Raw genomic sequence first — 57,671 nt, 5'->3', positions numbered from 1 at the left:
GGCTCGCCAGGTCCTCCTCGGAGAGCCGGAGCGGCGTCGACGGCGCCAGCGCGCTCCACGCCGCCCGGTCGAGCTCGACGTAGGGGGAGGACTCCGACGACTCGGCCACGGGCGCCGATGCTGCCAGGTGACGCGGGGGTGGACGGCACGCGACCGGCCGGGGGCCCCGGCCGGCCGGTGCCGACGGGCGTCCCGCGGCACGTCGCGGCACGGGCGGCACCGGCGGCGCACCTACCCTGAGCCGCATGTGCGGGATCGTGGGCTACGTCGGGACGCCGGGCACGGGTGCGGCGCTGGAGGTCGTCGTCGACGGCCTGGCGCGGCTGGAGTACCGCGGCTACGACTCGGCCGGCGTGGCGCTCGTGGGGCCCGACGGGGGCCTCGAGGTCCGCAAGAAGGCCGGCAAGCTCGTCAACCTCCGCGACCTCCTCGAGGCGTCGCCGCTGCCGCCGTCGGCCACCGGCATCGGGCACACCCGCTGGGCGACCCACGGCGGCCCGACCGACGTCAACGCCCACCCGCACCTCGCCGGCGAGGGCGAGGACGAGGTGGCCGTCATCCACAACGGCATCATCGAGAACTTCGCCGCGCTGCGCGCCGAGCTCGCCGCCGCGGGCGTGACGCCCGTGTCGGAGACCGACACCGAGATCGCCGCGCACGTCCTCGCCCGCGAGCTGGGCCGGGTCCGCGAGGGCGGGCAGACCGGGGCCGAGGCGCTGACGGAGGCCGTGCGGCGGACCTGCCGCCGCCTCGAGGGGGCCTTCACGCTCCTCGCCGTCCGCGCGCACGAGCCCGGCACCGTCGTCGGCGCCCGCCGCAGCTCCCCCCTCGTCGTCGGGCTCGGCGACGGCGAGACCTTCCTCGGCTCGGACGTCGCGGCCTTCATCTCCCGCACCCGCTCGGCGCTCGCGCTCGGGCAGGACGAGGTCGTGACCATCACGGCCGACGGGGCCGCCATCACGACCTTCGACGGCGAGCCCGTCGAGGGGTCGCCCTTCCACGTCGACTGGGACGTCGCCGCCGCCGAGAAGGGCGGCTACCCGTCCTTCATGGCGAAGGAGATCGACGAGCAGCCCCGCGCCGTCGCCGACACGCTGCTCGGCCGCAGCGACGAGCAGGGCCGCCTGGTCCTCGACGAGGTGCGCATCCCCACGGAGGAGCTCGCCGCCGTCGACAAGGTCGTCGTCATCTCGTGCGGGACGTCGAGCTACGCCGGGCAGGTGGCCAAGTACGCCGTCGAGCACTGGTGCCGGATCCCCGTCGAGGTCGAGTACGCCCACGAGTTCCGGTACCGCGACCCCGTCGTCGACGAGCGGACGCTCGTCGTCTCGATCTCCCAGTCGGGCGAGACGATGGACACGCTCATGGCCGTGCGGCACGCGCGCGAGCTCGGCGCCCGCACCCTCTCGATCTGCAACACCAACGGGGCGACGATCCCCCGGGAGTCCGACGCCGTCCTCTACACGCACGCCGGGCCGGAGATCGCCGTCGCCTCGACGAAGGCCTTCCTCGCGCAGATCACCGCGTGCTACCTCCTCGGCCTCTACCTCGGCCGCCTCCGCGGCACGGCGAGCGCCGAGCTCGTCAAGGAGGTGCTCACCGAGCTCCACGCCATGCCGGAGAAGGTCCAGACCGTCCTCGACGGCCTCGACCGCGTGCGGGAGATCGCGCGCTTCATGGCGGACTCGCGCTCGGTCCTCTTCCTCGGCCGGCACGTCGGCTACCCCGTGGCGCTGGAGGGGGCGCTCAAGCTCAAGGAGCTCGCCTACATCCACGCCGAGGGCTTCGCGGCGGGCGAGCTCAAGCACGGGCCGATCGCGCTGATCGAGGCCGGGCAGCCCGTCTTCGTCGTCGTGCCGCCGCCCTCGAGCCCGCACGGCCTGCACGGCAAGGTGGTCTCCAACATCCAGGAGATCCGGGCGCGCGGCGCCCGCACCCTCGTCATCGCCGAGGAGGGGGACGAGGGCGTGGCGCCCTTCGCCGAGGAGGTCATCTCCGTCCCCGCGTGCCCGCCGCTGCTCATGCCGCTGCTCACCGTCGTCCCGCTCCAGGTCTTCGCCGCCGAGCTGGCCGCCGCCAAGGGCCTCGACGTCGACCAGCCGCGCAACCTCGCGAAGTCGGTCACCGTCGAGTGACCCCCGCGGGGGCGGACGGCGCGGGCGGTGCGGTCGGGGGCGGGCTGCTCGTCGGGGTGGGCGTCGACGTCGTCGACGTCGACCGCTTCACGGCCGTGCTCGCGCGCGACGACGCCCGCGGCGGCGCCCTGCGCCGCCGGCTCTTCGACGACGACGAGGCCGACCTGGCGCCGCGCTCGCTGGCGGCGCGCTTCGCCGCGAAGGAGGCGGTGGCCAAGGCCCTCGGCGCCCCGCCCGGCCTGCGCTGGCGGGACGCCCGGGTGCGCCGCGGCGAGCACGGCGCCCCCTCGCTCGAGCTCCGCGGCACCGTGGCCGACCTCGCCGCCCGGCTCGGCGCCGGCGCCGTGCACCTGTCCCTGTCCCACGACGGCGGGGTGGCCACCGCCTTCGTCGTCGTCGAGCGCGCGCAGCCCCTGCCGGCCGCGCCGCTCGTGCCGCCCCCGTCGCCCCCGTCGCCCGCCCCGGAGGTCCCGTGATCCGCGCCCACGCCGCCGACGTCGTCCGCACCGCCGAGGAGGCCGTCGCGGCCGGGCTGCCCGACGGCCTCGCCACCCTCGTCGCCCGCGCGTCCGCGGCCCTCGCGCGGGTCGTCGGGCAGGAGCTGCGGGACGTGGCGGGGCGCGTCTACGGCGGTGCCGTCGTCCTCCTCGTCGGGGGCGGCACCAACGGCGGCGACGCGCTGCACGCGGGCGCGCTGCTGGCCGCCCGCGGGGCGGCCGTGACGGCGCTGCTCGCGACGCCGTCCGCCCACGCGCCCGGTCTCGCCGCCCTGCGCCGGGCGGGCGGGCGGGTCCTGGCGGAGGACGCGGCCGCGGGCGCCGCGGGCCGGGCCGCCGTGGGGGCCGCGGACGTCGTCGTCGACGGGCTGCTCGGCACGGGCGGCCGCCCGGGCCTGCGCGGGACCGCCGCCGTCCTCGCCGGCGCGGTGGCGGCCGGGGGCGCACGGGTCGTCGCCGTCGACGTCCCCAGCGGGACGGACGTCGGCACCGGGGCCGTGCCCGCGGGCCCGGTCGACGCCGGGAGCGCGCCGTGCGTGCGGGCGGACGTGACGGTCGCCCTCGGCACCGCCAAGCCGACGCTGCTGCTGCCGCCGGCCTCGGCGCTCGCCGGCCGGGTCGTCGTCGCCGGCATCGGGCTGCGGCCCGACGACCTCGGCGCCCCGGCCGTCGAGCGTCTCGGCGCCGCCGACGTCGCCGCGCGGTGGCCCCGGCCGACGGGCACCTCGGACAAGTACTCGCGCGGCGTCGTGGGTGTCGTGGCCGGGGGCGCGACGTACACGGGGGCCGCCGTCCTCGCGACGGGCGCGGCGACCCGCGCCGGGGCGGGGATGGTGCGCTACCTCGGGCCCGCGCGGCCCACCGACCTCGTCCGGGCGCGCTGGCCCGAGGTCGTCCCCGGCCCGGGGCGCGTGCAGGCGTGGGTCCTCGGGCCGGGGGTGGACCCGGACGACGAGGAGCAGGGCGACCACGTGCGGGCCGCCCTCGCCGAGGACGTGCCGTGCGTCGTCGACGCCGGCGCCCTGCCGGCCCTCGTGACGGCGCTGGCCGACGGCGCCCGCGGGGACGGCCCGACGCTCCTGCTGCCGCACGCCGGGGAGCTGGCCCGCCTGCTCGGGCAGCTGGGGACCCCCTGCGGGCGGGACGACGTCGAGGCGCGCCCGCTCGAGCACGCGCGGCGCGCCGCCGACGCGACGGGCGCCGTCGTCCTCCTCAAGGGCGGCACGACGCTCGTCGTCCCGCCGGGGCGGGCCGGCGCGGGGGCCGTGCCCGTGCGCTCGCAGGCCGACGGCACGCCGTGGCTCGCGACGGCCGGGAGCGGCGACGTCCTCGCCGGCGTCGTCGGCGTCCTCGCGGCTGCGGGCCTCGACCTCGCGGACGCCGGGGCGCTCGGGACCGCCGTCCACGGGCTCGCCGGCTCCGCGGCGTCGGCGGGCGGACCCCTGCACGCCGAGGCCGTCGTCGCGGCCCTGCCGGAGGTGCTCACCGCCCTCCTCGAGGACGTGCCCACCGGCTGACCGTCCCGGCCGCCGCGGCCGGCCGGCGAGGTGCGGCGCGCCGCCGCGCGCCGAGCCGCACGGCCCGCGGCGCCGCCCGGTGGGAGACTGCCGCCGATGCCCGACCGGACGACGACCCCGACGCCCCCGTCGACGCCCCCCGCGACCGGGGGCCCGACGGCCCCCGTCGTCCCCGCGTGGGCCGACGTCGACCTCGACGCGGTGGCGGCCAACGCCGCGCTCCTGCGCGAGCGCGCCGGGGGCGCCGCGCTCATGGCCGTCGTCAAGGCCGAGGGGTACGGGCACGGCGCCGTCCCCGCCGCGCTCGCCGCGCTCGAGGGTGGGGCCACGTGGCTCGGCGTGGCCCACCTCGACGAGGCGCTCGCGCTGCGGGCCGCCGGCATCACGGCGCCCGTCCTCGCGTGGGTGCTCGTCCCGGGCCAGGACACGACCGCGGCGGTGGCGGCCGGGGTGGACGTCTCCGCCTCGGCGCCCTGGGCGGTGGACGCGCTCGCCGGCGCCGCCCGCCGGACCGGGCGGACGGCCCGGGTGCACCTCAAGGTCGACACGGGCCTGTCCCGCGGCGGGGCGACGGCGCACGACTGGCCCGACCTCGTACGCGCGGCCGCGGCCGCGCAGGCCGAGGGCGCCGTCGAGGTGGTCGGCGTCTGGTCCCACCTCGCCTCGGCCGACGACCCGGCCGCGGACGCCCTCACGCACCGGCAGGCCGACCGGCTCGAGGAGGCCCTCGCCGTCGCCGCCGGCCTGGGGGTGCGGCCCCCGCTGCGGCACCTCGCCAACTCCGCGGGCGTGCTGGCCCACCCGCGGACCCGGCTCGACCTCGTGCGCGCGGGGATCGCCGTCTACGGGGTCACGCCCTCGCCCGTCCGGGGCTCGGCGGCCGACCTCGGCCTCGTGCCCGCCATGGCGCTGCGGGCGCGGCTGTCGCTCGTCAAGGAGGTGGGGCCCGGGGAGGGCGTCTCCTACGGCCACCAGCACGTCACCGCGGCGCGGACGCGGCTCGCGCTCGTGCCGCTGGGCTACGGCGACGGCGTCCCCCGGCACGCGAGCGGGACGGGGCCCGTGCTCGTCGGCGGCCGCCGGCACCCGGTCGCCGGCCGCGTCTGCATGGACCAGGTGGTCCTCGACCTCGGCGACGACGCGGCGGCCCGCGCCGTCCGGGCCGGCGACGTCGTCGAGCTCTTCGGCACGGGCGCGGACGGCGGGCCGACGGCCCAGGACTGGGCCGACGCCGCCGGGACCATCGGGTACGAGGTCGTCACCCGCCTCGGCGCGCGCGTCCCGCGCCGCTACTCGGGCGCGGTCGCCCGTCGGCACGGCCTCGACGTCGCCGGGTCCGCTGCGGCGCAGGTGCTCCCGTGAGCGCCCTGCGGCTGGTCCCCCTCGGGCTGGGCCTGGCGGCCGCGGGGGTGGGCGCCGCCATCGGCCTGGGCGCCGAGCGGGTCGCCGTCGGCCGCCCGCTCCTGCCGGGCCGGCCGCGGGGGCCCCGGCGCGAGGTCCCGCTCGGCTCGCTGACCGGGCCGTCGACGACGGTCCGGACGGGCGACGGCACGGCGCTGTACGTCGAGGTGGACGACCTGCCCGCCGACGAGGCCGCCCGGGCCGCCGCCGAGCACCGGCCCACCGTCGTCCTGTCCCACGGCTACGGCCTCAACCTCGACTTCTGGCACGTCCAGCGCCTCGCCCTGCGCGGCCGCTACCGCCTCGTCCTGTGGGACCAGCGCGGGCACGGGCGGTCCCAGCGCGGCCCGCAGGGGTCGGCGACGATCGACCAGGTGGGGGAGGACCTCGCCGCCGTCGTCGCGGCCACGGCGCCCGAGGGGCCGCTGGTCCTGCTCGGCCACTCGATGGGCGGCATGGCGGTCATGGCGCTCGCGGCGCGCGACCCCGACCTCGTCGCCGAGCGCGTCGTCGGCACCGCGCTCGTGTCGACGAGCTCGGGGGGGATGGAGGCCAACGACTTCGGCTTCGCCGCCCTGGCGCCGCTGCTGCGGAGGGTGGCGCCGACCGCGCTCGGCCTGCTGAGCCGGCAGGCGGCCCTCGTCGAGCGGACCCGCGCCCTCGGCGGCGACCTCGAGGCGCTGCTCGTGCGGCACTGGTCCTACGCCTCGGACGTGCCCGAGGACGTCGTCGACTTCACCTCGCGCATGATCGCCGGCACGCGGGTCGAGGTCATCGACGACTTCTTCCCGGCCTTCGCCGCCCACGACAAGGCCGACGCCCTCGGCGCGCTCGCGGGCGGCGAGGTGCTGGTGCTCGTGGGGGCCGACGACCTCCTCACGCCGCCCTCGCACAGCGAGGAGATCGTCCGGCGCCTGCCCGCGGCCGAGCTCGTCGTCGTCCCGGACGCCGGCCACCTCGTCCCGCTCGAGCACCCCGAGGTCGTCCAGGCCGCCGTCGAAGGGCTCCTCGAGCGGGCGCTGCGGCTCGTCGAGCACGACCGGCGGTCGGCGTGACCGGCTCCGCCGCAGGCAGTCCCGAGGTCGTCGAGGTCGTCGTCGACCTGCCGACCGCGGACGCCACGACGGACCTCGGCCGCCTGTGCGGCCGCCTGGTCCGGGCGGGCGACCTCCTCGTCCTGTCCGGCGACCTCGGGGCCGGCAAGACGACGCTGACGAAGGGCCTCGGCGAGGGCCTCGGCGTGCGGGGCCCCGTGACGTCGCCGACCTTCGTCGTCGCCCGCCTCCACCCCTCGACCGTCGGCGGGCCGCCGCTCGTCCACGTCGACGCGTACCGGCTCGGCGGGGCGCTCGAGCTCGACGACCTCGACCTCGGCACCGAGCTCGAGGAGGCCGTCGTCGTCGTCGAGTGGGGGAGCGGCCTCGTCGAGCACCTCGCGGAGCAGCGGCTCGAGGTCGCGCTCGGCCGCGACGACGGGGACGCCGACGCCGTGCTCGCCGGCACCGCGGACGTCGACGAGGCGAGACGGGCGGTGCTGCGGGGCACGGGCCCGCGCTGGTCCGGTCTCGCCGCGGACCTCGGCGTGGCGTCGGACGACGCCCCGGGTCGACGTCCCCACGAAACGGACCGAAACCGCTTGCCGTAGACATGTCCGGCGTGCTGAGGTGAGGCGTCCCCTCCCTCAACGTCGAGGAGAATCATGTCCGGCACCCCTCCACGCCCCTCCGGCCGACGGCGGTCCGTCGCCGTCGCGGGCGCCCTGGCCGCCACCCTCGCGGGCACGCTGCTGGCCGCCGTCCCGGCCACCGCCTCGGGCGCGGCCGCCCCGGCGAGGCCCAACAGCGGCATCGGCTACCCGGTCTTCACCGGTGACGCCGAGCCCGTCCCGCCCCTGCCCGCCGGCCCCGTCGTCGGCGGCCAGATGCGCGCCACCTTCGAGGCCGACCGCGCCGCGGGCGCCGGCACCTCGCCCGACGCGGACTTCTGGGTCGACGACCTGCTCGCGCGGACCGGGACGGCGGGCGCCTTCGGCGACAGCAACAGCTGGCTCTTCACCCGCGGCCGGGCCGCGTACATGTACACCCACTCCCCGGGCGACCTCGGCTTCGTCGGGCGTCCGGCCTACGTCGACGACCTGGGCGGCGACGCCCTCCTGCGCGTGGAGGTGCTCGTCGACGGCCGGGCCGTGGCGCTGACCGAGGAGACGGCGGCGCGCAAGCAGACGCCGAGCTACTGGACGAGCACGCACGTCGGGGGCGGCGTCCGCGTCGTCCAGACGAAGTTCATGACCGACGCGAACGTCGCCGTCGTCCTGCTGGAGATGTCGAGCACCGACGGCACGGCGCGGACGGTGACGGTGCGCGGTGCCTCGCCGCTGGCGGGCGTCGTCGAGGGCGACGAGGTCGTGGGGGCGCTGTCCGCGCCGCGGGACCTCACCGAGCTGCGGCCCCGCCTGTCGGGCGACGGCTTCGCGGCGTCCGACGGCGCGGTGACGCGCGAGGTGGCGGTCCCGGCGACGGGCAGCGCCGCCGCGAAGGTCCAGCTGGGCCTCGTGACCGACGAGATCGCCGCGTCCCGCACCGACTACGACGCCGTCCGGGCGGAGGACGGCCCGGCCGCGTACACGCGGCACGTGACCGACTACAACGCGTGGTGGGCCGACCAGGTCCCCTACCTCGACACGCCCGAGGACAACATCGACAAGACGTTGTTCTACCGGTGGTGGTTGATGCGCTTCAACTTCCTCGACGCCGACGTCCCCGGCAACGACTACCAGTTCCCCACGTCGATGGAGGGGGTGCTCGGCTACAACAACAACATCGTGCTGACCACCGGCATGTTCATCGACGACCTCAAGTACTTCAAGGACCCGGTCTACTCCTACGGCCCCTGGGTCTCGGCGGGCGAGGTGGCGCGCAGCCACCGCCTCGTCGACAACCCGGGCGACCCGGCGAACTGGAGCAACAGCTACACGCAGTACGTCACCGAGGCGGCCTGGCGCTCCTACCAGCTCCACGGCGGTCCGGCGGTCGTCGCCGAGAACCTCGCCCGCTACGGCGACGACGACGTCGCGGGGCTGCTCGAGGACTACGACACCAACGACAACGGCCTCATCGAGTACGACTGGGGCGCCATGACCGGCAACGACGCCGATGCGGTGTCGTTCGACTGGGGCGCGCGCAACGGCGGTGCGCGGATGGACCGCACGGAGAACGCCTACCTCTACTCCAACGCCCTGGCGGCGGCGGAGGGCTACGAGGTCGCGGGCCGCACCGAGGACGCCGAGCGCATGCGCGCCGTCGCCGAGCGGGTCAAGCGGGCGGTCGTCGACACGCTGTGGGACGCCGACGACGACATGCTCAAGCACCGCCAGTCCGTCGGCCCCGAGCGGCTGGTGGAGTGGAAGGAGATCAACAACTACTACCCGTTCTCGGTCGGGCTGATGCCGAAGCCGGGGGACGCGGACTACGACGACGACTACACCGAGGCGCTGCGGCTGTGGGAGGACTCGGAGGAGTACCCGATCTTCCCCTTCTACACGGCCAACCAGCGAGACGCCCTCGAGCGGGGGGACGAGGGCAGCAACAACTTCTCCGTCATCAACTCGACGGTGACCTTCCGGATGCTCTCGAGCGTCCTGCGGGACTACCCGACCGAGTACCTCGGCGCCGAGGACTACAAGAAGCTCCTCTACTGGAACGCCTGGGCGCACTACATCGGCGGCGACAACCGGCTGCCCGACCAGAACGAGTTCTGGGCGCAGGGCTCGGCCAACACCTCGTGGGGCGACGAGCAGGGCATCGGCTACCGCTCGTGGATCCACCACACGATCCTCGGCGCGACGAACTTCACCGTCATCGAGGACGCCATGGGGTTCCGGCCGCGCAGCGACGCGAAGGTCGAGGTCGACCCGGTCGACGTCGACTGGCCGCACTTCCGCGTCGACGGCATCCCCTACCGCGGCGGCGAGCTCGCCGTCGTCTGGGACGCGCCCGGCGACGGCGAGCGCCCCTACGGCGAGGACGTGCCCGAGGGCTACTCCGTCTACCTCGACGGCGAGCTCGGCTTCACGCTCGACGGTCTCGGGCAGGCGGTCTGGGACCCGGCGACGGGCGAGGTGGAGGCCGCCGACGGTCTCGCGGTGACCTCCGCGACGACGGCCGACCTGCTCGCCCCGCAGGACGTGCGCTTCGCCGACGACGACCGTGTCGTCGACGTCATGGCCAAGGCCGGCGCCGACGTCCGGACCGCCACCACGGACGTCGCCCCGGTCACCGAGGGGCGGCCGGCGGAGGCCACGCACACCGCGTCCGACGCGTGGAGCTCCGCCGCCGCGGCGGTCGACGGCAGCACCGTCAACGAGCCCTTCTGGGGGACCGCGGGCACGTCGTCCGGGTCCGACGCGCTGACCGTCGAGCTGGACGGGGAGCAGACCGTCGACGAGGCGCGCGTGCACTTCTACCGGACCTCCACCTCGGACGCCCCGCAGGGCGGCCGGACGGCGGGGACCCGGCCCGGCTACGCGGCGCCGGAGTCCTACCGGCTCGAGTACCGCACCGGCGGCGGCTGGCAGCCGGTGCCGCAGCCCTCGGCGACGCCGTCGGCCCCGCGGGCCAACCTCAACGTCCTGCGGTTCGCGCCCGTGACGACGACGGCGCTCCGTCTCGTCGTCGACCACCACCCCGGCTCCGCCACCGGCGTCAAGGAGCTGGCGGTCCGCTCCACCGGTGAGCCGGTCCCGGTGTCGCAGAACGCGTCCCCGGTGGTGCGGGCCCGGGTAGACGGGCCGTCCGCGGGCGGCACCGTGCCGCTGCGCGGCGAGGTGCGCGACGACGGGCTGCCCGGCGCCGGGCTCACCTCCACGTGGTCGGCCGTCGAGGCGCCGGCCGGCGCGACGGTGATCTTCCGCGACCCGGCGAGCCCGAGCACCACGGCCCGCGTCACGGCGGCCGGGCGCTACGTGCTCCGGCTCGAGGCCACCGACGGGGCGCTGACGTCCGCGGAGGACGTCGTCGTCGAGGTCGCGGAGACCGACGTCGCGGGCCTCGAGGTCTCGCGCCAGGCGACGCCGACCGCGTCGTACACCGCGGGCTGGAACCGGGTGCAGGCCGTCAACGACGGCCAGGCCCCGACGAGCGGCGGTGACCAGCAGCTGGTCTGGGGCACGTGGTCGGGCGACCGGCCCGCGCAGCAGTGGCTGCAGTACACGTGGGAGCGCCCGGTCCGGGTGGCGAGCTCCGAGCTCGTCTTCTGGTCGGACAGCCCGCAGGGCACCGGGGACGGCGTCGCGGTCCCGGCGGCGTGGACGGTGCAGGCGCAGGTCGACGGCGCGTGGGTGGACGTCGCGTCCGGCCGCGGCGCCGAGACGGGCAGCGCCGGCTTCGACGTCGTCACGACGTCGGCGCTGCGCGTCGTCCTCGACGCGGCACCCGGGACGGCCGGCGGGTACTCGGCCGTCGCCGTCTCCGAGTGGCGCGTGCGCGCCGACGCCCCGACGGCGGTCGAGGAGCTCGACGTCCGCACGGCCGTCGGCGAGCTGCCCGAGCTGCCGGCCGAGGTCGACGTCGTCTACGCCGACGGCACGCGGCTGCGCTCCGCCGTGGTCTGGAGCGCGGTGACGGCCGACCAGGTGTCCGGCGAGGGCAGCTTCGACGTCGTCGGCGCGGTCGACGGCACGGCCCTGCCGGCCACCGCGACGGTCTGGGTCCGGGCGACGCCGCCGGGCCAGGTCAACACCGTCGACCCGGTCGCGGTGACGACGGTCGCCGGCACGGCGCCGTCGCTGCCCGGCAGGGTGGCCGTCCAGTACAACGACGGCTCGCGGGAGATGCTCGACGTCGCGTGGGACGCCGTCGACCCGGCCGCGTACGCGGCGCCGGGCACCTTCGAGGTGCGCGGTGCCGTCGAGGCGGCCGGCACGACGACCGCCGTGGCCCGGGTGCAGGTCCTCGCCCCCGGCGAGGAGCCGGACCCCGACCCGGACCCCGACCCCGAGCCCGAGCCGGAGCCCGGGACGGACGTGTCGGTGCTGGCCGCCCTGCGGACGGCGAGCGGTGCGCCGGACGCCGACGGGTCCGACCACGACGTCGTCGTGGCGCTCGTCGAGGGCGTCCTCGAGCGCCGTCCCGGCTCCCCGGTCGCGGTGCTCGACGACCCGGAGGCCGCGCTGACGGCCTTCCTGCCCGACGACGCCGCCATGGGCGCGGTGTACGACGACGTCCTCGGCGGCCGGGTCCCGCGCTCGGAGGCGGTGCTCGCGCAGCGCCTCCTGCGGGTCTGGGGCGCCGGGCGCGTGGAGCGGCTGCTGCTCGGCCACGTCGTCCCGGACGAGCGGCTGACGGCCGCGCGGCTGGGCGCCGCGGCGTCCGACGGGCTGGTGCTGACGACGGCGGCCGGCACGGAGCTGGCCGTCGAGGTCGTGGACGGGGCGCTGGTCCTGTCCACCGGCCGCCGGTCGGCCACGGTCGTCGCGGCCTACGCCGACGTCAACGGCGACCAGCGCCAGGTCGGTCACGGCGTGGACGCCGACCTCCGCCCCCAGCGGTAGCCCGGCCGGCACGACCACCCCGGGGCGGCGCTCCTCCGCCGCCCCGGGGGGCACCACGGGAGGCGCCGTCGCGGCAGGTGGTCCGCGACGGCGCCTCCTGCGCGTCAGCCGCGGGGAGCGCTGGAGGCCCGGACCACGAGGCGGCCGGGCAGCCGCTCGACGCCGCGGCTCGGCGAGCCGCCCATCGCGGCCTGCAGCCGCTGGGCCGCCACCCGGCCGAGGTGCTGGAGGTCGAGGTCGACCGTCGACAGCGCCGGGCGCGCACCGGTGGCCACGGCCTCCCAGTTGTCGACGCCGACGACGGCCACGTCGTCGGGCACGCGCCGACCCTCCTCGCGGAGGGCGTCGAGGACACCGCGCGCCACCTGGTCCGAGCCGGCGAAGACCGCGTCGAGGCCGGGCTCGGCGCGCAGGAGGCTGCGGGTGGCGCCGCGGCCCCACTCCTCGCTCCAGGCGCCCAGCAGGGGGCGGCCGCCGGCGAGCTCGAGGCCCGCCGAGGCCAGGGCCGCGCGGGCGCCCTCCGCGCGGTCGCGCGTCGCCCCGTAGCCGGGGTCGCCGCTGATGTGGCCGACGCACCGCCGTCCCGTGGCGAGCAGGTGCTCGACGGCGAGGCGGCCGGCGCCCTCGTGGTCGCTGACGAGCGAGCAGTCCGCCGGGTCGTCCGAGGGGGCGTAGGCGTAGACGACGGGGACGGGCACGCGGCCGAGGGAGGCCCGCACGTCGGGGCGCTCGCCGACGACGATGAGCCCGTCGACGCGGCGGGCGAGCAGCGCCCGCAGGTGGTGCTGCTCCCGGATGGCGTCGCCGCGGGCGTCGCAGAGCAGGACGGCCGTCCGCTCGAAGCCGAAGGCGTCCTCGGCCCCCATGAGCACCGGGATGGAGAACCGGCCGTCGAGGTCGGACGTCAGCAGGCCCACCGTGCCGCTGCGCCGGGCGCTGAGGCCCTGGGCGAGCGTGTTGGGCGTGAAGTCGAGCCGGGCGGCGGCGTCCTCCACGCGGCGACGGGTGCTCTCGCGGACGTCGGGGCGCCCGTTCAGCGCTTTCGACGCGGTGGGGACGGAGACGCCGGCGAGCGTCGCGACGTCGCGCAGCGTCGCCGGGCGCGCGTCGTCCGGCGGCGGACCGGGACGTCCTCCGGACCCGCCGGACGTCCCGTCGTCCCGGCCCTGCGGCGCGTCCCCGGTGGTCACCGGACTGTTATACCCGGGTGGGCGACACCCGTTGACAGCCCGGAGGCCGTCCGCCCACGGTCTCCGCAACCGCTTTCGCAGAGTTGCGACAGCGACGGCGCGCGGCGGGTCGCCGCGTGCCCGGCACGTCGGGACCACCGACGACGGTGCTCGACGACGAGTGCGGGAGAGACCATGACCACCACCCCCAGGACGCGCCGCGCGCGGCGCCTCGTCGCCCTCCTGGCGACCGGCGCGCTGGCCGGCCTCACGGCGTGCGGCAGCGGCGGCACCGCGCCGACCGTCAGCAGCGACGCGGGCCCCGAGGGCGTCGACGACGGCACGACGCTGACGCTGTGGACGCGGGCGCCCCTCGAGGCGCAGGCGCAGCTGCTCGTGGACGCCTACAACGAGAGCCACGAGAACCAGGTCGAGCTGACCATCACGCCCAACGACGACTACGTCACCCGGGTCGGCGCCGCGGCCGGCAGCGGCGACCTGCCCGACCTCTTCGCCGCCGACATCGTCTACGTGCCCAACTGGACCGAGGCGGGCCTCTTCGCCGACATCACGGACAAGATCGCCGAGCTGCCCGAGGCGGGCAGCATCAACCAGGGGCACCTCGACGCCGGCACCTACGAGGACCAGCAGTACGTGCTGCCCTTCGTCCTCGACCTGTCGGTGATGTTCTGGAACAAGGACCTCTACCGCCAGGCCGGCCTCGACCCCGAGCAGGGCCCGACCACGCTCGCGGAGTACGAGGAGCAGGCCCTCGCCGTCCAGGCCCTCGACCAAGAGGGCGTGTACGGCACCGCCTTCGGCGGCAACTGCGGAGGGTGCGGCGTCTTCACCTGGTTCCCCATGGTGTGGGCGTCCGGCGAGCAGGTCATGGACGAGGCGGGCACCGAGAGCCTCCTCGACGGCGACGCCGCCACGGAGGTCTACGACACCTTCCGCACGCTGCAGGAGGCGGGGGCGGTCACGCCGGCGTCGCGCGACGAGACGGGCGCGACGTGGGTGGCCGACTTCCAGGAGGGCCGCGTCGGGGTCATGCCGTACCCGGCCACGCTCCTGCAGGGCACCTCCGAGACGGTCGACGTCGGCGTCACGCCCATCCCCGGCGTCGACGGCGGTGCCTCGACGTTCGTCGGCGGTGACGGGATCGGCATCTCCAAGGACTCCGAGGCGCCGGACGCGGCCTGGAACTTCCTGTCCTGGCTCATGTCCGACGAGGCGCAGGTCGAGGTCCTCGCGGCCAACGACGTCACGCCGGCCCGGACGGACCTGGCGGACAACGAGTTCGCGCAGGAGGACCCGCGCGTGCAGGTCATCAACGAGGTCGCGGGCGCGGCCGACAGCCGCACGCCCTTCGCCCCGAACTTCCAGCAGGCCTTCAACGCCCCCGGCAGCCCCTGGGTGACGCTGTTCCGCAACCAGGTCTACGGCGACGCCGGGACGCTGGAGCAGGACAACGAGGCCATCACCGAGGCGCTGTCCCAGTAGCACCCGCCGTCGGCGGCCGCCCCCCAGCGGGGCGGCCGCCGACGGACCCACCACCGCACGCCGCCCGCCGCCGCCGTCGGGCAGAGAGGGGACCTCCGTGACCCCACCCAGCACCCCGCTGCCGCCGGGCGCCACGACCGCGGCGCCGGCCGGGGCGGGCGACGACCCCGTCACCGCCTCGCTCGCGCGGCGCAGCCCGCTCGCTCCCCGGGCCGGCCGGCGCGGCGGGCCGGTCCGCCCGGGCCGCGGACGGGGCAGCAGCAGCTCCCGCCGCCGGCAGGGCTGGCTCTACGCCGCCCCCACGGCCCTGTTCGTCCTCGTGCTCTTCCTCGTGCCGCTCGGCCTCGTCCTGCGCATGTCGGTGTCCGACTGGAGCCTCTTCGCCGGCAGCCGCGGGATCAACGTCCCGGACAACTTCACCGCGGCGGTGGGCGACCGCCTCTTCGGGCCGGCCGTGCAGTTCACCGTCACCTACACGGTCGTCACGACCGTCATCCTCATCGCGCTCGCCCTCGGGCTCGCGCTGCTCGTCCAGGAGGCCACCCGCTGGAACAGCGTGGTGCGCACCGCGGTCCTCGTCCCCAGCGCGCTCGGGCTGGCGTCGGCCTCGCTGCTCTTCTACGCGCTGTACTCGCCGCAGAGCGGGCCGCTCGGCCCGCTCCTGCAGCGGGTCGGCCTCGCCGACGGCCCGGTGTCCTTCCTCGGCACCCCGACGGCGGCGCTGTGGTCGACCGTCGCCCTCGTCGTGTGGCGCTTCGCCGGCTTCTACATGCTGCTGCTGCTCGTCGGCCTGCAGGGCATCTCGGGCGACGTCTACGAGGCCGCCTCCATCGACGGCGCCGGCCGGTTCCGCAGCTTCTGGCACATCACGCTGCCGCTGCTGACGCCGTCGTTGGCGCTCTGCACGATCCTCTGCGTGACCGGCTCGCTGCTGGCCTTCGACCAGTTCTACATCCTCACCAAGGGCGGCCCGGACAACACGACGGTCACCGTCGTCCAGCTCGTCTACTCGACCGCCTTCGCCGGCGCGAACGACCTCGGCCGCGCCGCGGCCCTCTCGATCCTCGTGCTCGGGGCGCTCGTCGTCGTCAACGCGCTGCAGTTCAAGGCCCTCCGCCGGAAGGACGTCTGACCGTGAGCGCACCGGCCCCCGCACGCCCCGCCCCGCCCCCGTCCTCGCGGCGGCCCGACGCCGTCCCCTCCCGGGGCCGCGGCGGCCCCTCGCCGTGGTCGCGCACGCCGACGTACGTCCTCACCGGCGGCCTCGTCATCATCTTCCTGTTCCCGTTGATCTGGGCGGGCGTGGCGTCGGTGTCCCCGCAGGCCGGCACCGCGCAGTCCGAGGGCTGGGGGCTCGGCAACTACGAGACGCTCGTCGGCTACCAGGCCGGCGTCGGGCGGTACCTGCTCAACAGCACGGTCGTGTCCGGCCTCGTCGTCGTCCTCACGCTCGGCGTCTCGCTGCTCGGCGGCTACGCCTTCGCGCGGTTCTCGTTCCCGGGCAAGGACCTGCTCTTCCTGCTCGTGCTGGCGATCCTCATGGTCCCGTACGCCACGCTGCTCATCCCGCTGTACGTGCTCCTGGCCCAGCTGGGGCTGCAGAACAGCCTCGTGGGGCTGGCGCTGGTGCTGACGATGTTCCAGCTGCCCTTCGCCACCTTCATGATGCGGATCTCCTTCGAGGCGATCCCCGCCGAGCTGGAGGAGTCCGCCCTCGTCGACGGCTGCAGCACCTTCGGCGCGCTCCGGCGGGTCCTCGTGCCGGCGGTCAAGCCCGGTCTCGTCACCGTGGGCCTCTTCGCCTTCCTCGCGGCGTGGAACGACTTCATCACCCCGCTGGTCCTCATCACCGACTCGAACCTCATGCCCCTCCCGCTGGCGGTGGCCAACATGCGCCAGCAGGTCATGGGGATCGTCGACTACGGCGCCACGCAGGCCGGCGTCACCGTGCTCGCCCTGCCGTGCGTCCTGCTCTTCCTCGCGCTGCAGCGCCACTACGTCCGCGGCTTCATGTCCGGGGCGCTCAAGGGCTGACGCCCGCCCGCCCTCCCCCCACCTCCGCCGCCCGACGTGCCCGCACGGGCGGGCCGGTCCCGGAAAGGCTCGCCATGACCTCCCTCACCGCCCCGCCCTCGGCCGCCCCCGCCACCGGTGGCACGTCCGCCGGCACCCCGGTCCTGCCCTCGACCGGCGCCCTGCGCCCCCTCGGCCTCGACGAGGTGCGGGTGACCGGCGGCCGCTGGGCCCGCCGCCAGGACGTCAACGCCCGCGCGACCCTCGCCCACGTCGAGCACTGGCTGGAGCGGGAGGGCTGGCTCGGCAACTTCGACGCCGCCGTGGAGGGCCGGCTGCCGCACGACCGCCGGGGGCGCGAGTTCTCGGACTCGGAGGTCTACAAGCTCCTCGAGGCCCTGTCGTGGGAGCACGGGCGCACGGGCGACGCGTGGGCCGACGCGCGGGTGCGCGCCATCACCGCGCGCGTCGCGGCGGCGCAGGAGCCGGACGGGTACCTCGGCACGATGTTCGGCCGCCCCGGGCAGGCGCCGCGGTGGAGCGCGCTGGAGTGGGGCCACGAGCTGTACTGCCTGGGCCACCTCGTCCAGGCGGCCGTCGCCCGGGCCCGGACCGTGGGCACCGACGACGACCTCGTCCGCGTGGCGGTGCGGGCGGCCGACCACCTGTGCGACGTCTTCGGGCCGGGCGGCGTGGAGTCGGTGTGCGGGCACGCGGAGGTGGAGCCTGCGCTCGTCGAGCTCTCCCGCGTCACGGGGGAGCGGCGCTACCTCGAGCAGGCGCGCCTGTTCGTCGAGCGCCGCGGCCACCACGTCCTCGCCGACGTCGAGTACGGCCGCTCCTACTTCCAGGACGACGTGCCCGTGCGCGAGGCCCCGGTCCTGCGGGGCCACGCGGTGCGCGCCACCTACCTCGCCGCGGGCACGGTCGACGTCGCCGTGGAGACGGGCGACGACGGGCTGCTCGACGCGGTGCGGCGGCAGTGGGCGCGCACCGTGGCCCGGCGCACGTACGTCACGGGCGGCATGGGCGCGCGGCACCAGGACGAGGCCTTCGGCGAGGACTTCGTGCTCCCGCCGGACCGCGCCTACGCCGAGACGTGCGCGGGCATCGGGTCCGTCATGCTCGCGTGGCGGCTGCTGCTGGCCGGCGGCGGCGCGGGCGCCGCCCGCTACGCCGACCTCGTCGAGCGCACGCTCGACAACGTCGTGGCCGCGTCGCCGTCGCACGACGGGCGGCGGTTCTTCTACACCAACACGCTGCACCAGCGGGAGCCCGGCTCGGTGCCCCCGGAGGACGTGGCCGTCGGGCGTGCGGCGTCCTCGCTGCGGGCGCCGTGGTTCGGCGTCTCCTGCTGCCCCACCAACGTCGCGCGCACCGTGGCGAGCCTCGGCGGCTACGTGGCGACGACGGACGACGACGGGCTGCAGCTGCACCTCCACCTCGGCGCGGAGGTGCGGGCGGCGCTGCCGGACGGCACGCCCGTCGACGTCGACGTCGACGTCGAGGAGGTCGACGGCGTCGACGGCGTCGTCCGCGTCCGCGTGCTGGCCGACGCCCCGCGGGCGTGGTCGCTGTCCGTCCGCGTCCCCGGCTGGGCCGCCGGGGCGGTGCTCGAGGAGCCGGACGGCCCGGCCGGCGGCCGCCCCGTCGACCCCGGGACGGCGGTCGTCCGCCGCGCCTTCCGCGCCGGCGACGAGGTGGTGCTGCGCCTGCCGACGGCGCCCCGGCTCGTGCGCGCCGACCCGCGCGTCGACGCCGTCCGCGGCGCCGTCGCCGTCGAGCGCGGCAGCGAGGTCCTCTGCCTCGAGTCGGTCGACCTGCCGGGCGGCGCGCACGTGGACCGCTTCCGCCTCGACCCCTCCGCGGCCCCGCGGGTGGAGGACGGCCTCGTCGTCGTCCGCGGGCGGCTCCTGCCCGACGACGAGGACGGCGACGCCGCCGGGGGCGACCCCGGTGCGGCGGGCGCCTGGCCCTACCCCGGGGCGGGGACCGAGGCCGCGCCGCTCGGCGAGCCGGTCGACGTCGTCCTCCGCCCGTACGAGGGCTGGGGCGAGCGGGGTCCCGCGACGATGCGGGTGTGGCTGCCCGTCGCCGGCGCCGACGACGCCTCCGCGGCGGTCGGCGACTGAGGCGACCGCGGCCGGGCGGGGGACCCCCCCCGCCCGGCCGCACCTACCCTGGGACCGTGCTGCTGGCCCTCGACACCTCCGCCGTGGCGAGCGCCGCGCTCCTCGCCACGGGCGCCGACGGCGGCCGCGTGCTCGCGGCCCGGGCCGCCCAGGACCCCCGTCGGCACGCCGAGGTGCTCCAGCCGATGGTCGAGGACGTGCTGGCCGAGGCCGGCGCCGGGCGCCGTGACGTCACCGCCGTCGTCGTCGGGGTCGGCCCGGGCCCGTACACGGGGCTGCGGGTCGGCATGGCCGCCGCGCTGACGCTCGGCGCCGCGCTCGACGTCCCCGTCCACGGCGTCTGCAGCCTCGACGCGGTGGCGCGCGCGACGGCGGACGCCCTCGGCGACGGCCTGCCGGACGTCCTCGGGGTGGCGACGGACGCCCGGCGGCGCGAGGTCTACTGGGCCACCTACGCGACGGCGGACGAGCTGCGGCGCACCGGCGGTCCCGACGTCGGGGCCGCCGCGGACGTCGCCGGTGCCGCCGGCCGCTGGGTGGGCCGCGGTGCCGTCCTCTACCCCGACCACCTGGCCGCCCTGCCGGCGGCGACGACCGACGGCGCCGTCCGCGACGACCTGCGCGACCCGGCCGCGGCCGCGGTCGGCCTCGTGGCCGCCGACGCGCTCGCCGGCCGCGGCGCCCTCGCCCTCGTCCCCGTGGAGCCGCTGTACCTGCGGCGCCCCGACGCCGTGGCCACCGCCGACCGCGGCGCGCCCGCGCCCGTCCGGTGACGACGGCCCCCGTCCGCCCGCCCGCCGGGGCGCTGCCGGCCCTGCGGCCGATGCGCTGGTGGGACGTCGCCGACGTCGCCGCCCTCGAGGCGGAGCTCTTCGGCCCCACGGCGTGGAGCGCCGAGACCTTCTGGTCCGAGCTCGCCGCGCCCGGCCGTGCGTACTGGGTGGCCCGCGACGACGAGGGCGGCCTCCTCGGGTACGCCGGCGCGGCCGCCGCGGGCGGCGACGCCGACGTGCAGACGGTCGCGACCGCGCCGGCCGCCCGCGGCCGCGGCCTCGGCGACGCCCTGCTGACGGCCTGCGAGGACCACGCGACCGCCCTCGGCGCGGGAGCGCTGCTCCTCGAGGTCGAGGCGGGCAACGCCCCGGCGCTGCGGCTCTACCACCGGCACGGCTTCGTGCAGGTGGCGCGCAGGCGCGACTACTACGGTCCCGGCTCGGACGCGCTCGTCCTGCGCCGCCGGCCACCGGGCGGCCCCCCGCCCGCCGACGGCCCCGGAGGCCCCGGCACGACCGGGCGCCCCCGCACCACCGGCACCACCGGCACCACCGCCACGACCGACGACCCCGACGGAGCCCCCACGCCATGACCCCGCTGTCCCTGCTCGTCACCGGTGCCCAGGCGTCGGTGTCGGTCGACGAGGCCGTCGGCGGCCTCACGGGCGTCTCGGGCGCCCTGGCGCGCTTCATCGCGAGCATCGGCGAGGTCGGCGTCTTCGTCGCCACCGTCCTCGAGACGATCGTCCCGCCGATCCCCAGCGAGGTCGTCCTGCCGCTGGCCGGCTTCATCGCCGCCCAGGGCGGCATGAACCTCGTCCTGGCCGTCGTCGCCGCGACGCTCGGCTCCCTCGTCGGCGGCTGGTTCTTCTACTGGGTCGGCCACGCCTTCGGCGAGGAGCGGGCGGTCCGCTGGGTCTCCGCCATCCCGCTCGTCGACCGCGAGGAGGTCGAGCACGCGTCGCAGTGGTTCCACCGCCACGGCAGCGCGTCGGTCTTCTTCGGCCGGCTCGTCCCGGGCGTCCGCAGCCTCATCTCGGTGCCGGCCGGGGCCACCCGCATGGGCCTCGTCCGCTTCAGCCTGCTGACGGCCGCGGGCTCCGGCCTGTGGAACAGCTTCCTCGTCGGCGGCGGCTACGTCGTGGGCGGCGAGTTCGAGCGGGTCGAGCAGTACGCCGGCTACGTCGACTACGTCTTCGTCGCGGCCGTCGTCGTGCTGCTGGCCCTCTTCGTCCGCAGCCGCGTGCGCCGGGCCCGCCGCCGCGGCGGGCGGCTCCGGGACGCGCTGTGACGTCGGCGCCCGCCCCCCTCGTCGGGCCCGACGCGTCGGCGCCGCTCGTCCTCGGGATCGAGACCTCCTGCGACGAGACCGGGGTCGGCCTCGTCCGGGGGACGACGCTGCTGGCCGACGTCGTCGCCAGCAGCGTCGACGAGCACGCCCGCTTCGGCGGCGTCGTGCCCGAGATCGCGAGCCGCGCCCACCTCGAGGCGATGGTCCCCACGCTCCGGCGGGCGTGCGACGAGGCGGGCGTGACGCTCGCGGACGTCGACGCCGTGGCCGTGACGGCCGGGCCCGGCCTCGCCGGGGCGCTGCTCGTCGGCGTCGGCGCCGCCAAGGCGCTCGCGTGGGCGCTCGACGTGCCGCTCTACGGCGTCAACCACCTCGACGCGCACGTCGCCGTCTGCGCGCTCGACGGCGGCCCGCTGCCGACGCCGTGCGGCGCGCTGCTCGTCTCGGGCGGGCACACCTCGCTGCTCCACGTCGTCGACGTCGCCTCCGACGTGCGCCTGCTCGGCGAGACGGTCGACGACGCCGCGGGGGAGGCCTTCGACAAGACCGCGCGCCTGCTCGGCCTGCCCTACCCGGGCGGCCCGGCCATCGGCGCGGCCGCGCTCGAGGGCGACCCGACGGCCATCGCCTTCCCCCGCGGGCTGACCGCGGCGCGCGACCTCGAGCGGCACCGCTTCGACTTCTCCTTCTCGGGCCTCAAGACCGCGGTGGCCCGCTGGGTCCGGGCGTGCGAGGCGCAGGGGCGGCCCGTCCCGGTCGCCGACGTCGCCGCCTCGTTCCAGGAGGCCGTCTGCGACGTCCTCACCCGCAAGGCCGTCGACGCCTGCCGCACGCACGGCCTCGAGCACCTGCTGCTCGGCGGCGGGGTGTCGGCCAACGGCCGGCTGCGCGAGCTGCTCGCCGAGCGCTGCGCGGAGGCGGGCATCGCCCTGCGCGTGCCGCGGCCGCGGCTGTCGACCGACAACGGGGCGATGGTCGCCGCGCTCGGCGCGCACGTCGTCGCCGCCGGCCTGCCGCCGTCGCCGCGCACGCTCGGCGGCGACCCGTCGCTGCCGGTCGGGCGGGTGCTCGTCGGCGCCTGACGACGCCGGGTCAGGGGCTCCTGAGCGCCCGGCACACGAGCGCGCTCTGCCGGCCGGCGACGCGGGTGAGGACGACGACGGCCTCGTGCGGGCCCTCGAGCCGCAGCCGCCGCCGCAGCTCCTCCGGCTCGACCGCCGTGCCCCGCTTCTTGACGACGAGGCGCCCGACCCCGCGCTCGCGCAGCCGCTGCCGCAGCCCCTTGAGCGAGAAGGGCATCACCTCGTCGACGACGTAGCCCGCCGCCGTGGGCAGGTCGAGCGCCGCGTCGGCGGTGACGTAGGCGATGGTCGGGTCGACGAGCCGCCCGCCCGTCGCCGCGACGACGGCGCCGACGAGGCCCGCGCGGACCACCGCCCCGTCGGGCTCGTAGAGGTGGGTGCCCACCGGCCCCACGGGAGGCCCCCCGTCGGCGAAGGGGTCGTCGGCGTCGTCGACCACCACGCCCGCCCCGCCCGTGGCGGGCAGGACGACGGCGCTGCGCCGCACCCCGGGGCGCGCGAGGGCGCCCGACCACAGCGCCGCCTCGACGACGTCGCCGCCGACCGACGTCCACTGGCACTCCCACCCCGCGGGCACGACGTCGTGGTCGATGCCCGGCGCGGTCTTGACCCCCACCGGCCGCTCCGCCGCCAGGGCCTCGGCGAAGGACAGCGGCGGGCTGGCGCGGCGGGGGTCGAGCACGCGCCGCCCCGCGGCGTCCCGCCGGGCGGGGTCGAGCCACACCGCGTCCACGCCCGCGAGGTCCGTCGCGGCGACGTCCTCGCACCGGACCTCGGCAGCGGGGTACGGGGCGAGGTTGGCCGCGGCGACGGCGGCCGTGGCCGGGTCCCGGTCCACGGCGAGGACGCCGGGGCCGCGGTCGGCGACGACGACGGCGTCGCCCCCCACCCCGCAGCCGAGGTCGGCGACGCGGCCCGCGCCGGTGGCGACGAACCGGTCGGCGTGGCGCTCGGCGACCTCGCGCCGCGTCGCCTGCTCGAGGCCCGTGGCGGTCAGCAGCATCGTCCGCGCGCGTCCGCCCAGCTTGGCGACGGCGCGGGCGCGCAGCCGGCTCTGGGTGAGGGCGGCGGCCACGAGCGCCGGGTCGTGCCCCTGCGCGCGCAGCCGCTCGCCGAGGGCCATGGCGCCCGCCTCGTCGTAGGGCGGGAGGCCGTCGAGCAGGGCGCGGCCGGCGGGCGTCAGCACGGCCGCGAGGCCGGCGGCGGCGGGGTCCTCCACGGCGCGGATGCTGCCACGCGCCCACCGGGCGCCCCTCGCGCGGGAGGTGCTGCCCGGGCGCCCGGCGCGGCTGGCACTCGGATTGACCGAGTGCTAACGCCGTCATAGTCTCGCGCCCGGCGCACGAGCCTGGCCGGCCGACCCCCGCGACGGCGGACGGCGAGGACGGGCGCCTGCCCACGTCCCCGGTACCCCGCGCAGGGGTCCCCACGAAGGAGAGGTCCGCACAGTGTCGGTCTCCATCAAGCCGCTCGAGGACCGCATCGTCGTCAAGGCCGTCGAGGCCGAGCAGACGACCGCGTCGGGTCTGGTCATCCCGGACACCGCGAAGGAGAAGCCCCAGGAGGGCGAGGTCCTCGCGGTGGGCCCGGGCCGCGTCGACGACAACGGCCAGCGCGTGCCGGTCGACGTCGCCGTCGGCGACAAGGTCATCTACTCGAAGTACGGCGGCACCGAGGTGAAGTACGGCGGCGAGGAGCTGCTCATCCTCTCGGCGCGCGACGTGCTCGCCGTCGTCTCCTGACGACACCCCCGCAGCACTGACGGACGGCGGCCACCGCGCCGCCGCCGCCGGGCGCGCTCGCCGCGCCGGCACGACCGCCCCGGCGGACCGGTCCGCCGGTCCCCGGGGCGGCGTGCGTCCGGCGCCCTGCCGCCCGCACCCGCAGCACCCCGCAGCACCCGAGCACGAGGACGGACACCCATGGCCAAGACCCTCAAGTTCGACGACGAGGCCCGGCGCGCGCTCGAGCGCGGCGTCGACGCCCTCGCGGACACCGTCAAGGTGACGCTCGGCCCGCGCGGCCGCAACGTCGTCATCGACAAGCAGTGGGGCGCCCCCACGATCACGAACGACGGCGTGACGATCGCCCGCGAGGTCGAGCTCGACGACCCGTACGAGAACCTCGGCGCGCAGCTCGCCAAGGAGGTCGCCACCAAGACCAACGACGTCGCCGGCGACGGCACGACGACGGCCACCGTCCTCGCCCAGGCGCTGGTGCACGAGGGCCTGCGCAACGTGGCGGCCGGTGCGGCCCCCGGCGCGGTGAAGAAGGGCATGGACGCCGCGGTCGAGGCCGTCGGCGAGGCCCTGCGCTCCGCGGCGCGCGACGTCGACGGCACCGAGGAGATCGCGCACGTCGCGTCCATCTCCAGCCAGGACCGCACCATCGGCGGTCTCATCGCCGACGCGTTCGACAAGGTCGGCAAGGACGGCGTCATCACCGTCGAGGAGTCCTCCTCCACGGCGATGGAGCTCGAGTTCACCGAGGGCATGCAGCTCGACAAGGGCTACATCTCGCCGTACTTCGTCACGGACAACGAGCGCATGGAGGCCGTCCTCGAGGACGCCCACGTGCTCGTCCACACCGGCAAGATCAGCGCCGTCGCCGACCTGCTCCCGCTGCTCGAGAAGGTCCTCCAGACCTCGAAGCCGCTGCTCGTCGTGGCCGAGGACGTGGACGGCGAGGCCCTCTCGACGCTCGTCGTCAACAAGATCCGCGGCACCTTCACGGCCGCCGCCATCAAGGCGCCGGGCTTCGGCGACCGCCGCAAGGCGATGCTCGAGGACCTGGCGGTCCTCACCGGCGCCCAGGTCGTCACGCCGGACGTCGGCCTCTCGCTCGACTCCGTGGGCCTCGAGGTGCTCGGCACCGCGCGGCGCGTCGTCGTCACGAAGGACGACACCACGCTGATCGACGGGGGCGGGTCCGCCGAGGACATCGCGGCGCGGGCGGACCAGATCCGTTCCGAGGCCGAGCGCACCGACTCCGAGTGGGACCGCGAGAAGCTCCAGGAGCGGCTCGCCAAGCTCGGCGGCGGCGTCTGCGTCATCAAGGTCGGCGCGGCCACCGAGGTCGAGCTCAAGGAGAAGAAGCACCGCATCGAGGACGCCGTCTCCGCGACGCGCGCCGCGATCGAGGAGGGCATCGTCGCCGGCGGCGGCGCCGCCCTCGTCCAGGCGTCGGCCGCCCTCGAGGGCGACCTCGGCCTGTCCGGCGACGAGGCGGTCGGCGTCCGCGTCGTGCGCAAGGCCGTGGACCAGCCCCTGCGCTGGATCGCGGAGAACGCGGGCCTCAACGGCTACGTCGTCGTCGACAAGGTCCGCGGCCTGCCCGCGGGCCAGGGCCTCGACGCCGCCACGGGCGAGTACGTCGACCTCGTGCCCGCCGGCGTCATCGACCCGGTCAAGGTGACGCGCTCGGCGCTCGTCAACGCGGTGTCGATCGCCTCCATGGTCCTCACCACGGAGACGCTCGTCGTCGACAAGCCCGAGCCCGTCGAGGAGTCCGCCGACCACGGCGGCCACGGGCACGCGCACTGACGCACCCCGCACGCACGACGGAGGGCCCGGGCGCACGCCCGGGCCCTCCGTCGTCCCCGTCCCCGGCCGCGCCGCGTCACGGCCGTCCGGGCCCGGACGCACGAGAGGCCCCACCCGGACGGGTGGGGCCTCTCGGTGGTCGTGGTGCGTGCGGACGCTGACCGGCGCCTCCTCAGCGCTGCCGCACGACCCGACGTCGCGGCGTCCGCGTCAGCTGGCGATGGGGAGCACCCGCGCCGCACCACGGCGACGGGTGTACTCGGCCTCGCGCTCGTCCTCGGTCATGCCGCCCCACACGCCGTAGGGCTCGCGCACCGCGAGGGCGTGCTCCTTGCAGGACTGGATGACGGGGCAGCTCGCGCAGATCGCCTTGGCGGCGTTGTCGCGGTTGCGGCGGCTCGGGCCGCGCTCGCCCTCCGGGTGGAAGAACAGGGTGTCGTCCGCCTCGCGGCAGGCCCCCTGCATCTGCCACTCCCAGAGGTCGGCGACGGGGCCGGGGAGGCGCGAGATCTCAGCCATGGGGAGCTCCTGACGTTGTGCCCCCGAGGGGGCGCCGGTGCGGCGGACCACCGAGGGCGGTCACGACGCGGTGTCGATGGCGAGGACGCTACAACCGATCCAGAAGTTGTTCAAGGCCCTCGGCAGACGTGAAGAAGTTGTTCAGCCTCGTGCCAGGAACGGGTCCTGCCCCGGTCACGTCCGCGCCACCCGTGGCGTGCGGCGGCGTGCCGAGTGGCCCGGTGGTGACGGGCACGGGACCATCGACCGGTGCCCCCGTCCGCCGCCGTCGCCGGCCCCGCCCCCCGTGGGCGTGCGGGCCGTGCTCCCGGTCGGCGTCCGGCGGCGGGCCGTCTCGGCAGGGGAGGGGCCGTGGCCGACGAGGCCGACGGGGGTGGCGGCACGACCGCGCCCGACGAGGGCGCCGGCGCCGCGGCCGGCGCGACGCTCAAGGTGGCGGCCGTCGCGGCCCGGCTCGGGGTGGCCCCGGCCACGCTGCGGACCTGGGCGCGGCGCTACGGCCTGGGGCCGTCGGCGCACACCGCCGGCGCGCACCGGCAGTACAGCCTCGGCGACCTCGAGCGCCTCATGGTCATGCGGCGGATGACGCTGGAGGGGTACTCGCCCGCCGAGGCGGCGCGCGTCGCCCTGGAGGCGACCCCCGGCGACCCGTCCGGCGCCGCGACGGCCGACCCGTCGCCGCTGGCCGGTGTCCTCGCCGCCGTGCCGCCGGTGCCGGTGGCGCCCGCCGGTCCTCCGCGGCCGCCCGCCCCCCGCCGCGAGGCCCCGGCCGACCGGACCGCGGCGCCGTCGGTGCGCGCCCTGGCCCGCGCCGCCATGGCGCTGCAGGAGGGGGAGTGCACCCGCCAGCTCGAGGCGCACGCCGCCGTCGACGGCGTGGCGCTCACCTGGTCCGCCCTGGCCCGCCCCGTGCTCGACGCGCTCGCCCAGCGGGTCGGCGCCGTGCCCCCCGGCCGCACCCCGGCCGGGCTGCTGCAGACCTGCCTCATGGAGACGCTGCGCGGCGTCGCCGACGACGCCCCGGTCGCCGGGCCGCGCGTGCTCGTCCTGCGTCCCTGCGCCGTCGGCTTCGCGGTCCCCACCGTCGACGGCGGCGGCGACCTCCTCGCCCACGTCGTCGCCACGGTCCTGCGCGAGTCCGGCGCCGACAGCGCCGTCCTGCCCGGTCGCCACGACGCCGAACGGGTGGCGGCGGTCGCGGAGCAGGAGGGCGCCGCGGTGCTCGTCGTCGCGGCCGACGCCGTCGTCGAGCCGGCCGCCCTCGCGGAGACCGCGCGGCTCGTCGACCCCCGCGGGGCTCGCGTCGTGCTGGTGGGCCGCGGCTGGGGCCAGGGGGCCGCGGGCCTCGCCACGGTCGTGCGCGACCTCGGCGACCTCGCCGGCGCGCTGGCCTGAGACCGGTGCGGGCGGGCGTGAGGGGTCCGGTCGGGGTGCCCGGCCGCCCCCGGGGGCACCGGTCCCTCAGGTGCGTCGTCGTCCCTGCCGATCAGGTGGGCATGCAGGTCGCGACCGCGGCCTGAGATCCCCGGAGGTCCCCGTGTCCAGCGTGCTCGTCTGCGACGACGTCCTGCCCGCCCGCGAGGCGCTGCGCCGCCAGGTCGGCTCGGTGCCCGGCGTCAGCCGCGCGGCGGTCGCCACGGGGGGCGGCGCCATGGCGCGCACCGCCCCCACCGGCCCGCCCGACGTCGTCCTGCTCGCCTGCTCCGACGTCCGTGCCGCCGAGCACGTGCGCTCGTGGATGCAGGCCCGTCCCACCACCGCCGTCGTGGCCGTCGTCGCCCCCGGCGACGGCGACGTGGCGGGGGCCGCGATGGCCGCCGGCGCCTGCGCCGTCGTCGTCCGCGAGCCCAGCACCCCCGAGCTCACCGCGGTCCTGCACCACGCGCTCGCCGTGAGCGACGCGCGCCGCGCCGCCGTGGCCGCCCACGCCTCGGAGGACGTGCCGGTCCTCACCGAGCGGGAGCACCAGGTGCTGGCCGGCATGAGCCGCGGCCGCAGCAACGGCGAGATCGGCAAGGAGCTGTTCCTCTCCGAGGACACCGTGAAGACGCACGCGCGCAGGCTCTTCCGCAAGCTGGGGGCGGCCGACCGTGCCCACGCGGTGGCCATCGGCTTCCGGGCGGGCCTCGTCCGCTGACGGGGCGGCGGGGCCGCCCGCCGGGCGGGACTACCCTGGGGGCACGCAGCGTCGCGTCCGCAGCAGCCGCCCTGCCCCCGAGGGAGCCCCGCCGTGCCCGACATGCCCGTGGACCCGTTCGCCCGGGTCGGCCTCACCTACGACGACGTCCTCCTGCTGCCCGGCGAGAGCGACGTCATCCCCAGCGAGGTGGACACCTCCACGCGCGTGTCGCGCCGGGTCGAGATCAAGGTCCCGCTGCTCAGCTCGGCCATGGACACCGTCACCGAGTCGCGCATGGCCATCGCCATGGCGCGCCAGGGTGGGCTCGGCGTCCTCCACCGCAACCTCTCGATCGAGGACCAGGCCGACCACGTCGACCTCGTGAAGCGTTCCGAGGCAGGGATGATCACCTCGCCGGTGACCACCCGGCCCGAGGCGACGCTGGCCGAGGTCGACGCCGCGTGCGCCCGCTACCGCGTCTCCGGCCTGCCGGTCGTCGACGCCGCCGGCGTGCTCGTCGGCATCGTCACCAACCGCGACCTGCGGTGGGAGCCCGACCACAGCCGCAGCGTGCGCGACGTCATGACGCCGATGCCGCTCGTCACGGCGCCCGTCGGCGCGGACCGCGACACGGCCATGCAGCTGCTGCGCCGCCACAAGGTCGAGAAGCTGCCGATCGTCGACGGCGACGGCCGGCTGCGCGGCCTCATCACCGTCAAGGACTTCACGAAGGCCGAGCAGTACCCCCTGGCCACCAAGGACGAGCGCGGCCGGCTGCGCGTCGGCGCGGCCGTCGGCTTCTTCGACGACGCGTGGCAGCGCGCCATGGCCCTCGTCGAGGCCGGGGTCGACGTCCTCGTCGTCGACACGGCGCACGGGCACAGCCGCGGCGTCGCGGACATGGTCGCCCGCCTCAAGGCCGACCCGGCTGCGGCGCACGTCGACGTCGTCGGCGGCAACGTCGCCACGCGCGAGGGCGCGCAGGCGCTCGTCGACGCCGGGGCGGACGGGGTCAAGGTCGGCGTCGGCCCCGGCTCAATCTGCACGACCCGCGTCGTCGCGGGAGTCGGTGTGCCGCAGGTCAGCGCGATCTGGGAGGCCGCCCAGGCGGCCCGTGCCGCCGGCGTGCCGGTCATCGGCGACGGCGGCCTCCAGCACTCCGGCGACATCGCCAAGGCGCTCGTGGCCGGGGCGGACGCCGTCATGCTCGGCTCGCTGCTCGCCGGCTGCGACGAGAGCCCCGGCGACCTCGTCTTCGTGAACGGCAAGCAGTACAAGGGCTACCGGGGCATGGGCTCGCTCGGTGCCGCCCAGACGCGCGGTCGCGCGCGCTCGTACTCCAAGGACCGCTACTTCCAGGGCGACGTCGACGACGACGCCTTCATCCCCGAGGGCATCGAGGGGCGGGTGCCCTACCGCGGCCCGCTGTCGGCGGTCTCGCACCAGCTCGTCGGCGGCCTGCGGCAGTCGATGTTCTACACCGGGGCCCGCACGGTGCCCGAGCTCCAGCGGGTCGGGCGCTTCACGCGCATCACCGCCGCCGGGCTCAAGGAGAGCCACCCTCACGACGTGCAGATGACGGTCGAGGCGCCGAACTACGGCCGTCGCTGACACCACCGCCGTCCTCCCGCGCCGGGGCCCGCGCGCGGGGGGACGGGCGGCGTCCCGGGGCGTCCGCCCCGGCCACTAGCCTCGCCGCGTGGCTGAGGTCGAGATCGGGCGTGGCAAGCGCGGACGGCGCGCGTACTCCTTCGACGACGTCGCGGTGGTGCCGAGCCGGCGCACCCGCGACCCGGAGGACGTGTCGACGTCCTGGCAGATCGACGCCTACACCTTCGAGGTGCCGCTGCTGTCGGCGCCGATGGACTCCGTCACCTCGCCCGCCACGGCCGTCGAGGTCGGGCGTCTCGGCGGCCTGGGCGTCCTCGACCTCGAGGGCCTGTGGACCCGCTACGAGGACCCGGAGCCGCTGCTCGAGGAGATCGCCGGGCTGGCGCCGGACGCGGCCACCCGCCGCATGCAGGAGATCTACGCCCGGCCCATCGACCCCGAGCTCGTCACCGCGCGGCTGCGGGAGGTCCGGGCGACGGGCGTCACGGTGGCCGGGGCCCTGAGCCCCCAGCGCACCGCCGAGCTGTGGCGCACCGTCGTCGACGCCGGCGTCGACCTCTTCGTCATCCGCGGCACGACGGTCTCCGCCGAGCACGTGTCGTCGCGCACCGAGCCGCTCAACCTCAAGCGCTTCATCTACGAGCTCGACGTGCCCGTCGTCGTCGGCGGCGCCGCCTCGTACACGGCCGCGCTGCACCTCATGCGCACGGGTGCCGCGGGCGTCCTCGTCGGCTTCGGCGGCGGGGCCGCGAGCACGACCCGCACCGTCTTCGGCGTCCACGCGCCGATGGCCAGCGCCGTGGCCGACGTGGCCGGCGCCCGCCGCGACTACCTCGACGAGTCGGGCGGCCGCTACGTCCACGTCATCGCCGACGGCGGCGTCAGCCGGTCCGGCGACCTCGTCAAGGCCTTCGCCTGCGGCGCCGACGCCGTCATGCTCGGTGCGGCGCTCGCCCGCGCCGAGGAGGCGCCCGGCCGCGGCTGGCACTGGGGCCCCGAGGCGCACCACGCCGAGCTGCCCCGCGGCGAGCGCGTCCACGTCGGCACCGCCGCCCCGCTGGCCGAGGTCCTCCGCGGCCCGGGCCGGACGGCCGACGGCACGACGAACCTCGTCGGCGGCCTCCGCCGCGCCATGGCCACGACGGGCTACTCCGACCTCAAGGAGATGCAGCGCTGCGAGGTCGTCGTCAGCCCGTACCAGCCGGGCTGACGGCGCGGCGGCGCCGCTGCCGCCCGAGGCATCTCGTCGACGTCGGCAGCGAGCTGACGACAGCGCCCTCTTCCTCGACTTCGCTGCCGAAGTCGGGCAGGAGACTCCCGCTTTCCCGACTTCGCTGCCGAAGTCGGAGAGAAGGCGCCCTGATCCTCGACTTCGCTGCCGACGTCGGGAGAAGGCGACCTCGTCCCCCGACGTCGGCAGCGACGTGGAGGGGGAGGACGTCTCGGGGTCGACGGGGGCAGCGCCGTCGAGCGGGCGGGGGACAAGTGCCCGGGCCGCCGTGCGCGGCGGCGCGCGCCTCGGCAGGGTGTCCCCATGACGAGCCACGCCGACAGCCCCACCCCGCCGGCCGGGGCGCCCTCGGGCGCCGCCTGGAGCCCCACGCAGGTGGGCGACCAGAGCGGGCGCACGGCGCTCGTCACCGGTGCCAACTCTGGTCTGGGGCTGGAGGTCTCGGCGGTGCTGGCGCGCGCCGGCGCGCGCGTCGTCATGACGGCGCGCTCCCGCGAGCGGGGGGAGACCGCCCTCGCCGAGGTGCGGCGGCGGGCGCCGGGCGCGCAGGTCGAGCTGCAGATGCTCGACCTCGCCAGCCTCGCCAGCGTGGCCGACCTCGCCACCCGGATGACGGCGTCGCTGGGCGCGCACGGGCTGGACCTGCTGGTCAACAACGCCGGCGTCATGGCGGTGCCGCAGGGCCGCACGGCCGACGGCTTCGAGACCCAGATCGGCACGAACTTCCTCGGGCACTTCGCCCTCACCGGCCGCCTGCTCGGGCCGCTCCTGCAGTCCGAGACCGCCGGGCGCCGGCCCCGGGTCGTGTCGCTGTCGAGCATGGCCCACCGCTGGGGCCGCATCACGCCGGACGACCTCATGCGCGAGAAGCGGTACGGCGCCTGGAGCGTCTACGGGCAGTCCAAGCTGGCCGACCTCATGTTCGCCCTCGAGCTGGACCGCCGCACCGACCGGGCCGCCCGCGAGCTCGTCAGCGTGGCCGCCCACCCGGGCATCTCGGCGACCAACCTCTTCACCCAGGGCCCGCTCGGCCGCCTGCCCCGGCCGGTGCGCGACGGCCTCGGCAAGGTCGGCGAGCTCGTCATGCAGTCGCCGGAGATGGGGGCCTGGCCGGTCCTGCGCGCGGCGACGGCGCCCGACGTCGTCGGCGGCGAGTACTACGGCCCCGCCGGTGCCGGCGAGCGCAGCGGCCCGCCCGTCCGGGTCGGCACGTCCGCCCGCGCCCAGGACGTCGACATGGCCCGCTGGCTCTGGGACGAGGCCGTCCGTCTCACGGGCGTCCACTACGGCGAGCTGGCCCCCACGACCTGACGTCCGGGAGGGCGCTTCGGCATCCTCCTGCCGCAGGAGACCGCCCCTCGTGGCATGTCGGTGCCCTTCTGCCGTGGGTGACCGCTCGTCGTGGCACGTCGGTGCCCTTCTGCCGTGGGGAGACGGCCCGCCGTGGCACGTGGGCGCCCTCGTGCCGCGGGGGGCGGCCGGAGAGAGGGCCCTCGTGCCCGGGGGGCGGCGGGGGCACGCGTCCGGCGCCGTACCGTGGACCCGTGGGCGAGGGACCGGTCGGCGGCACGCGAGCCCCCGGTGCCCCGGGCGCCGGGGACGGCGCGCCCGACCCCGGTCCCGAGGACCTGCCCGGCTTCTGGCGGACGGCCACGCGCCCGCGGATGCTCGGGCTGCTCGCGCTGGCCCTCGCGCTGGCGGTCGTCTTCGCCGAGCTGGGGTCGTGGCAGCTCGGCCGGGCCCGCTCCGGCAGCGAGGCGCCCGAGGAGCGCGGCGTCGTCCCGCTCGCGCAGGTGCTCGAGCCCCAGGAGCCGCTGAGCGGCGAGGCCGTCGCCGGGCCCGTCGAGGTCGAGGGCACGTGGGCGGACGAGCCCGTCCAGCTCGTCACGGGCCGCACGGCCGACGGCGGCGAGGGCAGAGGGGCGTGGGTCCTCGCGGCGCTCGAGGTGGACGGCACGGGCGCGTACCTCCCCGTCGTCCGCGGCTGGGTGCCCGACCCGGACGCGGCGTCCCTGCCCGCGGAGGAGGGCCCGGCGACGCTCGTCGGCGAGCTCGCCCTCTCGCAGGACCCGCGCGGGACGGCCGACCTCCCGCCGGGACGGCTCGCGGCGGCCAGCTCGGCCGACCTCCTCAACGTCTGGGACGGCGCGGTCTACGCCGCGCACCTCGTGCCCGTCGCCGACGACCAGGCCGCCGGCCTCGACGTCGTCCCGCCGCCCGCCCGCGACACGGGCGTCAACGCGCAGAACATCTCCTACGCCTTCCAGTGGTGGGTCTTCGCCGCCTTCGCCGTCGCCATGTGGCTGCGCGTCGTCCACGACGTGCGCCGCCGCGAGGCCGAGCGGTGCGAGGACGAGCGCGAGGAGGCCCGCGCCCGCCGCGACGGCCCCGGGCCGCCGGTCGACGCCGACGCCCCCGCCCCCACCGACGCCGCCGACGCCGCCGGGCCCCCGACCGCACGACCGACCCAGGAGGTCACCCGGTGAGCACCGGACCGTCCGCCACCCCGGCCCCCACGGGCGCCCGCGCCCGCCGCCTGCGCGAGGCCAGCCTCGGGCCCGCCCTCACGCGCTACCGCGTCATGGCCATCGTCACGGGCGTGCTGCTCGTCGTCGTCTTCCTCAACCTCGGGGTGCGGCTCGTGTCGGCGCTGCTCGGGGACGAGGTCCACCTGTTCGGGAGCTGGCTCGCCATCACCCACGGGTGGGTCTACATCGTCTACCTCGTCACCGTCGTCGACATGTGGTCGCGACTGCGGTGGGGGCCGGCCCGGCTCGCGGGCCTCGTGCTGGCCGGCGTCGTCCCGGCCGTGTCCTTCGTCGTCGAGCGACGGGTCACCCGTGAGGTGAAGGACCTCCTGCGGCAGCTGGGGCAGCGGGCCTGACGTCCGCCCGCGGGCCGGTCGGCCACGGGCGGGCCCGGCCCGCGCGGCGCACTAGCCTGGCGCCCGTGAGCGAGCCCACCCGTGAGGCCACCGGCGACCCCGTCGCCGCCGACCCCGGGGCCTCCGGCCCCGACGACGCCCCCGGGGCGGTGCAGGCCGAGCAGCTGCCCGGTGCGCCGGTGACGCCGGCGCCGGCGGACGGCCTGCCCGCGGGGGAGCGCACGGCGCGGCCGGTGCTCGTCGTCGACTACGGCGCCCAGTACGCCCAGCTCATCGCCCGCCGCGTGCGCGAGGCGGACTCCTACTCGGAGGTCGTCCCGGCGTCGTCGACGGTGGCCGAGCTCCTCGAGCGCGACCCGGCGGCGATCATCCTGTCCGGCGGCCCGGCCTCGGTGTACGCCGAGGGCGCCCCGCTCGTCGAGGCCGACCTCTTCGAGGCCGGCGTCCCCGTGCTCGGCATCTGCTACGGCTTCCAGGCCATGGCGAAGGCGCTCGGCGGCGACGTCGCCCGCACCGGCCTGCGCGAGTACGGCGGCACCGACGCGGCGCTCGAGCCCGTCGAGGAGACGGCCGAGGGCCCCTCGAGCGTCCTGCTCGACGGCCAGCCGACGACGCAGAGCGTCTGGATGAGCCACGGCGACGCGGTCCGCAGCGCGCCCCCCGGCTTCACGGTGACGGCGTCGACGCCGGGCGCCCCCGTCGCGGCCTTCGAGGACCACGCGCGCCGCCTCTACGGCGTCCAGTGGCACCCCGAGGTCAAGCACTCGACGTTCGGCCAGCAGGTCATCGAGAACTTCCTCCGCGGCGCCGACGTGCCGGCGGACTGGACCACGGCCGGCGTCATCGAGGAGCAGGTCGAGCGGATCCGGGCCCAGGTCGGCGACGCGCGCGTCGTCTGCGGGCTCTCCGGCGGCGTCGACTCCGCCGTCGCCGCCGCCCTCGTGCACCGCGCGGTCGGCGACCAGCTGACGTGCGTCTTCGTCGACCACGGCCTCCTGCGCGCCGGCGAGGCGGAGCAGGTCGAGCGCGACTACGTCGAGGCGACGGGCATCGACCTCGTCGTCGTCGACGCCGAGGAGACCTTCCTCGGCGCCCTCGCCGGGCTGACCGACCCGGAGGAGAAGCGCAAGGCCATCGGGCGCGAGTTCATCCGCGCCTTCGAGGGCGCGGCCGCGGACCTCGTCGCGAAGGCCGGCGAGGAGGGCGCCGAGGTGCGCTTCCTCGTCCAGGGGACGCTGTACCCCGACGTCGTGGAGTCCGGCGGCGCGCTGCACGGCGGCACGAGCTCGACGGCCACCATCAAGAGCCACCACAACGTCGGCGGCCTGCCCGACGACCTGCAGTTCGAGCTCGTCGAGCCGCTGCGCACCCTCTTCAAGGACGAGGTCCGCGCGGTCGGCGCCGAGCTCGGCCTGCCGGAGGCGATGGTCTGGCGCCAGCCCTTCCCCGGCCCGGGCCTCGGCATCCGCATCATCGGCGAGGTGACGCGCGAGCGGCTCGAGACGCTGCGGACGGCCGACGCGGTCGTCCGCGAGGAGCTCACCGAGGCGGGCCTCGACCGCTCCATCTGGCAGTGCCCCGTGGTGCTCCTCGCCGACGTCCGCTCCGTCGGCGTCCAGGGCGACGGCCGCACCTACGGGCACCCGGTCGTCCTGCGCCCCGTCAGCTCCGACGACGCGATGACCGCGGACTGGTCGCGCCTGCCGTACGACCTGCTCGCCCGCATCTCCACGCGGGTGACCAACGAGGTCGACGGCGTCAACCGGGTCGTGCTCGACGTCACGAGCAAGCCCCCGGGCACGATCGAGTGGGAGTGAGCGCCGGGCCCGAGGGCCCGCGCTGGGTCGGCGACGTCCGGGGGGCCGACCACCGGCCCGTCCGCCGTCGCGTCGTGCCGCACGTGTGGCGCTACGCCGTCCCCGGTGCGCTCGCCGTCGCCGCCTCGGCGGTCGGCCAGGTCGCGGGGGACCTGCGGGGCACGCCGCGCGAGGTCACCATCGCGGTGGTCTGCGCGCTCGTGCTCGTCGTGGCCGTCGTCCTGCTCGTCCGCGCCGCGGCCGCCGGGCTGTCGGCGCTGGCGGAGCGGCACGGCGGGGAGTCGGCGGCCACGCTCGCGCAGACGGGCACGCTCGCCGTGGGCGGGCTCGTGCTCCTGCTCGCCGTCCTCGACGTCCTCCAGGTCTCGGTGCGCAGCCTGCTCGTCGGCGGTGCGCTGACCGGTGTGGTGCTCGGCATCGCGCTCCAGCAGGTCCTCGGCAACGTCTTCGCGGGCCTCGTGCTGCTGCTGACGCGGCCCTACGCGGTCGGCGACCTCGTGCGGCTGCGGGGCGGCACGACCGGCGGCGTGCTCGAGGGGCGGGTCGTCGGCGCGACGCTCACGCACCAGGTGCTGCGCACCGAGGAGGGGCTGCTCCGCGTGCCGAACGCGTCCGCCCTCGGTGCGGTCATCGGGCCCACGTCCTCCGAGGGGCCGCTGCGCCCCGTCTTCGACCCCACCGCGACGGACGACGACGAGGACGAGGGCGGCGACGGTCCGGGCGCCGGCCGGTCGGACGGCGGCACCGACGCCGCGACGCCCTCCCGACCCGGCGCCTGACGGCCGGTCGCCCCCCTCAGGGAGCCGGCCGGGCGCGGTCCCGCAGCGCCGCGCGGGCGCCGGCCGTGTCGCCGGCCGCCACCGCCCGGACGACGTCCCGCGGCCGGGCCCCCAGCGCCGCGGCCCCGCCGTCGGGGGCCAGCGCCGCGACGAGCTCGGCGAGCACCGGCGAGGACGCGGCGGCGGCCAGGGCTCGGGCGAGGTCGCCGAGGTCGACGTCGGCGTCGTCCGCCAGCGCGGCGAGCTCGGCCCGGTCGGCGGCGGTGGCCCGGCCGGCCGCCAGGTCCACGAGGCCCGCCACCGCGGCGACGACCGCCTCGGCGAGGTCCGGGGCGGTCGTGCCCGGCGCGTCGAGCGCCTCGCGGACGCGGGCGTGCCGCGCGGCGCGGTCCTCGCGCAGGACAGCGCCGTCGCCGTGCCGGACGTCGACGACGCCGCGCACCTCGAGCGCCACGAGCGCCTGGGCGAGCGTCGCCCGGCTGACACCGAGCTGCTCCGCGAGCAGCCGCTCGGGCGGCAGCCGCTCGCCGGGGGACAGGCCCTGGGCGTCGATGAAGGCCGTGATGTGGTCCGCCAGCTGCTCGTAGAGGCGTGGGCGGCGCAGGCGGTGGAGGCCGCCGCGCGCCCGTCCCGCCCGCCCGCCGCCGACGTCCCCGGGCGCGCCGACCACCCGTGTGCCGTCGTCGTCCACGCGCACCACCTCCGGTCCCGCGGGCCGTGTCGACGTTGACAGGCACCCTCGTGGACAAGAGGCTAGGCCACTGCGCCACCGGAACGGGAGGCGCCCACCGTCGTTCACCGTCGAACCGAGGTGCTCCGCCCGTGTCCCCAGATCTCATCGGCCTGCTCGTCCTGGCCGCCGTCTTCCTCGTCGCCACCGTGCGCCCGGTCAACATGGGTGCGCTCGCGCTCGTCGCGGCCTTCGTCGTCGGCACCACGGTCTTCGGCCTCGAGGCGCCGGACGTCCTCGCCGGCTTCCCGGCCACGCTCTTCGTCATCCTCGTCGGCGTCACCTACCTCTTCGCGCTGGCGAAGAACAACGGGACCGTCGACTGGATCGTCCACGCCGCGGTGCGCGCGGTGCGCGGGCGCGTCGCGCTCATCCCCTGGGTGATGGCCCTCGTCGCGGGCGCCATCACGTCCATCGGCGCCGTCACCCCGGCGGCCGTCGCGATCATCGCCCCCGTCGCCATGCAGTTCGCCGTCCGCAACCGGATCAACCCGGTGCTCATGGGCTTCATGGTCGTCCAGGGGGCGACGGCGGGCTCCTTCAGCCCCATCGGCGTCTTCGGGCTCATCACCAACGGTGTCGTGGGCGACAACGACTTCGAGACCTTCCCGCTGCGGCTGTTCTTCGCGAGCGTGCTGTCCGCGGTCGTCCTCAACGTCCTCGCCTACCTCGTCCTGCGGAACCGCGACGTCGAGGGGGGCCGGATCGACCGCTCCGGCCGGGACGAGGCCTTCTCCGCCGACGCCCTCGCCGCCAGCGCGACGACGCGCACCCCGGTGCAGGGCACGCCGAGCTCGCTCGTCGAGCGCGGCGAGCGGCTGCGCAGCAGCGGCGGGCGCCGCGACGAGGCGCCCGACGAGGCGCCGGCGCCCGCCCTGGACGCCCAGAAGATCTCGACCCTCGTCGGCCTCGGCCTGCTCGTCGTCCTCGCCCTCGGCTTCGACCTCGACGTCGGCTTCTCCGCCCTGGCCGTGGCCGTCGTCCTCACGCTGGTCTTCCCGGCCTCCGCCAAGGGCGCCGTCGACAAGGTCAGCTGGGCCACGGTGCTGCTCATCGGCGGGATCGTCACCTACGTCGAGCTGCTCAGCGAGCAGGGCACGATCGACCGGCTCGGCGACGCGGTGGCCGGCTTCGGCGCCCCGCTGCTCGCCGCCCTCGTCATCTGCCTCATCGGTGCGGTCGTCTCGGCCTTCGCCTCGACGACCGGCATCCTCGGCACGCTCATCCCGCTGTCGGTGCCGTTCCTCCTCGCCGGCGAGGTCGGCACGGTCGGCCTCGTCATCGCGCTCGCCATCTCGAGCTCGGTCGTCGACTGCAGCCCCTTCTCGACGAACGGCGCCCTCGTCGTCGCCAACGCCGAGCCGGCGCAGCGGGACAAGGTCTTCCGCTCGCTCATGGTCTACGGCATGTCGCTCATGGTGGTCGCGCCGCTCGTCACCTGGCTCGTGCTCGTCCTCCCGACGTCCTGACCACCCGAGCCCCCAGGAGCCGACATGACCGTCACCCCGCAGCCCGGCGTCGCCGAGGGCGCACCGGGCGGGGGCCCGCTCGCGGGCACCCTCGTCGTCGACCTGACCCGCGCCCTCGCCGGGCCGCACGCCGGCATGGTGCTCGCCGACCTCGGCGCCCGCGTCGTCAAGGTCGAGACCCCGGGCACGGGCGACGACACCCGCGGGTGGGGCCCGCCCTTCGTCGACCCGCCCGGCGGGGGCGACCGGGAGTCGACGTACTTCATGTCGTGCAACCGCGGCAAGGAGTCGGTGGCGCTCGACCTCAAGAGCGACGACGGCCGCCGGTACCTCACGGCGCTCGTGGAGCGGGCCGACGTGCTCCTCGAGAACTTCCGCACGGGCGTGCTCGACCGGCTGGGCTTCCCGACGTCGCGGCTGCTCGAGCTCAACCCGCGCCTCGTCGTCCTGTCGATCACCGGCTTCGGGCACGACGGGCCCGAGGGCGGGCGCGCCGGTTACGACCAGATCGCGCAGGGCGAGGCCGGGCTCATGTCCATCACCGGCTCCGGCCCGGACGACCCCCAGCGCGTCGGGACGCCCATCGCCGACCTGCTGGCCGGGATGACCGGCGTGCACGGCGTCCTCGCGGCGCTGCTCGAGCGCGAGCGCACCGGCCGCGGGCAGGTGGTGCGGACGTCGCTGCTGGCCTCCGTCGTCGGCGTCCACGCCTTCCAGGGCACGCGGTGGACGGTCGCGGGGCAGGTCGGGCGCGCGCAGGGCAACCACCACCCGTCCATCAGCCCGTACGGGCTGTTCCGGTGCGCGGACGGCTCCGTCCAGATCGCGGTCGGCAGCGAGGGGCTGTGGAAGCGGTTCTGCGACGGCTTCGGGCTGGACCCGGCTCTCGAGGGCCTCGCCACCAACCCGGAGCGGGTGGCGCGCCGCGAGGAGGTCGTCGCCCTCGTCGAGGGCGTCTTCGCCTCGTGGTCCGCGCCCGACCTGCTCGCCCGGCTCGCCGAGATCGGCGTGCCGGCGGGGAAGGTGCGGACGATGGACGAGGTCTACGGGTGGGAGCAGACGCGCAGCCAGGGCCTGCTCGTCGACGTCGAGCACGCCACGCTCGGCACCGTCTCGCTGCCGGGCCCGCCGCTGCGCTTCTTCGACGGGGACGGCGCGGAGACGACCCGGCGCACGCATGCGGCGCCGCCCGTCCTCGACGCCGACGGAGCGGCCGTGCGCGCCTGGCTCGACGGCGAGGGCGCGTGACGCCGTCGCCCGCCGGCCGGGGCGCCGCGCCCCGGCCGCCCCGGCGCGGGGGCCGCGAGCTGCTGGACCTCGTCCTCGACGAGGGCACCTTCCGCTCGTGGGACGCCCCGCCCGTGCAGCCGCGCAGCACCCCCGCCTACGACGCCGAGCTGGCGCGCGCCGCCGAGCGCTCGGGCGCCGACGAGGCCGTCGTCACCGGCGAGGGGCGGCTGCGCGGCCGTCGCGTGGCCGTCGTCGCCGGGGAGTTCGGCTTCCTCGCCGGGTCCATCGGTGTCGCGGCGGCCGACCGCCTCGTCGAGGCCGTCGAGCGGGCGACGGCCGAGGGGCTGCCGCTGCTGGCGGCGCCGTCGTCGGGCGGCACGCGCATGCAGGAGGGCACGGTCGCCTTCCTCACGATGGTGAAGATCTCCGCGGCCGTCGCGGCGCACAAGGCCGCCGGCCTGCCGTACCTCGCGTACCTGCGCCACCCGACGACGGGCGGCGTCTTCGCCTCGTGGGGGAGCCAGGCGCACGTCACGGTCGCGGAGCCGGGGGCGCTCGTCGGCTTCCTCGGGCCGCGCGTCTACGAGGCGCTGTACGGCAGCGCCTTCCCCGAGGGCGTGCAGACGGCGGAGAACCTCCACGCGCACGGACTCGTCGACGCCGTGGTGCCGCACGAGCGGCTCGCCGACGTCGCCGACCGGGCGCTCAGCGTGCTCCAGGCGCCGGCGCCCGGCCGGGTGCCCGTCCTCGACGAGGGCGACGCCGTCCCCGCCGCCGACGTGGCGCGGCTGCCCGACGTGCCGGCGTGGGAGTCGGTCACCCTGTCCCGCCGCGGCGAGCGCCCCGGCATCCGTCGGCTGCTGCGCTACGCCGCGCGCGACGTCGTCCCGCTGCACGGCACGGGGGCGGGGGAGAGCGACCCGGGGCTGCTGCTCGCGCTGGCCCGGCTCGGCGGGGCGGCGTGCGTGCTGCTCGGGCAGGACCGCCGGGGGCAGACGCCGGACGCGCCGCTCGGCCCGGCCGCCCTGCGCGCCGCCCGCCGCGGCATGGCGCTCGCCGACCAGCTGGACCTGCCGCTCGTCACCGTCATCGACACCCCGGGCGCCGCGCTGTCCGTGGAGGCGGAGGAGGGCGGGCTGGCCGGGGAGATCGCCCGCTGCCTCGCCGAGCTCGTGACGCTGCGCGCGCCGGTGGTCAGCGTGCTGCTCGGCCAGGGGACGGGCGGCGGGGCGCTCGCGCTCGTGCCGGCCGACCGCGTCGTCGCCGCGCAGCACGCCTGGCTGTCCCCGCTGCCGCCCGAGGGCGCCAGCGCCATCGTGCACCGCGACGTCGAGCACGCCGCGCAGATGGCCGCCGAGCAGGGCGTGCGCGTGGCCGACCTCGTGCGGGACGGGGTCGTCGACGTCGTCGTGCCCGAGCGTCCGCACGCGGGCGCCGAGCCGGAGGACTTCTGCCGCCGGGTCGGACGGGTCGTCGAGGCGGAGATCGCCCGGCTCGCGACCGTCGACCCCGACGAGCGGCTCGCCGCGCGGCACGCGCGGTACCGGCGGCTGGGGCGGGCGGCGACGACGGACGCCTGAGAACGCCTGCGCAGCAGTCGGTCGCGACCGTACGGTGACGAGCACCACCCGACCGGGTGGCCCACCGCACCGGAGGAACACCCATGCCCGCGCTCCACCGCACCGCCGCCGCCGTCCTGGGCGGCGTGCTCCTCGCGACGACGGCGACGGCGGCGCTGCCCGCCGCGGCCGCGCCGGCCGCCAAGGCCTACGCCAACTGCACCGCCCTCAACAAGGTCTACCCGCACGGCGTGGCCGTGAGCTCGAAGAGCAAGGACAAGACCACCGGCAAGCCGGTCACGGGCTTCACCGTGTCGAAGGCCGTCTACCAGCTCAACGACGGCGCGCCGGACAAGGACCTGGACCGCGACAACGACGGCATCGCCTGCGAGAAGAAGTAGGCGGCGACCCCGCGGCCGGCTCGGGCCGACCGCGGGGACGTCAGCCGCGACGGCTCTACCGTGGGAGGCCCGCGCACCCACACCGGAGGACCCGTGACCGCCCGCACCCGCACCGCCGCCGTCCTGGGCGGCGTCCTCCTGGCCACCGGCGTCGTCGCGCCGCCGGCCGCGGCGGCCCCGGCCGCGCGGGCCTACGCCACCTGCTCGGCGCTGAACGCCGTCTACCCGCGTGGTGTCGCCGTGAGCTCCTCGAGCCGGGACCGGACGACCGGGACGCCGGTCCGGGGCTTCGCCGTCTCGCGGGCGGTGTACCAGCTCAACGACGGTGCGCCGAACCGGGACCTGGACCGGGACGACGACGGCATCGTCTGCGAGCGGCGGTAGCGGGGTCAGCCGCCTCCGACGACCCCCAGCGCCTCGTGCGCGATCTGCAGCTCCTCGGCCGTCGGGACGACCAGCACGGCGACCGGCGACCAGTCGGGCGAGATGCGGCGCGGCCGGTCGGACCGCTCGGCGTTGCGCTCCTCGTCGACGACGACGCCGAAGCCGGCGAGGCCGTCGAGGGCACGGGCGCGGACGCCGGCGCTGTTCTCGCCGACCCCCGCGGTCAGCACGACGGCGTCGAGGCGGCCCATCGCGAAGGCGTAGGCGCCGAGGTAGTGGCGGACCCGGTGCGCGAGGACGTCCAGCGCGAGGGCCGCGTCGTCGTCGCCCTCTCCGGCGCGGCGCTCCACCTCGCGGAGGTCGGAGGCGCCGGCCAGCCCCAGGAGGCCGCTGCGGCGGTTGAGCAGGGTGTCCAGCTCGTCCACGGACAGGCCGCCCGCCCGCAGCAGGTGGAGGAGCGCCCCGGGGTCGACGTCGCCCGGGCGCGTGCCCATGACGAGCCCCTCGAGCGGCGTGAGCCCCATGGAGGTCTCGACGCTGCGGCCGCCGAGGACGGCGGTGGCGGAGGCGCCGTTGCCGAGGTGGAGGACGACCACCGCCAGGTCCTCCACCGGCCGGCCGAGGACGGCGGCCGCGCGGGGGACGACCGACGCGACCGACGTGCCGTGGAAGCCGTAGCGCCGCACCCCGTGCCGCCGGGCGAGGGCCCGGTCGAGCGCGTAGGTGTGCGCGGCGGGCGGCACGGTCGCGTGGAAGGCGGTGTCGAAGACCGCGACGTGCGGCACGTCGGGGACGGCGCGGCGTGCGACGCGGATGCCCTCGAGGTTGGCCGGGTTGTGCAGGGGCGCCAGCGCCGCGAGCTCCTCGACCGCCTGCTCGAGGTCGTCGTCGACGAGCGCGGGGGCGGAGAAGCGCTCGCCGCCGTGGACGACGCGGTGGCCCACGGCGACGAGACCCGCCTCGCCGAGGTCGGGGCCGTGGGCGGCGAAGGCCTCGACGACGGCGGCCAGCGCCGCCGCGTGGTCGGGCGCGTCGAGGTCGCTCTCGGCGGTGCTCGCCGCCGCCCCGTCGGTGCCCGGCCGCCGGTGGCGCAGGTGCGCGGCGCCCTCGGTGCCGATCCGCTCGACGAGGCCGACGGCCAGCGTCCGACCGGTCGGGACGCCGTCCTCGACGCCGGTCACCTCGACGAGCTCGTACTTGACGCTCGACGAGCCGCTGTTGACGACGAGCACGGCACCGCTCACGGGGCGGCCTCCTCGGTCTGGCTCGGGGCGCCGTCCAGGGCCTGCGCCTGGACGGCGGTGATGACGACGGTGCTGACGATGTCGCGGACTAGCGCCCCGCGGGACAGGTCGTTGACGGGTCGCCGCAGGCCCTGGAGGACGGGCCCGATGGCGACGGCGCCGGCGCTGCGCTGCACGGCCTTGTAGGTCGTGTTGCCGGTGTTGAGGTCGGGGAACACGAAGACCGTGGCGCGGCCCGCGACGGCCGAGTCGGGCAGCTTGGTGCGCGCGACGCCCGCGTCGACGGCGGCGTCGTACTGGATCGGCCCCTCGACGGACAGGTCCGGGCGCTGCTCCCGGACGAGCGCCGTCGCCCGGACGACCTTCTCGACACCGGCGCCGGAGCCGGACCCACCGGTCGAGTAGCTCATCATCGCGACCCGCGGCTCGACGCCGAAGGCCTCCGCGGTGTCGGCGCTGCTGGCGGCGATGTCGGCGAGGGCGGCGGCGTCCGGGTCGGGGTTGACGGCGCAGTCGCCGTAGACGAGGACGCGGTCCGGCAGGCACATGAGGAAGACGCTGGACACGACGTCGCGACCCGGCGCGGTCTTGATGACCTCGAAGGCCGGGCGCAGCGTCTCGGCCGTCGTGTGGACGGCACCGGAGACCATCCCGTCCGCGTCGCCGAGGTGGACCATGAGCGTCGCGAAGCGCGTGACGTCCACGAGCAGCCCGTCGGCGGCCTCGGGGGTGACGCCCTTGTGGGCGCGCAGCCGGGCGTACTCGGCGGCGTAGCGGCCGCGGTCCGGCGACGTCGCCGGGTCGACGACGCGGGCGGCCGCCACGTCCGCGCCGATCTCCTCGGCGAGCTGGCGGACCTCCTGCTCCGGGCCCAGCAGCGTGAGGTCGACGACGGCGCCCGCCAGCAGCTCGGCGGCCGCGTGGAGCACGCGCGGCTCCAGGCCCTCGGGGAGCACCACGTGCTTGCGGTGGCTGCGGGCGCGCTCGGCGAGCACGGCCGCGAAGGCGCGGGGCGTCGTCGTGCGGACGTCCGCGTGCTCGGCCAGGTCGAGCAGGCGCTCGCCGTCGACGTGCGCGGCGAAGAGGTCGCGCGCCGCCCGGACCTGGGCGCGGGCCCGCTCGGTCCGGCGGGAGAGCCGGCCGCGGACGGCGAGCAGCGACGCGGCCGTCTCCACCGTGCCGAGCTCGGTCGAGACGACGGGCGGCGTGCTGCCGAGCCCCTCGAGGAGCCGGACGACGACGTCGGGCAGGGCGAAGCCGCCCGTGAGGACGACGCCGCCCAGCTGCGGGAAGGTCGCCGAGGTGTGCGCCGTCAGCAGGCCGAGGACGACCTCGCTGCGGTCGCCCGGGACGATGACGACGGCCCGGTCGACGAGGTGCTCGAGGGCGTGCGGCATGGACATCGCCGCGACGACGAGCCCGCCGGCGACGTCGTCGAGGTCCTCCTCCCGGCCGAGCACGAGCCGGCCGTCGCACGCCTCGACGAGGTCGCGGACGCCGACGGCCGTGAGCGTCGCCTCCTCGGGGAGGGCGAAGGCGGGCAGCGCGGCGCCGTCGCGCCCGGGGGCGCCGAGGGCGGCGACGACCTGCTCGAGCGCGCCCGCGTCGGCGCGGGCGGCGACGACCCCGACGACCTGCGCGTGGTGCGCCTCGACCTCGGCGCGGGCGACGTCGGCCACGGCCCGCACCTCCCGGGGCGAGCGGCCGAGCGCCTTGACGACGAGGAGGACGGGCAGGGCGAGGTCCGCCGCGACCGTCGCGTTGAGGGTGAGCTCCGTCGGCCCGGCGACGTCGGTGTAGTCGCTGCCGAGCACCATCACGGCGTCGTGCCGGGCGGCCAGGGCGCGGTAGCGGGCCACCACCTCGTCGAGCGCGGCCCCGGTGTCGGTCCGCACCGCCTCGTAGCCGACGCCGACGCTCGCGGCGTAGGTGTCGTCGTCCACCTCGCCGCCGTCGGCCAGCTCCGACAGCAGGACGTCGAGGACGTCGTCGCGGCCCACGTCGTCGCGCACGAGCGGGCGGAAGACGCCGACGGTGCCGCCCGTGGCGGCAGCCCGCGCCCGGAGGGCGGCCAGCACGCCGAGCGCGACGGTCGACTTGCGGGTCTCGCCCTCGACGGAGGCGACGTAGAGGCTGGCCACGGCCCCGACGCTAACGGCGGAGGCGGGCCGGTGCCCGGGCGGACGGGACCGCTCAGCCGCCGACGGTGAGGCGACGGCCCCCGCCCTCGGCCCGGACCACGCCGACGAGGTGCTCGCCCCGCTCGACCACGGCGCCGTCCCAGACGACGCACCGCTCCGCCGTGCCGTCCACCCGGGCGCCCGCGCCGACGACGGTCGTCCCGCCGGACGCCGCCAGGTTGGCGGCGAGGTAGCGCGCGGGCGTGCCGCAGTCCACCGCCGCCTGCTCCGTGCGGACGAGGTCGAGCCGGCCCGCGTCGCGCTCCGGGCGCCACACCACCTCGAAGAGGCCGGTCGGCACGGGGGCGAGGTCGCGCACGAGACGCCACGGCAGGAGGCAGGCGCCGACGTAGCGGACGGGGCCCCCCGGCCGTGTGCCGGGCGCGGCCAGCGGGTCGCCGTGGCCGTCCGCCGCGGGGGCGACGAGCAGGCGGGCGCGCTCGCCGTCCCAGCCGTCGAGGAGCCCGTCGAGGCCGGCGGGCAGCCAGGCGTCGGCGTTGGTGAGGACGACGTCGCGCCCGTCCAGCCAGCCCCGCAGCGCGCCGAGCGCCCCGGCCGTGCCGAGGGCCTCGCGCTCGCGCTGCAGGTGGGCGAGCGGTGCCGGGCCGCCCCGCACCACGGCCCCGACCTGGTCGGCGTGGGCGTGCGCGTTGACGGCGAGGAGGGCCTCGGCGTCGCCCGTCGCGGGCAGCGCGGGACGGAGGCGGTCGAGCGCGTGGTGCAGGAGCGGGGTCCCGCCGACGGGGCACAGGGCCTTGGGACGCAGGTCCGTCAGGGGCCGGAGGCGGGTGCCGGCGCCGGCGGCGAGGACGACGCCCGCGAGGTGGGGGCCCACGACGTCAGCGGGGGAGGACCCGGCCGTCGTAGCAGCCCGGCCGGTCGGACTGCTGCAGCACCCGGACGATGGCGCGGGTCGAGTCGTCGGCGTCCCGCAGCTCGTCGAGGGCGATCCACCGGAAGCCCTGGGCCTCGCCCCCGACCGCCACGCGGGGCCGCTCGTCGACGCGGAGCCGGTAGACGACGTCGACGCGGCGCACCCGGGCGTCGACGGCCGTCGCGACGGGCAGGCCCACCTCGACGTCGAGGCCGGTCTCCTCGCGCACCTCCCGCACGACGCCCTCGGCCGGGCGCTCGCCGCGGTCGAGCAGGCCGCCGGGGAGGCTCCACCCCACCCGGTGGGGCTGGCGGAGGAAGAGGACGTCCGACCCGTGCGTCACGGCCACGACGGCGCCCACGGTGAACCCGGGCGTGCCGGCCCGGACGAGGCCGCGCCGTGCGGGGGCCGGCAGCGCCCGGAAGACGCGCAGGGCCAGGACGTAGGCGCGGCGTCGCAGCGGGGCGGGGGCGGACGGGGGCATGCCGCGAGGGTAGGGGTGGGCCGCGACGCCGGGCCCGGCCGTCCCCGTCCCCGCCGGGGGCGGGTCGGCGGGGCGGGTGGCCGGTCGTGGTCGCCGGGAGGCCGCGCAGGTCTCGACCTCGACCTCCGGTCGAGGTCGACGGTCGACGTAGGGCTGCCGGTCGGCGGCCCCCGGGGCGGTGCGGCGAGGTGCGCGCCGGGCCGCGGGACGGGCCGCTGGGTAGCGTGCTGCGACGTGACCGACCCCGCGCCCGAGCCCGCCCGCGTCAGCGCCGCCCCCGCCGACGAGCAGGCCGTGCGTCGTCAGCGGGTGGCGGCCTACGTGCTGTGCCGGCGCGGCGGCACCGTGCTGCTGACCCGCCTGTCGCCCGGGACGCCCCGGCCCGGTGTCTGGACGCTGCCCGGCGGCGGCCTCGAGCACGGCGAGCACCCGCGGGTCGGCGCGCACCGCGAGGCGCAGGAGGAGACGGGCCTCGAGGTCGTCGTCGGCGAGGTCCTCGACGTGGGCTCGACCCACTTCACGGGCCGCTCGCCCGCGGGCCGGCTGGAGGACTTCCACGGCATCTCGGTGGTCTTCTCCGCGACCACCGAGGACACCCGCGAGCCCGAGGTGCTGGACGTCGGGGGGACGTCCGACGCGGCGGCGTGGGTCCCCGTGGCCGACGTCGAGGCCGGCCGGGTCGTCGTCGGCGACGTCGTGGCCATGGCGCTGGACGCGGCGGCCCGGACGGCCCCGACCGCCTGAGCCGGCCGCGGGGCGTCCACCGCACGGGGGCCCGCCCGCCCGTCCACAGCCCGTCGCGCGGGAGCAGGGGCCTCGGGGCGGCGCCGTAGGCTCGGCGGGCGATGGACGCCCTCTTCGACGACCTCCCCCTGCCCGGCCTGCGACCCCGCGGCTCCGGTCCCGCCGCCGTGCGCCCGCCCGCCGCGACGGGGGCGGCGGCCGTCCGCGAGCGGCTGCAGGCGGCCCGCGGCGGCGGCCCGGCGGAGCCGCCGCGCACCGGGCCGGGGTCCCCCCGGGCGCTGGCCCTCCTCGAGGGGCTCAACCCGCCGCAGCGCGCCGCGGTGCTGCACGAGGGCGGGCCGCTGCTCCTCGTCGCCGGCGCCGGCTCGGGCAAGACCCGGGTGCTCACCCACCGCATCGCCTACCTGCTGGCGGCGCGGGGCGTGCGACCGGGCGAGGTCCTCGCCATCACCTTCACCAACAAGGCCGCCGCCGAGATGCGCGAGCGGGTCGAGCAGCTCGTCGGCCCGGCGGCCCGGGCCATGTGGGTGTCGACCTTCCACTCCGCCTGCGTGCGCATCCTGCGCCGCGAGGCCACGGCGGTGGGGCTGCGCAGCAGCTTCTCCATCTACGACGCGGCGGACAGCCAGCGCCTCATGGCCCTCGTGTGCCGCGAGCTGGACCTCGACCCCAAGCGGCACCCCCCGCGGTCCTTCACCGCCCAGGTGTCCAACCTCAAGAACGAGCTCGTCGACGACGAGACGTACGCCTCCCGCGTGGCCGCCGAGGGGACGCCCGCGGAGAAGGTGCTGGCCGAGGCCTACCGGATCTACACGGCCCGGCTGCGGCAGGCCAACGCCCTCGACTTCGACGACATCATCATGCTCACGGTCAACGTGCTGCAGGCCTTCCCCGACGTCGCGCAGGCCTACCGGCGTCGCTTCCGCCACGTCCTCGTCGACGAGTACCAGGACACCAACCACGCCCAGTACGTGCTCGTCCGCGAGCTCGTGGGCGGGGCCGTCCACGGCGCGGAGGCCGAGCGCGGGGGCGACGGCGCCGACGCGGCGCTGCCGCCGTCGGAGCTGACGGTCGTCGGCGACGCGGACCAGTCGATCTACGCCTTCCGCGGCGCCTCGATCCGCAACATCGAGGAGTTCGAGCAGGACTACCCCGACGCGACGACGATCCTGCTCGAGCAGAACTACCGCTCGACGCAGACGATCCTCACGGCGGCCAACACCGTCATCGCGCGCAACCCCGACCGCCGGCCCAAGAACCTCTGGACGGCGGCCGGGCAGGGCGAGCCCGTCGTCGGCTACGTCGCGGACACCGAGCACGACGAGGCGGCCTTCGTGGCCGAGGAGGTCGACCGGCTCTCGGACCGGCACGGCGTCCGGCCCGGCGACGTCGCCGTGTTCTACCGGACCAACGCCCAGTCCCGGGCGCTGGAGGAGGTCTTCGTCCGCACCGGCCTGCCGTACAAGGTCGTCGGCGGCACGCGCTTCTACGAGCGGCGCGAGGTCAAGGACGCGCTGGCGTACCTGCGGGTGCTGGCCAACCCCACCGACACCGTCAACCTCCGGCGCATCCTCAACGTGCCGAAGCGCGGCATCGGGGACCGGGCCGAGGCGTCCCTCGCCGTCCTCGCCGAGCGCGAGCGCATCCCCTTCGCCGCCGCCCTCGGCCTCGCCGAGGACGCGCCCGGCCTCGCCACGCGGAGCCTCGCGGCCGTCGTCCGCTTCCGCGAGATGCTCGAGGAGCTCCGCACCGTCGTCGAGGGCGGCGCCGGCCCGGCCGCGGTCCTCGAGGCGGTGCTCGACCGCACCGGCTACGTCGAGGAGCTGCGCGCCAGCCGGGACCCGCAGGACGAGTCACGCCTGGAGAACCTCGCCGAGCTCGTCGCCGTCGCCGGCGAGTACGAGACGGCCAACCCCGAGGGCTCCCTCGGCGACTTCCTCGAGCAGGTCTCCCTCGTCGCCGACGCGGACGAGATCCCCGACGAGCCGGGGGAGGGCGCGCACCCCGACGACCGGGAGGCGGCGCGGAAGGCCGCCGACCAGGGCGTCGTCACGCTCATGACGCTGCACACGGCCAAGGGGCTGGAGTTCCCCGTCGTCTTCCTCACCGGCATGGAGGAGGGCGTCTTCCCGCACCAGCGCTCGCTGACCGACCCGACCGAGCTGGCCGAGGAGCGACGCCTCGCCTACGTGGGCCTCACCCGGGCCCGCGAGCGGCTCTACGTCTCGCGCGCCGCCGTCCGCACGGCCTGGGGCCAGCCGCAGTACAACCCCGCGAGCCGCTTCCTCGACGACGTCCCCCCGGACCTCCTCGACTGGCGCCGCGGCGCCTCCAGCGCGGTGTCCCCGTCGGCGACGCCGGCGGTCGCCCGCCTCGCCACCCGCCCCGGGGTCCGCTCGCCGGGCAACCGCGAGGTCGTCCACCTCGAGGGCGGCGACCGCGTCACCCACGACGCCTTCGGCCTCGGCACGGTCGTCCGCGTCGACGGCTCCGGCGACAAGGCGGTGGCGCACGTCGACTTCGGCGACCAGGGCGTCAAGCGCCTGCTCCTGCGCTACGCCCCCGTCGAGAAGCTCTGACGCCCGCCACCCCACTGCGTCCGTGACGCGTCGCCCCGGCCGCCCCTCCCGCGACGTGCGGCCATGAGGCGCCCCCTCGCCCTCTCGCACCGCGACATGTGGCCATGAGGCGTGGCGGAGCGGGCGTCCAGGCGCGACGTGCGGCCATGACGTAGCACGCGCACGGTGCTGAGGAACGCTCCCTTCGGTCACGAGGTGGGTCATGCCGTCGAGGACCGCGTCCACAGGCGGTCGACGACGTCGCTCGTCCACCGACGAGGGCGACGGCGTAGGCAGTCCTCCTGCGGCTCACGACGCTCACCGCGTGCGACGCCGCGACTCCCGGCGACCCCCGGTCCTCCTCGGACGCGAGGCGGTGGCCGAAGACTTCTTGACGCCCGCGCAGCTGCGCGGTGGCTCCGTGCAGCGACTCCTCCCGAGCGTCTGCACGCTCGCGGGGGTCGTGGTGACGCACGAGCTCCGCTGCGAGGCAGCCGGCCTCGTCATCCCCCCGCAGGCGCAGGTCACGGGCGCCTCCCTCGCCACGGTGCTGGGCGTGCCGCTGCTCGACCGGCTCGACCCGGTGGAGGTGGTCCTGCCGGAGCAGGTGCACCGCTCGCGCGTCCGTGGCACCGCGCGCGGGCGCGGAGCCCGTCATGGCCGCACATCGCGACGTGGAGGCCGTCGCGGTGCGCGTCATGGCCACACATCGCGAGAGAGGGGGAGGGGGCGGGCCGGTGCGGTGGCCCCCGGGGAGGTCACACGTCAGGGGGACGGGAGGTCACGGGTCGGAGCCGATCGGGCGCGCGGGCCCGGCACGGGCCGTGACGAGGGGGTGGCGGGGTTACGGTCCCGGGGCACCGCGCGTCGCAGAACGCGTGCACCTACCGAGGAGTTCCCGTGCTGCCCAGCTTCCTCCAGCGATCCCGCACCGTCGCGGGCCCTGGCTTCAACCGGTGGATCATCCCGCCGGCCGCGCTCGCCGTGCACCTGTGCATCGGCCAGGTCTACGCGACCAGCGTCTACAAGCAGGCCCTCGTCGACCACTTCGACACGAGCCAGACCGCGATCGGCGTGGTCTTCTCCATCGCCATCGTCATGCTCGGCCTGTCGGCCGCCGTCTTCGGCACCTGGGTCGACCGCAACGGCCCCCGCGCCGCCATGTTCGTCTCCGCCTGCTGCTGGACGGCGGGCTTCCTCGTCGGCTCGGCCGGCATCGCCACCGGGCAGCTGTGGCTGCTGTACCTCGGGTACGGCGTCATCGGCGGCATCGGGCTCGGCATCGGCTACATCTCGCCGGTCTCGACCCTCATCAAGTGGTTCCCGGACCGCCCGGGCCTCGCCACCGGCATGGCCATCATGGGCTTCGGCGGCGGCGCCCTCGTGGCGAGCCCGCTGTCCAACCAGCTGCTCACCGCCTACAGCGGCGGCGACATCGCGGACGTCGACGGCAGCGCCGTCGCGCGGCTGTTCCTCACGCTGGGCGTCGTCTACTTCGTCGTCATGATGTTCGGCGTCTTCACCGTCCGCGTCGCGCCGCCGGACTACGCGCCCGCCGGCTTCGACCCCTCCACGGTCAAGAAGAAGGCTCTCGTCACGACGTCGAACGTCTCCGCCGCCAACGCCATCAAGGCGCCGCAGTTCTGGCTGCTGTGGGTCGTGCTCTTCTGCAACGTCACCGCGGGCATCGGCATCCTCGAGCAGGCCTCGCCGATGATCCAGGACTTCTTCCGCGACGGGACGACCTCCGCCATCACGGCGGTCGCGGCCGGCGGCTTCGTCGGCCTCCTGTCGCTCGGCAACATGGCCGGGCGCTTCGTCTGGAGCTCGACGAGCGACATCATCGGGCGCAAGCGGATCTACATGGTCTACCTCGGCGTCGGCGCCGTCCTCTACGCGACGCTCGCCCTCGCCGGCCAGACGTCGACGGCGCTCTTCGTCCTCCTCGCGCTCGTCATCCTGTCCTTCTACGGCGGCGGCTTCGCGACCATCCCGGCGTACCTGCGCGACCTCTTCGGCACCTACCAGGTCGGCGCCATCCACGGCCGGCTCCTGACCGCGTGGGCGGCGGCCGGCGTGGCCGGGCCCCTCATCGTCAACCGCTTCCTCGACGCCCGCGGCGAGCCCGGCTCGCTCGTGGCCGCCGACTACCGGCCCGCCCTGCTGACGATGGTCGTCCTGCTCGTCGTCGGCTTCGTCGCCAACCTGCTCGTGCGCCCCGTCTCCAGCGCGCTGCACGAGCCCGAGACGCCCGCCGCCCCCACCGCCACCGGTGCGGGCGCCCCGTCCACGACCGGCCGTCGCGGCTGACCAGGAGGTCCCCATGAGCAGCAGCACCCCCGCGGCCGCCGAGCCCGGCGCCCACGACCCGTCGCCGTCCACCCAGCGCGTCATGGTGGCCGTCGGCTGGGTCGTCGCCGGCCTCCCGCTGGCCTACGGCCTCGTCCAGACGGTGCGCCGCGCGTCGGCGCTCTTCACCGGCTGACACCACCCGCCGGCGGGCACCGCCGGAGGCACGAGAGGCCCCCACCCGGTCGGGTGGGGGCCTCTCGTGCGTGCGGGTGGCTCGCCCGGGCACCGCGGCCCGGGCGGGCCGGCCGTCAGCTGGGGACGTGGGGCTGGACGTCGTCCCGGCGGGCGTGCCCGTCCATGGAGTCGCCGGTGTCGCGCATCTCGCCGTCGGTGCCCTGGTGGCGGCCGCCGGAGCGGGCCGGGTGCAGGGAGACGACGACGCTCTTCGACGTCGGGGAGTTGCTGCCCTCGGCCGTCGAGGACAGCGGCACGAGCGGGTTGCTCTCCGGGTAGTACGAGGCGACGCAGCCGACCGGCGTGGGGTAGGCGACGACACGGAAGTCGCGCGCCCAGCGGTCGTCCTCGCCCTCCCAGTGGCTGGCGATGTCGACGACCTGGCCGTCGACGAGGCCGTGGGCGGCGATGTCGGCCTCGTTCATCATGACGACGCGGCGGGCCAGCTTGATGCCGCGGTAGCGGTCGTCGAGGCCGTAGATCGTCGTGTTGAACTGGTCGTGGCTGCGCAGCGTCTGCAGGAGCAGCTTGCCCTCGGGCACCTCGAGCAGGTCGAGCGGGCTCGTCGTCATGACGGCCTTGCCCTCCTTCGTGGGGAAGGTGCGCGAGTCGCGCGGCGGGTGCGGCAGGACGAAGCCACCCGGGCGCTCGACCTTCTCGGCGTAGGCGGCCGCGCTGGGCACGACCCGGGCGATGGAGCGCCGGACGTTCGTGTAGTCGCTGCGGAAGCCCGCCCAGTCGATGCCCGCCAGCGCGGCGCCGTTCCCGGCGCCGGGGCGGTCCGCGAGCCGCGCGGCCAGGGCCTCGCCCAGCGAGCAGACGACGTCGACCTCGCTGCGCAGGTGCGGGCTGGCGGGGGCCAGCCGGCCCCGGGACGCGTGGACGGCGGACATGGAGTCCTCGACCGTGATGGCCTGCTCGCGCCCGCCGGTGAGGTCGCGCTCGGTGCGGCCGAGGACGGGGAGGATGAGCGCCTCCTCGCCGCAGACCGCGTGCGAGTGGTTGAGCTTGGTCGAGACCTGCACCGTCAGGCGGGCCTTGCGCATGGCCGCCTCGACGACGTCCGTGTCCGGCGCCGCGGCGACGAAATTGCCGCCCATGGCGAAGAAGACGTGCGCCTCGCCGTCGCGAAGCGCCCGGATGGAGTCGACCGTGTCGTGGCCGTGCTTGCGGGGCGGCTCGAAGCCGAACTCCTCGCCCAGCGCGTCGAGGAAGTGGTCGGGGACCTTCTCCCAGATGCCCATCGTCCGGTCGCCCTGGACGTTCGAGTGGCCGCGGACGGGGCAGAGCCCGGCGCCGGGACGGCCGATGTCGCCCTTGAGCATGCAGACGTTGACGATCTCCTTGATCGTCGCGACCGCGTGCCGGTGCTGCGTGACGCCCATGGCCCAGCAGACGACCGTGGCGGGGGAGTCGCGGAACATCTCGGCGGCGCGGACGACCTGCTCGCGGGAGAGGCCCGTGGCGCGGTCGACGAGGTCCCAGTCGAGGTCGCGCACGCCCTCGGCGTAGGACTCGAACCCGACGGTGTGCTGCGCGAGGAAGTCGTGGTCGACGACGCCGGGGCCGCCGGCGGCCCGGGACTCGGAGTCCCAGCGCAGCAGGAGGTGCCCGACGGCCTGCCACAGCGCCATGTCGCCGCCGATGCGGATCGGCAGGTACTCGTCGGCCAGGTCGACGCCCTTGACGACGCCGCCCACGTGCTGCGGGTTCTTGAAGCCCATGAGCCCGGTCTCGGGCAGCGGGTTGACGGCGAGGATCTTCGCGCCGTTCTTCTTGGCGATCTCCAGCGCGGACAGCATGCGCGGGTGGTTGGTGCCCGGGTTCTGGCCGGCGATGACGACGAGCCCGGCCTCCTGGACGTCCTTGAGGCTGACGCTGCCCTTGCCGATGCCGATCGTCTCGGCGAGCGCCACGGAGGTGGACTCGTGGCACATGTTCGAGCAGTCGGGCAGGTTGTTCGTGCCGTAGGCGCGGATCATCGTCTGGTAGAGGAACGCGGCCTCGTTGCTCGTGCGGCCCGACGTGTAGAAGACGGCCTCGTCGGGGCTGCCGAGCCCGGCCAGGCGGTCCGCCACGAGCGCGAAGGCGTCGTCCCACGAGATGGCCTCGTAGTGGTCGGAGCCGGCGCGCTTGACGACCGGGTGCGTGAGCCGGCCCTGCTGGCCCAGCCAGTAGTCCGTGCGGCCCGCCAGCTCGGAGATGCTGTGGCGGGCGAAGAACTCGGGGCCGATGCGGCGCAGCGTCGCCTCCTCGGCGACGGCCTTGGCGCCGTTCTCGCAGAACTCCGCGAGGTGCCGCTCGCCGGTGGCCGGGTCGGGCCAGGCGCAGCTCGTGCAGTCGAAGCCGTCCACCTGGTTGAGGCGGGCCAGCGTGCGGGCCGTGCGGACGACGCCCATCTGCTCGACGGAGCGGCTGAGCGCCACGGCGACGGCCGTGGCACCGGCCGCCTTGGAGTGGATGTGACCGCGCTCGATCTCGAGGCCGTCGATGTCCTGCACGGGTGCGTCGGTCGCCATCGTCCTGCTCTCCTCACCACGCGGTGCCCGAGCAGCACCTGCGCGTCCTCACGGTAACCGCCGTCACCGACGGCGGGCCCGGCGGACGGGGCCGGGCGGGGCCGGGGGCGGCCGGTGCGGCGGTCGCCGGGAGGTCGTGGCCCCGGGCGCCAGTAGGGTCGCCGCGGCGCCGCCGACCGGCGGGCGCGCACACCGAGGTGAGGATCGCTGGTGGACCTCTTCGAGTACCAGGCCCGCGACGTGTTCGAGCGTCACGGCGTCCCCGTGCTGCGCGGGGTCGTCGCGACGACGCCCGCGGAGGCCCGGGCCGCCGCGGAGGAGCTCGGCGGCGGGGTCGTCGTCGTCAAGGCCCAGGTCAAGACCGGGGGCCGCGGCAAGGCCGGCGGCGTCAAGGTGGCCAAGGGCCCCGAGGAGGCGCAGGCGCACGCCGAGGCGATCCTCGGCATGGACATCAAGGGCCACACCGTGCACCGCGTCATGGTGGCCGAGGGCGCCTCGATCGCCGACGAGTACTACTTCTCCCTCCTGCTCGACCGCGCGCAGCGCCGGCTCCTGGCCATGGCGTCCGTCGAGGGCGGCATGGAGATCGAGCAGCTGGCCGTCGAGCGCCCCGAGGCGCTGGCCCGCGTGGCCGTCGACCCGCGCACGGGCATCGACCGGGCCAAGGCCGAGGAGATCGCCGACGCGGCGGGCTTCTCCGGCGACGTCCGCGACCAGGTCGTGGAGGTCTTCCAGCAGCTCTGGACGGTCTACCGCGAGGAGGACGCCACCCTCGTCGAGGTCAACCCGCTGGTCCGCACCGAGTCCGGCGACGTCGTCGCCCTCGACGGCAAGGTGACGCTCGACGAGAACGCCGGCTTCCGGCACCCCGACCACGGGCAGCTCGAGGGCGCCGAGGCCTCCGACCCGCTGGAGGCGAAGGCCGCGGCCAAGGGCCTCAACTACGTCAAGCTCGACGGCGAGGTCGGCATCATCGGCAACGGCGCGGGGCTCGTCATGAGCACGCTCGACGTCGTCGCCTACGCCGGCGAGGCGCACGGCGTGAAGCCCGCCAACTTCCTCGACATCGGCGGCGGCGCCTCGGCGCAGGTCATGGCCGACGGCCTCGACGTCATCCTCGGCGACGACCAGGTCCGCAGCGTCTTCGTCAACGTCTTCGGCGGCATCACCGCGTGCGACGCGGTGGCCGACGGCATCGTCAAGGCCCTCGGCATCCTCGGCGACGCCGCCACGAAGCCGCTGGTCGTGCGCCTCGACGGCAACAACGTCGTCGAGGGACGGCGCATCCTCGACGAGGCGGCCCACCCGCTGGTCACGCTCGTCGACACCATGGACGGGGCCGCCGCGAAGGCGGCCGAGCTCGCGGCCGCCGCGAAGTAAGGGACGGACCAGACATGGCGATCTTCCTCGACGACTCGAGCCTGGTCATCGTCCAGGGCATGACCGGCTCCGAGGGCACCAAGCACACGACGCGGATGCTGGCCTCCGGCACCCGCGTGGTCGGCGGCGTCAACCCGCGCAAGGCGGGCACGTCGCAGGACTTCTCCTTCACGACGGCGGACGGCGAGCAGCGGACGACGTCCGTGCCGGTCTTCGGCTCGGTGGCCGAGGCCATGGCCGAGACGGGCGCGAACACGTCCGTCCTCTTCGTGCCCCCGGCGTTCACGCGCGCCGCCGTCGTCGAGGCGGTGGACGCCGGCATCGGCCTCGCCATCGTCATCACCGAGGGCGTCCCGGTGAAGGACACGGCCGAGTTCTACGCCTACGCGGCCGAGAAGGGCACGACGCGCCTCCTCGGCCCGAACTGCCCGGGCATCATCAGCCCCGGGAAGGCCAACGCGGGCATCATCCCCGCCGACATCAGCGGTCCCGGCCGCATCGGGCTCGTCTCGAAGTCCGGGACGCTGACGTACCAGATGATGTACGAGCTGCGGGACCTCGGCTTCTCGACGGCCGTCGGCATCGGCGGCGACCCGATCATCGGGACGACGCACATCGACGCGCTCGCGGCCTTCCAGGACGACCCGGGGACCGACGCCATCGTCATGATCGGCGAGATCGGCGGCGACGCCGAGGAGCGGGCCGCGGCCTACATCGCCGAGCACGTGACCAAGCCGGTCGTCGGCTACGTCGCCGGCTTCACCGCGCCCGAGGGCAAGACGATGGGCCACGCCGGCGCCATCGTCTCGGGCTCCGCGGGCACGGCG

47 protein-coding genes (2 of these 47 running past the window's edge) are annotated in these 57,671 nt (G+C 76.6%); 37 read left to right on the top strand and 10 right to left on the bottom strand.

Features of this window, described 5'->3' with window-relative positions; all coding sequences use genetic code 11:
* Positions 1-109, bottom strand: partial view of a type I pantothenate kinase gene (coaA, locus tag EDC03_RS08905; RefSeq protein ID WP_241967112.1) — the 5' end (the start) only. Its footprint begins 839 nt before the window's first position; the window shows 109 of its 948 coding nt (coding positions 1-109); it begins with the start codon at positions 107-109; its stop codon lies beyond the left edge, outside the window.
* A 136-nt stretch (positions 110-245) separates the two neighbouring features.
* Here coaA and glmS point away from each other — a divergent pair, with 136 nt between their 5' ends.
* The 7 genes from glmS (at position 246) to EDC03_RS08870 (ending at position 12,097) form a co-directional block, all read left to right on the top strand.
* Positions 246-2,135 (top strand): glutamine--fructose-6-phosphate transaminase (isomerizing), encoded by a 1,890-nt coding sequence (gene glmS / locus EDC03_RS08900; protein WP_123379877.1) that lies wholly within the window; start codon positions 246-248, stop codon positions 2,133-2,135.
* 44 nt (positions 2,136-2,179) lie between these two features.
* Complete coding sequence (locus tag EDC03_RS08895) at positions 2,180-2,611, top strand: holo-ACP synthase (protein WP_123380088.1); 432 nt, start codon at positions 2,180-2,182, stop codon at positions 2,609-2,611.
* On the top strand, positions 2,608-4,149 hold the full coding sequence (locus tag EDC03_RS08890; protein WP_123379876.1) for a bifunctional ADP-dependent NAD(P)H-hydrate dehydratase/NAD(P)H-hydrate epimerase: 1,542 nt from the start codon (positions 2,608-2,610) through the stop codon (positions 4,147-4,149). The genes EDC03_RS08895 and EDC03_RS08890 overlap by 4 nt, the downstream gene beginning before the upstream one ends.
* A gap of 96 nt (positions 4,150-4,245) precedes the next feature.
* On the top strand, positions 4,246-5,511 hold the full coding sequence (alr, locus tag EDC03_RS08885) for an alanine racemase (protein WP_123379875.1): 1,266 nt from the start codon (positions 4,246-4,248) through the stop codon (positions 5,509-5,511).
* Positions 5,508-6,605, top strand: coding sequence for an alpha/beta hydrolase (locus EDC03_RS08880; protein WP_123379874.1), 1,098 nt, complete (start codon positions 5,508-5,510; stop codon positions 6,603-6,605). Before alr ends, EDC03_RS08880 begins: the two co-directional genes overlap by 4 nt.
* The gene (tsaE, locus tag EDC03_RS08875) at positions 6,602-7,195 is read left to right on the top strand and encodes a tRNA (adenosine(37)-N6)-threonylcarbamoyltransferase complex ATPase subunit type 1 TsaE (protein ID WP_123379873.1); all 594 of its coding nucleotides are present in this window, start codon (positions 6,602-6,604) and stop codon (positions 7,193-7,195) included. Before EDC03_RS08880 ends, tsaE begins: the two co-directional genes overlap by 4 nt.
* Positions 7,196-7,249: 54 nt before the next feature.
* Positions 7,250-12,097, top strand: a complete 4,848-nt coding sequence (locus EDC03_RS08870; protein WP_123379872.1) for an Ig-like domain-containing protein — start codon at positions 7,250-7,252, stop codon at positions 12,095-12,097.
* 104 nt (positions 12,098-12,201) lie between these two features.
* Here EDC03_RS08870 and EDC03_RS08865 read toward each other — a convergent pair whose 3' ends face one another.
* On the bottom strand, positions 12,202-13,188 hold the full coding sequence (locus EDC03_RS08865; RefSeq protein WP_422393815.1) for a LacI family DNA-binding transcriptional regulator: 987 nt from the start codon (positions 13,186-13,188) through the stop codon (positions 12,202-12,204).
* A gap of 273 nt (positions 13,189-13,461) precedes the next feature.
* On the opposite strand from EDC03_RS08865, the gene EDC03_RS08860 reads away from it, so the two are divergent.
* The 8 genes from EDC03_RS08860 (at position 13,462) to tsaD (ending at position 22,060) form a co-directional block, all read left to right on the top strand.
* Complete coding sequence (locus EDC03_RS08860; RefSeq protein WP_123379870.1) at positions 13,462-14,769, top strand: ABC transporter substrate-binding protein; 1,308 nt, start codon at positions 13,462-13,464, stop codon at positions 14,767-14,769.
* Positions 14,770-14,866: 97 nt separating this feature from the next.
* Complete coding sequence (locus EDC03_RS08855; RefSeq protein WP_199720087.1) at positions 14,867-15,901, top strand: carbohydrate ABC transporter permease; 1,035 nt, start codon at positions 14,867-14,869, stop codon at positions 15,899-15,901.
* 2 nt (positions 15,902-15,903) lie between these two features.
* Positions 15,904-16,803: a carbohydrate ABC transporter permease gene (locus tag EDC03_RS08850; RefSeq protein ID WP_123379869.1), complete on the top strand. Its 900-nt coding sequence runs from the start codon at positions 15,904-15,906 to the stop codon at positions 16,801-16,803.
* Positions 16,804-16,877: 74 nt separating this feature from the next.
* Positions 16,878-18,914: a glycoside hydrolase family 127 protein gene (locus tag EDC03_RS08845; RefSeq protein WP_123379868.1), complete on the top strand. Its 2,037-nt coding sequence runs from the start codon at positions 16,878-16,880 to the stop codon at positions 18,912-18,914.
* A 59-nt stretch (positions 18,915-18,973) separates the two neighbouring features.
* Entirely contained in the window at positions 18,974-19,687 is a 714-nt protein-coding gene (gene tsaB / locus EDC03_RS08840) for a tRNA (adenosine(37)-N6)-threonylcarbamoyltransferase complex dimerization subunit type 1 TsaB (RefSeq protein WP_123380086.1), read from the top strand.
* On the top strand, positions 19,684-20,280 hold the full coding sequence (locus EDC03_RS08835; RefSeq protein WP_241967110.1) for a GNAT family N-acetyltransferase: 597 nt from the start codon (positions 19,684-19,686) through the stop codon (positions 20,278-20,280). The genes tsaB and EDC03_RS08835 overlap by 4 nt, the downstream gene beginning before the upstream one ends.
* The gene (locus tag EDC03_RS08830) at positions 20,277-20,978 is read left to right on the top strand and encodes a DedA family protein (protein ID WP_123379867.1); all 702 of its coding nucleotides are present in this window, start codon (positions 20,277-20,279) and stop codon (positions 20,976-20,978) included. The genes EDC03_RS08835 and EDC03_RS08830 overlap by 4 nt, the downstream gene beginning before the upstream one ends.
* The gene (gene tsaD / locus EDC03_RS08825) at positions 20,975-22,060 is read left to right on the top strand and encodes a tRNA (adenosine(37)-N6)-threonylcarbamoyltransferase complex transferase subunit TsaD (protein WP_123379866.1); all 1,086 of its coding nucleotides are present in this window, start codon (positions 20,975-20,977) and stop codon (positions 22,058-22,060) included. Before EDC03_RS08830 ends, tsaD begins: the two co-directional genes overlap by 4 nt.
* A gap of 10 nt (positions 22,061-22,070) precedes the next feature.
* On the opposite strand, the gene EDC03_RS08820 is transcribed toward tsaD, so the two are convergent.
* On the bottom strand, positions 22,071-23,279 hold the full coding sequence (locus tag EDC03_RS08820; RefSeq protein WP_123379865.1) for a THUMP-like domain-containing protein: 1,209 nt from the start codon (positions 23,277-23,279) through the stop codon (positions 22,071-22,073).
* A gap of 229 nt (positions 23,280-23,508) precedes the next feature.
* Between EDC03_RS08820 and groES the strand changes: the two genes are divergently transcribed.
* Positions 23,509-23,802 carry a co-chaperone GroES gene (gene groES / locus EDC03_RS08815; protein ID WP_123379864.1) on the top strand — a complete coding sequence of 98 codons (294 nt, stop codon included), beginning with the start codon at positions 23,509-23,511 and terminating at the stop codon, positions 23,800-23,802.
* A 180-nt stretch (positions 23,803-23,982) separates the two neighbouring features.
* Positions 23,983-25,602: a chaperonin GroEL gene (gene groL, locus EDC03_RS08810; protein ID WP_123379863.1), complete on the top strand. Its 1,620-nt coding sequence runs from the start codon at positions 23,983-23,985 to the stop codon at positions 25,600-25,602.
* Positions 25,603-25,812: 210 nt separating this feature from the next.
* On the opposite strand, the gene EDC03_RS08805 is transcribed toward groL, so the two are convergent.
* A complete protein-coding gene (locus EDC03_RS08805; protein ID WP_123379862.1) occupies positions 25,813-26,121 on the bottom strand; it encodes a WhiB family transcriptional regulator in 309 nt (102 codons plus the stop codon).
* 351 nt (positions 26,122-26,472) lie between these two features.
* Here EDC03_RS08805 and EDC03_RS17860 point away from each other — a divergent pair, with 351 nt between their 5' ends.
* From EDC03_RS17860 to EDC03_RS08760, 9 genes are all read left to right on the top strand, one after another.
* Entirely contained in the window at positions 26,473-27,516 is a 1,044-nt protein-coding gene (locus EDC03_RS17860; protein ID WP_199720085.1) for a MerR family transcriptional regulator, read from the top strand.
* A 142-nt stretch (positions 27,517-27,658) separates the two neighbouring features.
* Entirely contained in the window at positions 27,659-28,258 is a 600-nt protein-coding gene (locus EDC03_RS08795; RefSeq protein ID WP_123379861.1) for a response regulator transcription factor, read from the top strand.
* A 102-nt stretch (positions 28,259-28,360) separates the two neighbouring features.
* Positions 28,361-29,851 carry an IMP dehydrogenase gene (gene guaB, locus EDC03_RS08790; RefSeq protein ID WP_123380084.1) on the top strand — a complete coding sequence of 497 codons (1,491 nt, stop codon included), beginning with the start codon at positions 28,361-28,363 and terminating at the stop codon, positions 29,849-29,851.
* 88 nt (positions 29,852-29,939) lie between these two features.
* Entirely contained in the window at positions 29,940-31,061 is a 1,122-nt protein-coding gene (locus tag EDC03_RS08785) for a GuaB3 family IMP dehydrogenase-related protein (RefSeq protein WP_123379860.1), read from the top strand.
* Between the two features lie 324 nt (positions 31,062-31,385).
* Complete coding sequence (locus EDC03_RS08780) at positions 31,386-32,393, top strand: oxidoreductase (RefSeq protein ID WP_123379859.1); 1,008 nt, start codon at positions 31,386-31,388, stop codon at positions 32,391-32,393.
* A 233-nt stretch (positions 32,394-32,626) separates the two neighbouring features.
* Positions 32,627-33,568, top strand: a complete 942-nt coding sequence (locus EDC03_RS08775; protein WP_123379858.1) for an SURF1 family protein — start codon at positions 32,627-32,629, stop codon at positions 33,566-33,568.
* On the top strand, positions 33,565-33,966 hold the full coding sequence (locus tag EDC03_RS08770) for a DUF3817 domain-containing protein (RefSeq protein ID WP_241967109.1): 402 nt from the start codon (positions 33,565-33,567) through the stop codon (positions 33,964-33,966). The genes EDC03_RS08775 and EDC03_RS08770 overlap by 4 nt, the downstream gene beginning before the upstream one ends.
* A gap of 179 nt (positions 33,967-34,145) precedes the next feature.
* On the top strand, positions 34,146-35,783 hold the full coding sequence (gene guaA, locus EDC03_RS08765) for a glutamine-hydrolyzing GMP synthase (protein ID WP_422393814.1): 1,638 nt from the start codon (positions 34,146-34,148) through the stop codon (positions 35,781-35,783).
* Entirely contained in the window at positions 35,780-36,562 is a 783-nt protein-coding gene (locus EDC03_RS08760) for a mechanosensitive ion channel family protein (protein WP_158674253.1), read from the top strand. Before guaA ends, EDC03_RS08760 begins: the two co-directional genes overlap by 4 nt.
* Before the next feature lie 16 nt (positions 36,563-36,578).
* On the opposite strand, the gene EDC03_RS08755 is transcribed toward EDC03_RS08760, so the two are convergent.
* A complete protein-coding gene (locus tag EDC03_RS08755; RefSeq protein WP_199720084.1) occupies positions 36,579-37,253 on the bottom strand; it encodes a FadR/GntR family transcriptional regulator in 675 nt (224 codons plus the stop codon).
* A 131-nt stretch (positions 37,254-37,384) separates the two neighbouring features.
* On the opposite strand from EDC03_RS08755, the gene EDC03_RS08750 reads away from it, so the two are divergent.
* From EDC03_RS08750 to EDC03_RS08730, 5 genes are all read left to right on the top strand, one after another.
* Complete coding sequence (locus tag EDC03_RS08750) at positions 37,385-38,761, top strand: SLC13 family permease (RefSeq protein WP_123379856.1); 1,377 nt, start codon at positions 37,385-37,387, stop codon at positions 38,759-38,761.
* 24 nt (positions 38,762-38,785) lie between these two features.
* Positions 38,786-40,009, top strand: a complete 1,224-nt coding sequence (locus EDC03_RS08745) for a CaiB/BaiF CoA transferase family protein (protein WP_123379855.1) — start codon at positions 38,786-38,788, stop codon at positions 40,007-40,009.
* Positions 40,006-41,571 carry a carboxyl transferase domain-containing protein gene (locus EDC03_RS08740; RefSeq protein ID WP_123379854.1) on the top strand — a complete coding sequence of 522 codons (1,566 nt, stop codon included), beginning with the start codon at positions 40,006-40,008 and terminating at the stop codon, positions 41,569-41,571. The genes EDC03_RS08745 and EDC03_RS08740 overlap by 4 nt, the downstream gene beginning before the upstream one ends.
* 83 nt (positions 41,572-41,654) lie before the next feature.
* Complete coding sequence (locus tag EDC03_RS08735) at positions 41,655-41,951, top strand: excalibur calcium-binding domain-containing protein (RefSeq protein ID WP_123379853.1); 297 nt, start codon at positions 41,655-41,657, stop codon at positions 41,949-41,951.
* 93 nt (positions 41,952-42,044) lie between these two features.
* Positions 42,045-42,335: an excalibur calcium-binding domain-containing protein gene (locus EDC03_RS08730; protein WP_123379852.1), complete on the top strand. Its 291-nt coding sequence runs from the start codon at positions 42,045-42,047 to the stop codon at positions 42,333-42,335.
* Positions 42,336-42,340: 5 nt separating this feature from the next.
* Here EDC03_RS08730 and EDC03_RS08725 read toward each other — a convergent pair whose 3' ends face one another.
* Genes EDC03_RS08725 through EDC03_RS08710 form a run of 4 tightly spaced genes read right to left on the bottom strand, consistent with a single transcriptional unit; the run spans position 42,341 to position 47,117 of the window.
* The gene (locus EDC03_RS08725; RefSeq protein WP_123379851.1) at positions 42,341-43,579 is read right to left on the bottom strand and encodes an acetate/propionate family kinase; all 1,239 of its coding nucleotides are present in this window, start codon (positions 43,577-43,579) and stop codon (positions 42,341-42,343) included.
* The gene (pta, locus tag EDC03_RS08720) at positions 43,576-45,720 is read right to left on the bottom strand and encodes a phosphate acetyltransferase (protein WP_123379850.1); all 2,145 of its coding nucleotides are present in this window, start codon (positions 45,718-45,720) and stop codon (positions 43,576-43,578) included. Before pta ends, EDC03_RS08725 begins: the two co-directional genes overlap by 4 nt.
* Before the next feature lie 52 nt (positions 45,721-45,772).
* Positions 45,773-46,594, bottom strand: a complete 822-nt coding sequence (locus EDC03_RS08715) for a nucleotidyltransferase family protein (protein WP_123379849.1) — start codon at positions 46,592-46,594, stop codon at positions 45,773-45,775.
* A gap of 4 nt (positions 46,595-46,598) precedes the next feature.
* A complete protein-coding gene (locus tag EDC03_RS08710; RefSeq protein WP_123380080.1) occupies positions 46,599-47,117 on the bottom strand; it encodes an NUDIX hydrolase in 519 nt (172 codons plus the stop codon).
* 234 nt (positions 47,118-47,351) lie between these two features.
* On the opposite strand from EDC03_RS08710, the gene EDC03_RS17600 reads away from it, so the two are divergent.
* From EDC03_RS17600 to EDC03_RS17855, 4 genes are all read left to right on the top strand, one after another.
* The gene (locus tag EDC03_RS17600; protein WP_158674252.1) at positions 47,352-47,861 is read left to right on the top strand and encodes an NUDIX hydrolase; all 510 of its coding nucleotides are present in this window, start codon (positions 47,352-47,354) and stop codon (positions 47,859-47,861) included.
* Positions 47,862-47,962: 101 nt separating this feature from the next.
* On the top strand, positions 47,963-50,440 hold the full coding sequence (pcrA, locus tag EDC03_RS08700; protein ID WP_123379848.1) for a DNA helicase PcrA: 2,478 nt from the start codon (positions 47,963-47,965) through the stop codon (positions 50,438-50,440).
* Between the two features lie 882 nt (positions 50,441-51,322).
* Positions 51,323-52,729: an OFA family MFS transporter gene (locus EDC03_RS08695; RefSeq protein ID WP_422393813.1), complete on the top strand. Its 1,407-nt coding sequence runs from the start codon at positions 51,323-51,325 to the stop codon at positions 52,727-52,729.
* Positions 52,730-52,742: 13 nt separating this feature from the next.
* Positions 52,743-52,904, top strand: coding sequence for an MFS transporter small subunit (locus tag EDC03_RS17855; RefSeq protein ID WP_199720083.1), 162 nt, complete (start codon positions 52,743-52,745; stop codon positions 52,902-52,904).
* A gap of 115 nt (positions 52,905-53,019) precedes the next feature.
* Here EDC03_RS17855 and EDC03_RS08690 read toward each other — a convergent pair whose 3' ends face one another.
* On the bottom strand, positions 53,020-55,464 hold the full coding sequence (locus EDC03_RS08690; RefSeq protein ID WP_123379846.1) for an FdhF/YdeP family oxidoreductase: 2,445 nt from the start codon (positions 55,462-55,464) through the stop codon (positions 53,020-53,022).
* 210 nt (positions 55,465-55,674) lie between these two features.
* On the opposite strand from EDC03_RS08690, the gene sucC reads away from it, so the two are divergent.
* Together sucC and sucD are read left to right on the top strand one after the other, a co-directional pair.
* Positions 55,675-56,844 carry an ADP-forming succinate--CoA ligase subunit beta gene (gene sucC / locus EDC03_RS08685; RefSeq protein WP_123379845.1) on the top strand — a complete coding sequence of 390 codons (1,170 nt, stop codon included), beginning with the start codon at positions 55,675-55,677 and terminating at the stop codon, positions 56,842-56,844.
* Positions 56,845-56,858: 14 nt separating this feature from the next.
* Positions 56,859-57,671 carry the 5' portion of a succinate--CoA ligase subunit alpha gene (gene sucD / locus EDC03_RS08680; protein ID WP_123379844.1) on the top strand. Its footprint extends 96 nt past the window's final position, so 813 of the gene's 909 nt are visible here — the first part of the coding sequence; it begins with the start codon at positions 56,859-56,861; the stop codon falls past the right edge of the window.

Source organism: Pseudokineococcus lusitanus (genome assembly GCF_003751265.1).
Taxonomy (GTDB): domain Bacteria; phylum Actinomycetota; class Actinomycetes; order Actinomycetales; family Quadrisphaeraceae; genus Pseudokineococcus; species Pseudokineococcus lusitanus.
This window is presented reverse-complemented; position numbering and strand designations above follow the sequence as displayed.

Coding starts and splice junctions, on each gene's coding strand:
- glmS (WP_123379877.1), top strand. CDS start 246: ATGTGCGGGATCGTGGGCTACGTCGGGACGCCGGGCACGGGTGCGGCG.
- alr (WP_123379875.1), top strand. CDS start 4,246: ATGCCCGACCGGACGACGACCCCGACGCCCCCGTCGACGCCCCCCGCG.
- EDC03_RS08870 (WP_123379872.1), top strand. CDS start 7,250: ATGTCCGGCACCCCTCCACGCCCCTCCGGCCGACGGCGGTCCGTCGCC.
- EDC03_RS08860 (WP_123379870.1), top strand. CDS start 13,462: ATGACCACCACCCCCAGGACGCGCCGCGCGCGGCGCCTCGTCGCCCTC.
- EDC03_RS08845 (WP_123379868.1), top strand. CDS start 16,878: ATGACCTCCCTCACCGCCCCGCCCTCGGCCGCCCCCGCCACCGGTGGC.
- EDC03_RS08830 (WP_123379867.1), top strand. CDS start 20,277: ATGACCCCGCTGTCCCTGCTCGTCACCGGTGCCCAGGCGTCGGTGTCG.
- groL (WP_123379863.1), top strand. CDS start 23,983: ATGGCCAAGACCCTCAAGTTCGACGACGAGGCCCGGCGCGCGCTCGAG.
- EDC03_RS08805 (WP_123379862.1), bottom strand. CDS start 26,121: ATGGCTGAGATCTCGCGCCTCCCCGGCCCCGTCGCCGACCTCTGGGAG.
- guaB (WP_123380084.1), top strand. CDS start 28,361: ATGCCCGTGGACCCGTTCGCCCGGGTCGGCCTCACCTACGACGACGTC.
- EDC03_RS08780 (WP_123379859.1), top strand. CDS start 31,386: ATGACGAGCCACGCCGACAGCCCCACCCCGCCGGCCGGGGCGCCCTCG.
- EDC03_RS08745 (WP_123379855.1), top strand. CDS start 38,786: ATGACCGTCACCCCGCAGCCCGGCGTCGCCGAGGGCGCACCGGGCGGG.
- EDC03_RS08735 (WP_123379853.1), top strand. CDS start 41,655: ATGCCCGCGCTCCACCGCACCGCCGCCGCCGTCCTGGGCGGCGTGCTC.
- EDC03_RS08710 (WP_123380080.1), bottom strand. CDS start 47,117: ATGCCCCCGTCCGCCCCCGCCCCGCTGCGACGCCGCGCCTACGTCCTG.
- pcrA (WP_123379848.1), top strand. CDS start 47,963: ATGGACGCCCTCTTCGACGACCTCCCCCTGCCCGGCCTGCGACCCCGC.
- EDC03_RS17855 (WP_199720083.1), top strand. CDS start 52,743: ATGAGCAGCAGCACCCCCGCGGCCGCCGAGCCCGGCGCCCACGACCCG.
- EDC03_RS08690 (WP_123379846.1), bottom strand. CDS start 55,464: ATGGCGACCGACGCACCCGTGCAGGACATCGACGGCCTCGAGATCGAG.